Origin of the sequence: Streptomyces sp. NPDC002793 (assembly GCF_040295485.1) — a bacterium.
Lineage (GTDB): Bacteria > Actinomycetota > Actinomycetes > Streptomycetales > Streptomycetaceae > Streptomyces.
Genome location: NZ_JBEOVL010000024.1, coordinates 1 through 57193 on the forward strand (window position 1 = coordinate 1; position 57193 = coordinate 57193).

Consider the following 57193-nt stretch of genomic DNA (forward strand, 5'->3'; position numbering starts at 1 on the left):
CGGGCGCCCCGTGGGGCGCCCGCCGGCGACTGCGAGTCATATCTGGATGGTGATCATCTCTTTCGTACGACCACGAAGTCGGCGAGCTCGGTGAGCTGCGCCCGCACTCGTTCCGGCATGTCGACGCCGTGCAGCGCCTCGATGGCTACCGCGTGCTGACGGCGGGCTTCCTGGGCGGTCCACTCGCGGCCGCCCGCCTCCTCGATGAGTGCCGCACGGGCGGCGAACTCCTCTTCGGAGAAGCTGTCGAAGTCGCTGCTCTTGGCGTCGGCGGCGAGCAACTCGCCCAGCCGCTCCGAGGCGGGTCCGTCCGCGGCGAGCGCCGCGACGACGGGCAGGGACTTCTTGCGCTGGCGCAGATCGCTCCAGGTCTGCTTGCCCGTGGACTCCGGGTCGCCCCAGATCCCGAGCAGGTCGTCGACCGCCTGGAAGGCGAGGCCGAGGTGGTAGCCGTACGACTCCAGGACGTCGGCAGTACGGTCGTCGGCTCCGCCGAGCACGGCACCGATGGAGACGGCGCAGGCGAGCAGGGCGCCGGTCTTGTTGCCCTCCATCTCCAGGCACTCCTCGACGGTGACCCGCTCGCGGTGCTCGTAGGAGATGTCCTGGGCCTGACCGTCGATCAGCTTGCGGCTGGCGGTGGTCAGTCGGCGGGCGGCCCGGCCGGCCTCGACGGTGCCGAGCTCCAGCAGGATCTCGTTGGCCAGTGCGAAGAGCGCGTCGCCGACGAGGATCGCCTGGGCGGGGCCGTGCACCTTCCATACGGTGTCACGGTGACGGCGCTGCTCGTCGCCGTCCATCAGGTCGTCGTGCAGCAGCGAGAAGTTGTGCACGAGTTCGACGGCTACGGCTCCGGGGATGCCGGCCTCTGCCGGGGCGCCCGCCGCCTCCGCGGAGAGCAGGGCCAGCGCGGGACGCACGGCCTTGCCTCCGTCGCCGTCGGCCGGTCGGCCGTGGGCATCGATCCAGCCGAAGTGGTAGGCGGCGACGGTGTCCATGGGCGGCGCCAGCCGCTCCACGGCAGCTCTCAGCACCGGCGCTGACAGGGCCCTTCCGCGCTCCAGAAGCGCGGTGACGTCCGTGGGGTCCGCCACGGTGTCGTAAGCCGGGTTCGCCGGGGTCACAGACTCTCCTCTTGTTCCGGTGGTACTGCTCATGCCGCCTCCTGCAGCGGATGTTCATGTGGCCGGGCGAGGGCCCGGAGCGCGGCGTCAGCCGCGCTGCGGCCGCTGCGGACGGCACCCTCCATCGTGGCGGGCCAGCCGGTGGCGGTCCATGCTCCCGCCAAGTGCAGCCCGGGGGCACTGGTGTGCGTGCCCGGCCGCAGGCGGCCGGCGCCCGGTGCGGGTGCGAAGGTCGCGGTGCGTTCCCGGGTGACGAAGAAGTCCCGGATCCCGGCCCCGCGCGCCGCGGGGAGGAGCCGCTCCAGCTCGGGCAGGTAGCGGGTGCGCAGTTCGGCGACGGGAAGATCGATCTCGTCCTGCGCCGCGGACTGGGACACCGCGAGGTACTGGCCGCCGCCCTGGAGGCCGGAGGACGCCGTGCGGTCGAAGACCCACTGCACGGGCGAGCCGAGCGCGGCGAAGAACGGTCTGCGCAGCACCTTGCGGTCGTAGACGACGTGCACGTTCAGGATCGGTGCGTCGGTGAGGTCGAGCAGCCGGTCGGGGTCGTCGAGCGCCCCGTCGGGCAGGAGCCGGTGCGTCTCGCCCTGTGGCACGGCGAGGACGACGGTGTCCGCCTCGAAGCGTTCGCCGTCGGTCCCGACCGCCCATTGGCCGTCCTCGGCACGGGTGAGGGAACCCGCCCGGGTGCGCAGGTGGATTGCCACGCCCGCCGATTCGAGGGCCTTGCGGGCGAGGGTGTCGTGGAGGTCCCCGAGCGGCACGGCTGCCCAGCCGATGTCGGCGGCCCCGGGCTCGGAGAGGAGTCCCGTCTTGAAGACCTTCGCGGCGAGGGCCATGGAGGCGTTCGGCGCGGTCGCGTTGAGCGTGGCGACGCCCACGAGGTCCCAGAGTGCCTCGATCGTGCGTGGCGACTGGCCGTGCCGGCGGAGCCAGGTGGCGAAGTCGATGCCGTCGAGCGCCGGGTCGGCGGGGTCGAGACGGCCCAGCGCGAGTGCGGCGCGGGCGACACCGGCCTTCTCCGCGAGCGAGAGGTGCGGGTAGGCGGCGAGCCCCCCGGCGAGGTGCAGCGGGACGGGCAGCCCGGTGCGCCGCAGTCGGCCCAGCCTCGGCCCGGCGGGCCGCCCCACGTCGAGTACGGGCACGTCGAGGCGGTCCTGCAGCGGGGCGAGGTGGGCCCCCTCGATCCGGTCCAGGAACCAGCGGTAGGCCGTGCAGCAGCGCAGGTAGACGTGCTGGCCGTTGTCGACGGACAGGTCGCCGCGCCGGAAGGAGAAGGCGAGCCCGCCGAGCCTGGGGCGGCCTTCGAGCAGGGTCACCGCGAGACCCGCGTCGGCGAGACGCAGCGCGGCGGTGACACCGGCGAGGCCGCCGCCGACGACCACCGCGCGGGAGGCCCGAAGGCTCCGGTCGGTCATGCCTGCTCCCTTCGCCGTGCCGCCGTGGCCGGCGGTGTACGCCACGTCATCGCAGTCAGGGACGCACACGGGCGGTCGGGGGTTGCCCGCCCCGCGCGTCGGACCGAACCCGTCATCCGACCCTCCCCCTGGCCGTCCGCCGTGAGATGTACCGCGCGTCGAGTCCCGACAGTCCACGCACCGCAACGTACGCCTTCTCGTGGCCGGGAAGGGAGACCCTGCCTCGGAGAACGGCCTCGGGATCGCGTTCGATCCGGTCGAGGAGCCGGCGGTAGATGCCGGCCATGGCGGCTACGCAGGCACCGCTGCGCCGGTCCAGCATGGGCAGCAGCCGGTAGCCCTCGGCGAAGAGCGCCCGGGCGCGCCGGACCTCGAAGTGCACCAGGCCCGCGAAGTCCGCCCCGGGGGGCGGGGTGGCCCGGTGGAATCCGGCGGAGCAGCCGAATTTGGCGAGGTCGTCGGCGGGCAGGTACGTGCGTCCGTTGCCCGCGTCCTCGCGGACGTCCCGCAGGATGTTGGTGAGCTGGAGGGCGAGGCCGAGGGTGTCGGCGTACTCGGCGGCCCTTTCGGCGCCCCGCGCGCCCGCTTCCGTTCCGAAAACGCCCAGGCTGAGGCGCCCGATGGCACCCGCGACGCACCGGCAGTAGGCCTTCAGGTCGTCCCAGGACTCGTAGGTCGCGCCCCGTACGTCCATCAGCACGCCGTCGATGAGCTCGTCGAGCCCGCCGAGCGGCAGCGGGAACCGGCGGGCGGCGTCGGCCAGCGCGACCGCGACCGGGTCGGTGTCGTCCTCGTCGACCGCGTTGTCCCGGATCCGGCCGAGCAGTCCCCGGGTGGCTTCCAGCCGGGTGTGCTTGGTCTCCGGATCGAGCTCGCCGTCGCCGATGTCGTCGACCCGACGGGAGAAGGCGTACAGCGCCGACATGGCCTGCCGCTTCTCGTACGGCAGCAGTCTGATGCCGTACGCGAAATTACGGGCCTGCTGTCCGGTGACGGCCTCGCAGTAGCTGTATGCGGCCTGTACCGGTGCCGACATGTACGTCGTCTGTCCCTCCACGGTCCGGCTCACCCCTCTCTGTGCGCTCTTCGCAGGACGTCTCCCACTTCGCGCAGCAGTCTCGGCGCGGTGAGTCTGGGCGGTCCGGGCAGTACGTCGAAACCCGCGGCCGACACGGCGCCGAGGGCGGCCCGCCCCCCTCCGACGAATCCGGCGAGCAGCAGCTTCAGCCGGCCGTGGACGCTGCCCACCAGGGGGACGCCCTCCGCCAGCAGATCACGGGCGCGCTCGGCCTCGAACGCGATCAGGGCGCGCACCGCGGCACCTGCGGACGGTGCCGCCAGGTCCGTCTCGCCGACGTGGAAGCGGGCCATGTCCTCCGCGGGCAGATAGATCCGGTCGCGGCCGAGGTCCTCGGCGACGTCCTGGAGGTGCTCGGCGATCTGCAGCGCGGTGCAGACGGCGTCGGAGCGGCGGATCCGTTCGGGGCTCGCCGTGCCGGTGATCTGCAGGACGAGACGGCCGACGGGGTTGGCTGAGAGCTCGCAGTAGGCCAGCAGGTCCCCGTAGGTCCCGTAGCGGCGGACCTTCTGGTCCTGCCGGTTGGCTTCGACGAGCCCGAGGAAGGGTTCGGGGGTGAGCGCGCAGCGCCGCACGGTGGGGCGCAGGGCACGCATCAGGGGATGGCGCGGACCGTCACCCGTGGCGGCGAAGACGCGGTACAGATCGGCTTCGAGGGCGTCCAGCGCGGCGAGCCGGTCCTCGGCCTGTCCGGGGTCGAGGCCGAGGTGCCGCGCGTCGGCGCCGCCGGGAGCCAGATCGCCGTCACCGATGTCGTCGACGAGCCGGGCGAATCCGTAGACCGCCATCAGGTCGTCGCGCCAGGCGCGGGGCAGGAAGAAGGGGGCCACGGGGAAGTTCTCGTCGGCGGCCTTGTCGAGCGTGGCGGTGGCGGCGGCGTCGGCCCGCGTCCGCTGAATACGGCTCACCGCGTACCGCCCGACGCGGGGACGGCGAAACCACGTCGAAGCTGGAGATTTTCCATCATTGCCGTCATATCTCCCGTTCTACACTGCTGACCCAAAACAACCCTTTTCGGACACGCCGCCCGTCCAGCCGAGTGCGACGTGCGCACAACCGGCGATGCGCCGGGGGCGTATCACCCCACATGGCGCGAATCAGCACCATCACAGCTTACGTTGTACAGCTCACAGGGCCGCGCCCGGGTGCGGCACCCTCTCGTGCAACACCTCGGTCGCTGCCAACCTTCCCCGGATCCGGGGAACTTGACGTCATCCGCCGGGAGGAGATCCTCCCCCGGACACCGTGCGGCCCCCGCCGCTGCGCTCCGGCGGGGGCCACGCGCGCGTGACGGCTACTTGCCCGTTTCCCGTTCGTAGGCCTTCAGCACCTCTTCGGTGGGGCCGTCCATCAGGAGCTCGCCTCTCTCCAGCCACAGCACCCGGTCGCAGGTGTCCCTGATGGTCTTGTTGTTGTGGCTGACCAGGAAGACGGTGCCCGCCTCCTTGCGCAGCTCGCGGATCCGCTCCTCGGAGCGGACCCGGAACTTGCGGTCACCGGTGGCGAGCGCCTCGTCGATCATGAGGACGTCGTGGTTCTTGGCCGCCGCGATCGAGAACCGCAGCCGAGCCGCCATGCCCGAGGAGTACGTGCGCATCGGCAGGGTGATGAAATCGCCCTTCTCGTTGATCCCCGAGAAGTCCACGATGTCCTGGTACCGCGTGCGGATCTCCTCGCGGCTCATGCCCATCGCGAGACCGCCGAGCACGACGTTGCGCTCACCGGTCAGGTCGCTCATCAGGGCCGCGTTGACACCGAGCAGCGACGGCTGGCCGTCGGTGTACACCTTGCCCTGCTCGGTCGGCAGCAGACCGGCGATGGCCCGCAGCAGCGTGGACTTGCCCGAACCGTTGGTGCCGATGAGCCCGATCGCCTGGCCGCGGTAGGCGGTGAAGGACACGCCCCGCACCGCGTGCACCTTGCGCACACCGCGCGGTTCGCCCTTGCCGCGGCGCATGATCCGGCTCAGTGCCGCGGTGGCGCTGCCCTTGCCGCCGCCGGTGCCGTTCACGCGGTACACGATGTGTACGTCGTCCGCGATCACGGTGGGGATGTGTCCCTGGGACGATTCCTCAGCCACGGCCGTACCGTTCCTCTGCCTTCCAGAAGTACACGAAGCCCACGACGCCCACCACGAGCGCCCAGGCGAGTCCGACGGCCCAGACGTGCGGCGGCAGATTCTCCGAGCCGTAGCCGTCGATCAGTGCGAAGCGGACGAGGTCCATGTAGACGGCGGCCGGGTTGTACTGCAGTACGTCCGCGATCCACTGCGGCTTGCCCTCGAGCATCACGGGGATGGAGAACATCACGCCGGAGCCGTACATCCAGGTCCGCATGACGAACGGCATCAGCTGGGCGAGGTCGGGGGTCTTGCTGCCCAGCCGGGCCATGACCAGCGCCAGGCCGGTGTTGAACACGAACTGCAGGGCCAGCGCCGGGATGATCAGCAGCCAGGAGAGCCTGGGGTAGCTGCCGAAGCCGATCGCCACGGCGAACAGCACGATCATGGAGTACAGCAGCTGCTGGAGCTGCTGGAGCGAGAACGAGACGGGCAGCGAGGCCCGGGGGAAGTGCAGGGCCCGGACCAGGCCGAGGTTGCCGGCGATGGACCGCACCCCCGCCATGACCGAGCTCTGGGTGAAGGTGAAGACGAAGACGCCGGTCACCAGGAACGGGATGAAGACCTCGGTGCTCATCCCCCGGTTGGTGCCCAGGATCAGGCCGAAGATCAGGAAGTAGACCAGGGCGTTCAGCAGCGGTGTGGCCACCTGCCACAGCTGACCGAGTTTGGCCTGGCTGTACTGCGCGGTCAGCTTCGCCCTGGAGAAGGCCAGGATGAAGTGGCGCCGGCCCCAGAGCTGCCGGATATAGCCGAGCAGCCCTGGCCGGGCACCGCTCACCGTCAAGCCGTACTTGTCGGCCAGCTGGGACGCGCTCAGTCCCTCGTCGGCGGACGGCGGGCTGCTCAGCGCAATCCCGCCGTCGTGGGTCGTGTCACTCACAGTTAAGAACTCTCGTCTTCACGATGCGCAGCCGGGTCGCGGGCGCGGCCAAGGCGGACAGGTACCCCGTACGGAATGAATACGGCTCATGGTCTCAGAGACGGAAGCCTCTCAGATCACCGGCGGCCGTCCTAGTCTGGTCAGCCGCCATACCGTACGCCACCTCATCGGGCGACGGGGTCCGCAGGGCTCGGTCCAGCCTTCGCGGAAGCCTCCGAACCACGCCTTGAGTGCGGGCAGGGAGGGCCGGCGGAGGAGGGTGAGCAGCAGCCAGACCCCGACGTACAGGGGAACCAGTGGCGCGGGCAGGTTCCTGCGGGCGAGCCAGACGCGGTTGCGGGCCACCATGCGGTGGTAGACCGCGTGCCGCGAGGGGGCCGTGGTGGGGTGGTTGAGCACCATGTCCGCGCGGTACTCGATCATCCAGCCGGCGTCCAGGGCCCGCCACGCGAGGTCGGTCTCCTCGTGCGCGTAGAAGAACTCGCCGGGGAGCGGGCCCGCCTCGGCGATCACCTGGCTGCGTACGGCGTTCGCGCCACCGAGGAACGTCGTGACACGGGAGGAGCGCATCGGGTCGGAGGCACGGAGCCGTGGCACGTGCCGTCGCTGGGTGACACCCGTGTCCGGGTCGGCGATGCGGAACGTCACGATGCCGAGCTTCGGGTCCGCCTCGAACGCCCGTCGGCAGAGCTCGGCGGTGTCGGTGTTCGGCAGGTGCCCGTCGTCGTCGAGGAAGAGCAGGGCGTCCACATCGGCTCCGGACGGTCCGAACGCCTCGATGCCGACGTTGCGGCCACCCGGAATACCCAGATTCTCGGGCAGCTCCACGGTCCGTACGCCCGGGGGGACGTCGGGGACCGGGGCTCCGTTGCCGACGACGACCACCTCGATCCGGTCGCCTTCCTGCCCGGCGACCGAATCGAGAAGGGCGCGCAGTTCGTCGGGGCGGTTGCCCATGGTGATGATGACCGCGCCGAGTTTCATGGGTGAGCTCACTTCAGCCTGCTGGACGCCAGGATCGACACCAGGTGCAGGACCGTCTGGAGAAGGGCGATGCCGGCCATGACCGCGACCGCGAGACGGCTGAAGAACAGGTCGTCCCTGACCACGTCGAGAACCGCCACCACCAGGATGACCAGCGACGCCTCGATGCCGAGGATCAGCCGGTGGAACTTGAGCGCGCCGGCCGCGCGGCGGGCGAGCGCCATGCCGGAGGAACGGGGCTCGGACGCGGCCTCCTTGACGGGCGGCAGCCCGCCCTGGTGGCGTGCGACGCCGACGAGGTCGGTCTCCGCCTTGATCAGGATCGCGCCGAGCGCGGCGAGCGTGCCCAGGAAGGCCCACAGCCAGTCGATGCGTCCCGGACCCCACAGGTCGGCGGCACGGAGGCCGAAGCCGACCAGCACCGCCGCGTCGCACAGGTAGGCGGCCACCCGGTCCAGATAGACCCCGCCCAGCGAGTACTGCTTCTTCCAGCGGGCCACCTCGCCGTCGACGCAGTCGAACAGCAGGTAGAGCTGGACCGCGAGCACACCGAGCAGCGCGCCGGGGATGCCCGGGACCAGCAGGGCGGGCGCCGCGAGCGCACCGGCGACGGTCATCACGTAGGTCAGCTGGTTCGGCGTGATCTTCGTGGTCACCAGACGCCGGGTGATGCGCAGGGAGACCTCGCGCATGTAGAGCCGCCCCGCCCAGTGCTCGCCACTGCGCCGGTCCTTCACGCCCGGGGGGTGCACGACCGGACGGAGTTCAGCTATGGATGGCTTTTGCATAGTCGGCGTACGCGTCCCTGATCTGGTCGGTGGACAGGTTGAGGTGTTCCAGGATCGTGAAGCGTCCCGGGCGCGTCTGCGGCGCGTAGTCCACGGCCCGCACGAATTCTTCGACGGTGAAGCCGATCTCGTCGGGCAGCACCGGCAGCCCGTGACGCCGCAGGACCGACGCCATGTGGACGGACTCCTCGTGGGCGCCCCGCAGGTGCATGGCGAAGCAGGCGCCGAGGCCGACCTGCTCGCCGTGGCTGGCCGCGCGCTTCGGGTACAGCAGGTCGAAGGCGTGGTTGATCTCGTGGCAGGCACCCGAGGCGGGCCGCGAGTCCCCGGCGACCGACATCGAGATGCCCGTGAGCACGAGTCCCTCGGCCAGCACCTTGAGGAAGGCGTCGTCGCCGATGCCTCCGGGGTGACGCAGTACGGCCTCGCCGGCCTGCCGGGCCATGGCGGCCGCGAGCCCGTCGATCTCCTCGCCCTGGTGCTCATGGGCGAGCTCCCAGTCGGCGACGCACGAGATGTTGGAGACCGCGTCACCGATGCCCGAGCGCACGTAGCGCGGGGGCGCCGCACGGATCACGTCGAGGTCGATGACCACGGCGATCGGGGTGGGGACCCCGTAGGAGCCCCGTCCGTTGTCGTTGTCCAGGGTCGCGACCGGCGAGCAGAGCCCGTCGTGGGACAGGTTCGTCGCGACGGCGACCATGGGCATGCCCACGCGCGCGGCGGCGTACTTCGCGACGTCGATGATCTTGCCGCCGCCGAGGCCGACGACGGCGTCGTAGCGGTTGCCCTTGATGCCGTCGGCGAGCCGCACCGCGGAGTCGATCGTGCCGTCGGCGACCGGGTACCAGTCGGCCCCCGGCAGCACCGGAGCGAGCTTCTCGCGCAGGGCGCGCCCGGAACCGCCGCTGATCGCGATGGCGAGCTTGCCCGAGGCGGAGATCCGCTGGTCGGCGAGGAGACCGGCCAGATCGTCCATCGCGCCGCGCCGGATGTCGACGACGACGGGGGACGGGATGAGGCGGGTCAGTACAGGCACGCGATCTCCCTGCCCCTGGCGAGGTCGTCGTGGTTGTCGATCTCGACCCACGTCACCTCGCCGATGGGCGCGACGTCGACGGTGAAGCCGCGGTTCACGAGCTCCTGGTAGCCGTCCTCGTAGTAGAGGTCGGGGTCACGCTCGAAGGTGGCCTTCAGGGCGTCGGCGAGCTCCTCGGCGGCGTCGGCCTCGATCAGTGTGACGCCGATGTACTCGCCGGTCGCGGTGGCCGGGTCCATCAGCTTGGTGATCCGCCGGACGCCCTTGCCGTCCTCGGTGATGACCTTCATCTCCTCGTCGGCAAGGCTCTTCACCGTGTCGAGGGCGAGGATGATCTTCCGGCCCTCGCCCCGTGCGTCCAGGAGTGTCCTCTCGACGGAGACCGGGTGCACGGTGTCGCCGTTGGCGAGGATGACGCCCTTCTTCAGGACCTCGCGTGCGCACCAGAGGGAGTAGGCGTTGTTCCACTCCTCGGCCTTGTCGTTGTCGATGAGCGTCAGCGTCACGCCGTACGTGGCCTCGAACTCGGCCTTGCGGGCGTAGACCGCCTCCTTGCGGTAGCCGACGACGACCGCGACCTCGGTGAGTCCGACCTCCGCGAAGTTGGCCAGCGTCAGGTCCAGGACCGTCTTCTCGCCGTCCACCGGCACCAAGGCCTTGGGCAGCGTGTCCGTGTAGGGACGCAGACGGCGTCCGGCACCGGCAGCCAGTACGAGGCCGATCATGCGAGTTCTCCTTCGTCGTGTACGGCGGGGGCCGAGGAGGACACCCAGAAGCGGATGGACTCCACGAGCACCACCAGAGCCACGGCGGCCGCCAGCGCGGTCAGAGCCGTGGTGAATCCTGAACCGTGGGTCAGCACGGCGGCGAGAACGGCCACGACCAGGGTCCGGCCCTCGTGGCCGCCGATGGTGCGCACCAGCCACCGGGGCGGCGCTCCGGTGCCGCCCCGGATGCGGTACACCGTGTCGTAGTGATGGTAGGCGACGGCCGAAACCAGGCCGAATGCCGCGGGAACGGCGTGCGGTACGTCGCTGCGGGCTGCCAGCACCAGGATCGTGCAGTACTCGGCGGCCCGGAAGACCGGAGGGACGAGCCAGTCGAGGGCGCCCTTGAGCGGCCGCGAGACGGCGAGACCGGAGAGGACCGCGTACACCGCGGCGGCACCCACGGTCAGCCAGCCACCGTACGGGGCGAACAGCGCCGCCGCGACCATGACCAGTGCGCCGACGAACGCCAGGAACGGGGCCGTGAAGCCGCCTCCCGGGCGCCGGAGCACGGCGGCGACGGCCTGGGCGAGCGGGCCCGAGTCAGCGAGGTCCGCGAGCGCTCCCGCCGCCCGGTCGGTGCGCTGCGCCTTGCGGGTCAGCGAGCGCAGCAGCCGGCCGGCCGTCGTGTAGCAGGCGGCCAGGGCGCAGCCGACGAGCAGGGCGTAGAAGACGATCCGGGGCGTGGTCACGGCGGTGAGCACGGCGATCATGGCCCAGCGCTCGCCGATGGGCAGCACTATCATCCGGCGCAGCCAGACCGTCCAGCCGACGCTGTCGAGCTTGTCGGAGAGCGCGGCGGTGGGGCTCGTGTTGGACACCGCGTCGTGGTTGGCCTCGTTGAACGAGAAGTCGACGACATGGCGGCAGGCCTGGAGGACCATCGCGCCGAGCGCGAGGACCCATACATCGTCACCTCCACCGCCGCGGGCGGCACCGAGGGCGAGGCCCGCGTAGTACGCGTACTCCTTGGCGCGGTCGAAGGTGGCGTCCAGCCAGGCGCCCATCGTCGAGTACTGCAGTGAGTAGCGGGCGAGCTGCCCGTCGGTGCAGTCCAGGACGAAGGAGAGGAGCAGGAGCACCCCGGCGGCGACGTACCCGCCGCGGGTGCCGGTCGCCGCGCTGCCTGCCGCGACGAGCGCGGTGATCAGCGAGGCGGTGGTGACCTGGTTCGGGGTGAGGCCCCGGCGGGCGCACCAGCGGGCGATGTAGCGGGAGTACGGGCTGATGAAGTAGGTCGTGAAGAAGCCGTCGTGGGCCTTCACGGCGCTGCGCAGCCGTACGGCCTCGTCGTCGACGGCGGCCACGGCGGCCCGGGCGGCGGTCCGTTCCTCGGGCGCGGTGGGCACCGCGGCCGTGAGCGAGCCGAGCTCGGGGCGCTGCACTGCGGTGCCCTCCGCGTCCAGGGCCACGGCCAGCCGGTCGGGCACGGTGCGGTCCTCGGTGACGGGTTCGTCACCGGGGGGCGCGACGGGGCCTCCGGTGCCGACCGCGGCCACGGCCCTGCGCAGGGCACGGAGCAGCGCGGGACGGGCCTCGGGCTGCGCGGTGAGCGCACCGGGGACCGACGCGGCGGCGAAGCGGGGGTCGGTGAGTCCGAGCCTGAGGGCGTGGACATGGCCGACGAAACGGGGATCCACGAGCGCGACGCGTTGGCTCGCGGGGACTGCGGCGAGCAGCTCGGCGGCCCCGGAGGCGTCGGCTGCGGCAGTCACGTCGAAGCCGAGTGACCGCAGATCGTCCTCGAGCGACGATCCGGGTACCGGCGCACCGGTGAGGATGGCGGTCGACAGACGAACTCACTCCTTGGTGCTGACGGGAACGGCACGACATACGGCCCGGAGGGGCCGGCGGCACGTCGGCTGAGGCTATCGGATGAACGGAAGACCGAGTTCACCGACCGTTTGTGCTCCGTTCGGGCGAATCGGCCATCATGCGGCGCCGTTCGCGATCATCATTGTCGATCAACACCTCGACCCACAAACCGTGTCCCGGGAACGCATAGGCTGACCCGCATGACGTGGTTGATCACAGGCGGGGCCGGTTACATCGGGGCACACGTGGCGAAGGCCATGACAGGAGCCGGGGAACGGGTCGTCGTACTCGACGACATCTCGACGGGCATCGAGGAGCGGCTGCCCGCCGACGTCACGCTGGTGCGGGGCTCGGCCTCGGACCGCGGGGTGCTCGACCGGGTCCTGGCGGAGCACGCCGTCACGGGTGTGGTGCATCTCGCGGCGAGGAAGCAGGTCGGTGAGTCCGTCGAGAAGCCGCTGCTCTACTACCGGGAGAACGTGGCCGGGCTGGCCGTGCTGCTGGAGGCCGTGGTCGCGGCCGGTGTGCGGCACTTCCTCTTCTCCTCGTCGGCGGCGGTGTACGGCGTCCCGGATGTGGAGCTCATCACGGAGGAGACGCCGTGCGCGCCGATCAACCCCTACGGCGAGACCAAGCTCGCCGGGGAGTGGCTGGTACGCGCGACGGGGCGGGCCCACGGCATCTCGACGGCCTGCCTGCGCTACTTCAACGTGGCGGGGGCCGCCGAGCCCGCGCTGGCCGACACCGGTGTCTACAACGTCGTACCGATGTTCTTCGACCGGCTGACGCGGGGCGAGGCTCCGAGGATCTTCGGCGACGACTATCCGACGCCGGACGGCACCTGTGTCCGTGACTACATCCATGTCGCCGACCTGGCGGAGGCGCACCTCGCCGTCGCCCGGCACCTGGACACGGGCACGGAGGGCGGGGACCTCACCCTGAACATCGGCAGGGGCGAGGGCGTATCGGTACGCCGGCTCGCCGAGCTGGTGGGCGAGGTCACCGGTCTGCGCACGGAGCCCGTGGTCGAACCGCGCAGGCCGGGGGACGCCGCCCGGGCCGTCTCCTCGGCGGCCCGGGTGACCGAGGAGCTGGGCTGGACGGCACGCCGTGACATGCGCGAGATGGTGGAGTCGGCCTGGGAGGGCTGGTGCCTGCGCCACCCGGAGGCCCGCGCCGCGCAGTGAGCGGCGCACAGCTCTGACCTGCAATCGTTTCCGCAGGTCAGAGCATATGACAACGGTGTTCAGTGCCGTGTTGCCCGCTACCCCCACCCCGTAGTTCACTGACCGCATCGGGCGCGGTGCGCCCGGGATTTCGATCCATCAGGGATACGACGGGTTCGCGGAGGCATACGCATGGGGGCTGGCCACGATCACGGGCACACACACGGAGGCCCGGTCCCGACGGGAACCGCCGCCGCCGCGTACCAGGGCCGGCTCAGGGTCGCGCTGGGCATCACGCTGGGCGTCATGGTCATGGAGATCGTCGGAGGGCTGCTCGCCGACTCGCTCGCGCTGATCGCGGACGCGGCCCACATGGCGACCGACGCGCTGGGGCTGGGCATGGCCCTGCTGGCCATCCACTTCGCCAACAGGCCCTCGGGTCCCAACCGCACCTTCGGCTTCGCCCGTGCCGAGATCCTCGCCGCCCTGGCCAACTGCCTGCTGCTCCTCGGGGTCGGCGGCTACCTGGTCTTCGAGGCCGTCGACCGCTTCATCACCCCGGCCGAGACCAAGGGGGGCCTGGCCATCGCCTTCGCCGCCGTCGGTCTGGTGGCCAACGTGGTCTCCCTGTCCCTGCTGATGCGCGGGCAACGGGACAGCCTCAACGTGCGGGGCGCCTATCTCGAAGTGGTCGCCGACACGCTCGGCTCGGTGACGGTGCTCGTGTCGGCGGGCATCATCATGGCCACCGGCTGGCAGGCCGCCGACCCCGTCGCCTCGCTGCTGATCGGTCTCATGATCGTCCCCCGGACGGTGAAGCTCCTGCGGGAGACGCTCGACGTACTGCTGGAGTCGGCGCCCGCGGGCGTGGACATGGACGAGGTGCGCGCCCACATCACAGCCCTTCCCGGCGTGCTGGGCGTCCATGATCTGCATGCCTGGACGATCACCTCGGGCATGCCCGTCCTGTCCGCCCACGTGGTGGTGCGCCAGGAGATGCTGGACTCGATCGGCCACGAGAAGCTCCTGCACGAGTTGCAGGGGTGCCTCGGCCACCACTTCGACGTCGAGCACTGCACCTTCCAGCTGGAGCCCAGCGGGCACGCCGAGCACGAGGCGCGGCTCTGCCACTGAGACATCGGACGCCCGGGGGTGTCCGATGCTAGGGTCTGCGTCGACATCTCCGGGACCGGAGACCGGTGACGAGTGAAGGCGTTGAGTTCGATGACTGTCGCGACCGCTGCTGCCCTGTGCAGCGCACAGTCCATCCTCATCTCCCGGGTCACCGGCTGACCGCTCGGCATTCCGCACGCGGTGTCGGCCGGGGCCCTCTCACCCAAGGGTTCCCGCTTTGACCGACCACACGTTCAACGCTTTCTTCGAACTGCACCACCGGCTGCCCCGGCAGAGCCCCGGCTCCGACGCCACGACACGACGGCTGCTCTCCATGGCGGGCTCGCTGCCGGACCGTCCGCGCGTCCTGGACCTGGGCTGCGGCCCGGGCAGGGCGGCCCTCCTGCTCGCCGCCGAGGCGGGCGCGCAGGTGACGGCCGTCGATCTGCACCAGCCCTTCCTCGACGAGCTGACCGAGGCCGCCGAGGCGCGCGGGCTCGGTGACCGGATCCGTACCGTCCGGGCGGACATGGCCGATCTCGTCGGGCCCGGCTTCGACGACGGGTCCTACGACCTGGTCTGGGCCGAGGGTTCCGCGTACGTCATCGGGTTCGACACCGCGCTGCGGGACTGGCGGCGGCTGCTCGCCCCCGGCGGCACGATGGTGATCACCGACTGCGTCTGGACCACCGGCTCCCCGTCCGCCGGGGCACGCGCCTTCTGGGACCCGCAGGCCTCGCTGCGGCCCGTCGCGGAGAACACCGCCGCGGCCGTGGAGGCGGGCTGCCACGTCCTCGGCGTCATGGTCCAGCCCGACAGCGACTGGGACGAGTACTACGTCCCGCTGGCGGACCGGGTCTCCGCGGCGGATCCGTCGGCCCCCGGCATGCCGGAGGCGCTGGCCGCCACCCGCGAGGAGCTGGAGGTGCGTCGCCGCCACGGATCGGAGTACGGCTACGCCGGCTATGTGCTGCGCCCCTTCGATCCCCGCTGGCCGGCCCGGACCGAGACGGCCGCCGACCGCGACGCGGTGCACGGGGTGGTGTCGGCCGCCTTCCCGACCCGGGCCGAGGCGGATCTGGTCGACGCGTTGCGCACGGACCCCGGCGCGTGGCTGCCCGGCCTGTCGTACGTGGCCGAGGCCCCGGACGGCTCGGTCGCGGCCCACGCCCTGCTGACGCGGTGCCGGGTCGGGGACGTCCCGGCGCTCGCGCTGGCCCCGGTGTCCACCGCGCCGGACCACCAGCGCGCGGGCGCCGGGCGGGCGGTGGTCCGGGCGGTGCTGGACGCCGCACGGCTGCGCGGGGAACCACTCGTCCTGGTGCTCGGACACCCGGAGTACTACCCGGTCTTCGGTTTCGAGCCGGCGTCGCGGTTCGGGATCAGGCCGGGCTTCGAGGTGCCCGACGAGGCGATGATGGCGCTGGTCCTCGACGATTCCGTGCCGGTGCCCGAGGGAGTGATCCACTACCCGGCGGCCTTCGGGGTCTGACGGGGTGTCCGTCCCGCCCCGCCCTCCGGGGCGGTGCGGGAGGGACATGCCAGCACCCGCAGTGCGGGCAGGCGGCTTTTGTACGGCAGACTTGACCGCACTCGAGGGGTCCGGCGCACGAGACCGGTACCAAAGCGAAGGATGGGTATGCCGACCACACCAGCCACCGCGGCGCACAGCTCGTCGAACGGCACAGCAGACGCGATCATGCTCGAACTGGTCGACGAGAACGGCACCACCATCGGCACCGCGGAAAAGCTCGCCGCCCACCAGGCCCCGGGCCAGCTGCACCGGGCGTTCTCCGTCTTCCTCTTCGACGAGCAAGGGCGGTTGCTGCTCCAGCGCCGGGCGCTCGGCAAGTACCACTCCCCCGGCGTCTGGTCGAACACCTGCTGCGGTCACCCGTACCCGGGAGAGGCGCCGTTCGCTGCGGCCGCCCGGCGGACGTACGAGGAGCTGGGCGTCTCACCCTCACTGCTCGCCGCGGCGGGCACGGTCCGCTACAACCACCCCGATCCGGCATCGGGCCTGGTCGAGCAGGAATTCAATCACCTGTTCGTCGGCATGGTGCAGGAGCGCCTTCGGCCGGATGAGGAGGAAGTCGGCGAGACGGCCTTCGTGACTGCCGGTGAACTCGCGGAGCGGCACGCGGCGGCGCCGTTCTCGGCCTGGTTCATGACCGTACTGGATGCCGCGCGGCCCGCGATCAGGGAGCTGACGGGGACGTCCGCCGGCTGGTGAAGCGCACCGCGCAGGGGGTGGTCAGGGCTGCGCCTTCAGGGGCAGCGCCGCCCAGATGATCTTCCCGCCCCCGGCGGTGTGTTCGGCGTCGCAGGTGCCGCCCGCCTCGGTGGTGATCTCACGGACCAGGAGCAGCCCCCGGCCGCCTGTCTGCGCGTGGTCGGTGACCAGCGCCGTCGGGCGGTAGGGGTGGTTGTCCTCGACGGAGACCCTGATCCACTCCTCCCCGACGGCCACCTCGACCGCCAGTTCGGGTGAGAGCAGCGCCGCGTGCCGGACGGCGTTGGTGACCAGCTCCGACACGATCAGCAGGAGCCCTTGGAGGATGTCGTCGTCGACGGGCACACCCTGCCGCTCCAGCAGGTCGCGCACGGCGCGCCTGGCCTGCGGCACCGACACGTCGACGGCGGGGGCGGTGAAGCGCCACACCCCCTCGTACGACACGGGATGGGCCGGAACTCTCCCACGGCTCTCCATAGACCGGCACCCGCTCTCGACTCGCATGTCACTGGCCATCGAGTTATGAGTGTCGGTAAGGGCGTGGTCCGGACCACAGCACTGACCACAAGTGGTCACTTCCTGGGGTGATTTGACCGGGCGAGTATGACGGCGTCAGGTGATTGGACTGCTTCTCGCCCTCTTCCGGCGTCATCCGGTCCGTGACCGGACCGACGACACCGCGGAGGACCCCTGCTCCTCGAGGCCCCGGAGAGTGCGTTCCCGCCGCTCGCCCCTTCTGATCACAGGTTCGAGCCGTGCGGATAGCATCCGCGCATGGACCTCAGGGAGCAGGCGGCATGGCTGGAGCCGCGGCTGGAGCACGCGGTCGTGGACGGCATCGCCACCGTCGTCATCAGCAACCCCGCCAAGCGCAATGCCATGACCGCGGACATGTGGCGGGCGCTGCCCGTACTGCTGGAGGAGCTGGCGGCCGATCCCGGCGTACGTGTCCTCGTGCTGACCGGCGCCGGTGACACCTTCTGCGCCGGTGCGGACATCGCCTCCCTCCGGGACCCGGCAGGGCGGCCCCAGACGCTCGCCGTCCGGGCCGAGGAGGCCCTGGCGGCGTTCCCCGGGCCGACCCTGGCCGCCGTGCGCGGCTACTGCGTGGGCGGCGGCAGCCAGCTCGCGGCCGCCTGCGACCTGCGGTTCGCCGAGGAGGGCGCTTCCTTCGGCGTCACCCCGGCCAAGCTCGGGATCGTCTACCCCTCGTCGTCGACGCGCCGGCTGGTCGCCCTCGTGGGTCCGGCCACCGCGAAGTTCCTGCTGTTCTCCGGGGAGCTGATCGGGACCGGACGGGCACTGCGGACCGGACTGGTGGACGAGGTACTGCCGGAGGGCGGGCTGGACGCCAGGGTGGACGCGTTCGCCCGGGTCCTGGCGTCGCGTTCGCAGCTGACCCAGGCCGCGGCCAAGGAGTTCGTCGCCGGCCGCGAGGACCGGGACGCCTACTGGTCGGGGCAGGCGAGCGACAGTGGCGACACCGCCGAGGGGGTGGCCGCCTTCCTGGAGCGGCGCGCTCCCCGCTTCAGCTGGACGACCGGGCCGGGCGGAGCCACCACACCCACGGCAGGTTGAACCGGCTCCTGGCCCGACCTTCCCCGACCGGCGGCCGCCAGGGCCGTTCGTGCAGTCCACCCGCGGCCGCCCCGGACTACCCCACGTACCAACCAGTCGGTAACGTGCGGGCATGAGTACTCTTCCCCCACGTGCCGGACGCCGCTGTCATAACGCGCTCAACCCCCTGCACTCCTGCGTGTACTTCTCCCCCGACCTCGGCAAGGAGTTCGGCGAGCTCGGCATCGACGACCCGAGCCGGGCCTACTTCGCCGCACGTGGCGCGGCCCTGGGCGCGGCCGGGGCGGGCACGGTCACGGCGACCTTCTACAACTTCGCCCATGAGCTGGTGGCCCGGCACCTGCCCGCCGTCTGGTCGGACATCACCCCGCAGGCGGCGCTCGACGCCCGTCTGCGGGCCGCCGACTCGACGCTCCGCCAGGTGCTGGGCGAGGAAGCCCTCGTCTCCCCGGAGATGGCGGAGGCGGCCGGGCTGGCCCTGCGCGCCGCCGAGGCCTGCACCCGGCACGCCCGTCCGCTGTACGCCGCCCACGCGGACCTGCCGGTACCGGACCAGCCGCATCTGGCGTTCTGGCACGCGGCGACGCTGCTGCGCGAGCACCGCGGCGACGGGCACCTGGCGGCCCTGCTCACGGCCGGACTCGACCCGCTCGAGGCCCTGGTCAGCCACACCGCGACCGGCAAGGGCATGGCGCCGCGCTGGATCCTCGCCACCCGCGGCTGGCGGCGCGCGGACTGGGACGCGGCGGTGGAGCGGCTGCGCGGAAGGGGCGTGCTCGACGCCGAGGGCGAGCTGACCGAGGCGGGCACAGCGCTGCGGGCCGAGCTGGAGGAGGCGACGGACCGCCTGGACGCCGCACCGTACGAGCACCTGGGCGCCGACGGCGTGGAGCGGCTCACCGAGCTGGGCCGGGGATTCCTGTTCGCGGCGGCCTCCGCCGGGGCCTTCCCGGACGATCTGCTCGGCAAGGGCTGAGTCCCGGTCACGTTTACGACGGGTGGAACCGGCCAGGCGGTAGTCACACCCTACGAAGGAGGCACACCGTGTTCCGTGCGATCGCAAACGCTCTGAGTACCGTCGGATCAGCCGTGGCCACCGTGGTGACTCTGCCCTTCCGGCTGCTGGCAGGCCTTTTCGGTGGCGCATCGCGCAGCGGCCGGACCCGGCGCGTCTGACCGCGCCGTCCGGCAGGCCGTCGGGGCCGTGATCGACCAGGTCACGCGACACGGCCCCCGGCCACCCGGCACAATGCAGGCGAAGGGACCCACCCCCGTGTGGACCACCCCAAGCCAGCACAGCCAGTACGAGAAGGCGAGTCGGGAAAACCGTGACGACGTCCATCGAAGGCAGGATCGCCGAGGAGCTCGGCGTACGTGAGCGTCAGGTGAGGGCGGCCGTCGACCTGCTCGACGGCGGGTCGACCGTGCCGTTCATCGCGCGCTACCGCAAGGAAGCGACCGAGATGCTCGACGATGCGCAGCTGCGCACGCTCGAGGAGAGGCTGCGGTATCTGCGGGAACTCGAGGACCGCCGCACGGCGGTCCTCGATTCCGTACGAGAACAGGGCAGGCTCGACGCCGCCCTGGAGGCACAGATCCGGGCGGCCGACACCAAGGCGCGGCTGGAGGACATCTACCTGCCGTTCAAGCCGAAGCGCCGGACGAAGGCGCAGATCGCGCGCGAAGCGGGCCTGACCCCGCTGGCCGACGGGCTGCTCGGCGACCCGTCCGTGGCCCCTCTCACGGCGGCCGCGGCGTTCGTGGACGCCGAGAAGGGCGTGGCGGACCCGGCGGCGGCGTTGGAGGGCGCCCGGGCGATCCTGACCGAGCGCTTCTCGGAGGACGCCGATCTGACCGGCGAACTGCGTGAACGCATGTGGTCGCGCGGCAGGGCCGTCGCGAAGGTACGCGAAGGCAAGGAGGAGGCGGGCGCGAAGTTCGCCGACTACTTCGACTTCGCCGAGCCGTTCACCGCGCTGCCCTCGCACCGGATCCTCGCGCTGCTCCGGGGCGAGAAGGAGGACGTGCTCGACCTGGTCCTGCAGCCGGAGGAACCGTCGGAGCAGCCGGGGCCCTCGTCGTACGAGAACATGATCGCCCGACGCTTCGGTGTCGCGGACCGCGGCAGGCCCGGGGACAAGTGGCTGGGCGAAACGGTGCGCTGGGCCTGGCGGACCCGGATCCTCGTACACCTCGGGATCGACATGCGGCTCCGGCTGCGCACCACGGCGGAGGACGAGGCGGTACGCGTCTTCGCCTCGAACCTGCGGGACCTGCTGCTCGCCGCACCGGCCGGCACCCGGGCGACTCTGGGGCTCGACCCCGGATTCCGTACGGGCGTGAAGGTCGCCGTCGTGGACGCGACGGGCAAGGTCGTCGCGACGGATGTGATCCACCCGCACGTGCCGGCGAACCAGTGGGACCGGTCGCTGGCCACACTGGAACGTCTCGCGAAGGAGCACCGGGTCGATCTCATCGCGATCGGCAACGGCACGGCGTCCCGCGAGACCGACAAGCTCGCGGGTGAACTGTGCGACAGGCATCCGGAGCTGCAACTCACCAAGGTGATGGTCTCCGAGGCGGGCGCCTCCGTGTACTCGGCGTCGGCCTTCGCCTCGCAGGAACTCCCGGACATGGACGTGTCGTTGCGTGGCGCCGTATCGATCGCACGCCGGCTGCAGGACCCGCTGGCCGAACTGGTGAAGATCGACCCGAAGTCGATCGGCGTCGGCCAGTACCAGCACGACCTGTCCGAGGTGAAGCTGTCGCGCTCCCTCGACGCGGTGGTCGAGGACTGCGTGAACGGCGTCGGTGTCGACGTCAACACCGCGTCGGCACCGCTGCTCTCGCGGGTGTCCGGCATCGGGTCCGGACTGGCCGAGAACATCGTGGCCCACCGGGACGCGAACGGTCCGTTCCGCTCCCGCCGGGCGCTCAAGGACGTGGCACGGCTGGGCCCGAAGGCGTACGAACAGTGCGCGGGATTCCTCCGGATCCGCGGCGGCGACGACCCCCTGGACGCGTCGAGCGTGCACCCGGAGGCCTACCCCGTGGTACGGACGATGGTGAAGCGGACGGGCGGCGACGTCGCCTCGCTGGTCGGCAACACCGACGTCCTGCGGTCACTGCGGGCCGACGAGTTCGTGGACGAGAAGTTCGGTCTGCCGACGGTGACGGACATCCTGAAGGAGCTGGAGAAGCCGGGCCGTGACCCGCGTCCGGCCTTCCGCACGGCCACGTTCAAGGAGGGCGTCGAGAAGCTCGGCGACCTGGCCCCGGGGATGGTGCTGGAAGGCGTCGTCACGAACGTCGCGGCGTTCGGCGCGTTCGTGGACATCGGCGTCCACCAGGACGGTCTCGTCCACGTGTCGGCCATGTCGCGGACGTTCGTCAAGGATCCGAGGGACGTCGTGAAGCCGGGCGACGTCGTGAAGGTGAAGGTCATGGACGTCGACATCCCGCGCAAGCGGGTCTCGCTGACGCTGCGGCTGGACGACGAGGCCGGGGCCGCCCACCAGGGCGGCGGGCAGGGGCCCCGGCGCGAGAAGTCGGGGCAGGGTGGCGGCGGAGAACGCCCGCCACGTCAGCGGCAGGGGCAGGGCGGTGGCCAAGGGGCCCGTCAGTCCGGCGGCCAGGGCCGTGACCGGCGCGCCGGTGGCCAGGGCGGCGGCGCCCCGCGTCCTGCGGCCGCGCCGGCCAACAGCGCGATGGCGGACGCATTGCGAAAGGCCGGGCTGAGCGGTTCCGACCCGGGCGGCCGCAAGCGCTGATCCGACACCACTACGGGCGGGCAGGAGACTTCTCCTGCCCGCCCGCAGCTGTTCCTGATCGTTCGTCCCACTGTATTGACCGCGCTCCGCACGTGCCGTACGTTCACGGCGATTCATGTACACGAACTCGGTTCACCCTGCAGATTGCTGCTCCGGAACCGGGGACGGTCTTCATCACTGCACCATCACCGCACCACCCACCGACCGGTGCCTGCGGAGGACGCCGCAGGCGGTGAAAGGGATGCCTAGTGAATACAGAGAATCAGCAGGTCAGAAGAGGCGGCGGCCGTGCGGTCGCCGCACTGGTCGCCGTCGTCTCCCTCCTTGTCGCCGGCCTCACCGCACTGTTCGCGACCGGCACGGCATCAGCTGCCCCGGCCGCGGGCTCGTACAGACTCGCGAACGCCGCGAGCGGTCTCTGCCTGGAAGTACCCGGCTCCAGCACGTCGGCCGGTGTCCAGCTCGGCCAGGGCGCGTGCGACGGCGGCGCCGACCAGACCTGGAAGCTCGCGGCTTCGGGCAGTGGCTACACGCTGACCGCCGCCCACAGCGCCAAGTGCGCCGGGACACGGGACGCCTCCACCAGCGCGGGCAAGGCGGTCGAGCAGCAGAACTGCGGCGGAGCGGCGAACCAGGTCTGGACACTGACCGCGGTCGGCGGAAGCACCTACCGGATCGTCAACAGCAACGGCGGCAAGTGCCTGAACGTGAAGGACAGTTCCACGGCGTCCGGTGCCCTCGTCCAGCAGAACTCCTGCGACTCGGTGACGAGCAAGAGCTGGACCTTCACCGCGTCGGGCACGGTTCCCACGGACCCGCCCACCGACCCGACCGACCCGCCGGACCCCACCGACCCGCCCACCGACCGGCCGTCGTGGCCGACGGCGAACGGCAGCCAGGCGGTGTCCTCCACGATCGAGGTCGCGGGCACCTACGACGGGGGCATGAAGCGCCTCTACGGCAGTGGTGACCTGGGCAGCGGCGGTCAGGACGAGGACCAGCCCCCGCTGATCAAGCTGGCGAACGGCGCCACCCTGCAGAACGTCGTCCTCGGCGCCCCGGCCGCAGACGGAGTGCACTGCGCGGGTACCTGCACGCTCAGGAACGTCTGGTGGGAGGACGTGGGTGAGGACGCCGCGACCTTCCGCGGCGGCTCCTCCTCGACGGTCCGCACGATCGACGGAGGCGGCGCGAAGCTGGCCGAGGACAAGGTGTTCCAGCACAACGGCGTCGGCGCCCTGGTCGTGAAGAACTTCCAGGTCGACGACTTCGGCAAGCTGGTCCGCTCCTGCGGCAACTGCTCCACGCAGAACGCCCGGCACATCCAGCTGCAGAACATCTGGGCGACCGCCCCGGGCACGAGCCTGGTCGGCATCAACACGAACTACGGCGACACGGCCCGGATCTCGGACGTCACGATCTACGGGGACGGCGACCGTGACATGGACATCTGTACCAAGTACAGGGGCACGACGAGCGGCGAGCCGAGCGAGATCGGCTCGGGCGCGGACGGCACCCACTGCGTCTACTCCTCGTCCGACATCCGCTACGTCGACTGAGGCGGCCCTGTGAAAGGGCCCCGCTCCTCCCGCGCGACGGGACGGGCGGGGCCTTCGCGTCAGCCGGCCTCGGTGACCCTGCCGCCTGCGACCTCGACGCGACGGGTCGTGTGGACGGCGTCGAGCATCCGCCGGTCATGGGTGACCAGCAGCAGCGTCCCGGTGTACGCGTCCAGCGCCGACTCCAGCTGCTCGATCGCCGGCAGGTCCAGGTGGTTGGTCGGCTCGTCCAGCACCAGCAGGTTGACGCCTCTGCCCTGCAGGAGCGCGAGACCCGCCCGCGTGCGTTCGCCCGGGGAGAGGGTCGTGGCCGGGCGGAGCACATGGTCGGCGCGCAGTCCGAATTTGGCGAGCAGCGTGCGCACCTCGGCCGGTTCGGTGTCGGGGACGGCCGCGCAGAAGGCGTCCAGCAGGCTCTCCGTGCCGTGGAACAGCTTGCGGGCCTGGTCGACCTCACCCACCACCACACCGGAGCCGAGCGAGACGTGGCCCGTGTCCAGGGGGAGGCGGCCGAGGAGGGCCGCCAGCAGGGTGGACTTGCCCGCCCCGTTGGCCCCGGTGATGGCCACTCGGTCGGCCCAGTCGATCTGCAGGGTGGCGGGACCGAAGGAGAAGTCCCCGCGGACGACGGCTGCGTCGCGGAGGGTGGCGACGACCGATCCGGAGCGCGGCGCGGAGGCGATCTCCATGCGGAGCTCCCACTCCTTGCGGGGTTCCTCGACGACGTCGAGGCGCTCGATCATGCGCTGCGTCTGCTTGGCCTTCGCGGCCTGCTTCTCGCTGGCCTCGCTGCGGAACTTGCGGCCGATCTTGTCGTTGTCGGTGGCCTTGCGGCGGGCGTTCTTGACGCCCTTGTCCATCCAGCCCCGCTGCATCTGGGCGCGGCCCTCGAGCGAGGAGCGCTTGTCCGCGTACTCCTCGAACTCCTCGCGGGTGTGTGCGCGGGCGCGCTCGCGCTCCTCCAGGTAGGAGGCGTAGCCACCGCCGTAGAGGTTGATCTCCTGCTGGGCGAGATCGAGCTCCAGGACCTTGGTGACCGTACGCATCAGGAACTCGCGGTCGTGGCTGACGACGACGGTGCCCGCGCGCAGCCCTGATACGAAGCGCTCCAGTCGCTCCAGACCGTCGAGGTCCAGGTCGTTGGTGGGTTCGTCGAGCAGGAAGACGTCGTAGCGTGACAGGAGGAGCGAGGCCAGGCCGGCGCGTGCCGCCTGGCCGCCGGAGAGCGCGGTCATCGGCAGGTCCAGTCCGACGGTGAGGCCGAGGTCGGCGGCCACCTCCTCCGCCCGCTCGTCCAGGTCGGCGCCGCCGAGGGCGAGCCAGCGCTCCAGGGTGTCGGAGTACGCGTCGTCGGCGCCGGGCGCCCCGTCGACCAGCGCCTGGGTCGCGGTGTCCATCGCGGCCTGGGCCTCGGCGACCCCGGTGCGCCGGGCGAGGAACTCCCGTACGGACTCCCCGGGCCTGCGCTCGGGTTCCTGCGGGAGGTGCCCGACGGTGGCGGTGGGCGGCGAGAGCCGGAGTTCGCCCTCCTCCGGCCTGTCGAGTCCGGCGAGCAGGCGCAGGAGCGAGGATTTACCGGCGCCGTTGGCTCCGACGAGACCGATCACGTCGCCGGGCGCGACGACGAGGTCGAGTCCGGCGAAGAGGGTGCGGTCACCGTGCCCGGCGGCGAGTTCCTTGGCGACGAGAGTGGCAGTCATCAGGGTGCCGATCCTAACGAACCTCCGGCGGCCCGATCTCCGCCGGCGGCCGGGTGCCGGGTGCGGCCGTGCGGCGGACCGGCCACCGCCCCGTCGCCGGCCGGAGTGACCGTGCGCGGGGCGCGGCCGCGACGGGGTGCGTGGAAGGCGCCGTCGGTTCAGGCCGGCGGCTCGTGCTTGTGCCGCTCGTCGGAGGTGACCTCCGCGGGCCCGGGGCCGATCCGGATCTCGAAGTCCCCGTCGTACTTGGCGTGGCCCTGGATGACCGCGGTTTCGACGGCCTCCACGCCGAACTCCCTGCGGACGATCATCGGGTCGTCCCGCAGGTCCCTCATCAGGGACACGCACATGCCGATCATGACGATGGTGAAGGGGGCGGCCACCAGGATGGTCAGGTTCTGCAGCCCTGCCAGCGCGTCGCCCTGACCGTTGCCGATGAGCAGCATGACCGCCGCGACGGCGCCGGTGACGACGCCCCAGAAGATCACGACCCACTTGGCGGGTTCGAGGACGCCCTTCTGGGAGAGCGTGCCCATCACGATCGACGCGGCGTCGGCGCCCGAGACGAAGAAGATGCCGACCAGGACCATCACCAGGATGCTCATGAGCGTCGCGACCGGGAACTGCTGCAGTACGCCGAAGAGCTGTGCCTCCTGGGTGCTGCCGACCCCCTTGAGTTCGCCGGCCTCCTCCAGCCGGATCGCCGACCCGCCCATGACGGCGAACCAGATCAGACTGACCGTGCTGGGCACCAGGATCACCCCGCCGACGAACTGACGGATCGTCCGGCCGCGGCTGATCCTGGCGATGAACATGCCGACGAAGGGCGTCCATGAGATCCACCAGGCCCAGTAGAAGACCGTCCAGCTGGCGAGCCAGTCGGCCACCTCCCCCTTGCCGGTGGCCTCGGTGCGCCCGGCGAGCTGGGCGAGGTCACCGAAGTACGCGCCGATGGAGGTGGGCAGCAGGTCGAGCACGATGATCGTGGGCCCGGCGATGAAGACGAAGATCACCAGGACCAGGGCGAGCACCATGTTGATGTTGGACAGCCACTGGATGCCCTTCTCGACCCCGGACACGGCGGAGGCGACGAAGGCGACCGTCAGCGCGGCGATGATCGCGACGAGGAGGCCGGTGCCGGTCTTCTCCATCCAGTCGAGCTCCTGGAAGCCGCTGCCGATCTGGAGGGCACCGAGCCCGAGCGAGGCCGCGGAGCCGAAGAGGGTCGCGAAGATGGCGAGGATGTCGATGATCCGGCCGAGGGTTCCGTGGGCGCGCTTCTGGCCGATGAGCGGCACGAAGACGGAGCTGATGGTCTGCCTGCGGTGGCGCCGGTAGGCGCTGTACGCGATGGCGAGGCCGACGACGGCGTAGATGGCCCAGGGGTGCAGGGTCCAGTGGAAGAGGGTGGTGGCCATCGCCGTCTGCATCGCCTCGGCGGCCACCGTGGGATGGGTGCCGGGCGGCGGATCGACGAAGTGGGCCAGCGGCTCGCTGACGCCGTAGAACATCAGGCCGATCCCCATGCCGGCGCTGAACATCATCGCGACCCAGGAGACCGTCTTGAACTCCGGCTCTTCGCCTTCCTGCCCGAGGGAGATCTTCCCGTAACGGCTGACCGCGAGCCAGAGGGCGAAGACGACGAAGCCGGAAGCCGCCAGCATGAAGGCCCAGCCACCGTTGTGGATGAGACCGTTGAGCAGCTTGCTGGACACGTTCTCCAGTGAGTCCGTGGCCGTGGAACCCCAGACCACGAAGGCGACGGTCAGCACCGCCGTGACGCCGAAGACCACCCGGTCGGTCGTGGGGCGCCGGCCGTGATGGGGTTGGGCGGGTAGATCGGCCGTGACCGGGAGATAGTCTCCCCGCCCGCCCGGACCCTGCTCTTCGTGTGACACAAATGGCACCTTTCACGCAGTGCGAAATTTCGCTCTCCGTAGGCAGTACCACACGCTGTGTGCATCTCGGCGGATCAACAAGCCGATCCGGCTTGACCGTTTATGAGCGCGTATGTCGCGCACTCGTGGCGCGATCGTCCACCTGACCGCCCGGACCGGGCGGTTAGGCTGTGGCGTTCATGCCCGAACCCGCCGGTTCCAGCCGCTCCCAGCCGGGACGCGCGTGCCCGAGGAGCGACTCTTGGCCGTCCCGAACCCTGATCCGAAGCGCGACGCCCGCCCCACCCTGGAGGCCGTGGCAGCCCGCGCCGGCGTGTCCAGGGCCACGGCGTCCCGTGTCGTCAACGGCGGGGCGGGCGTGCGGCAGCCCCTCGTGGACCAGGTGCGCAGGGCGGTCGAGGAACTCGGCTACATCCCGAACCACGCGGCGCGGACGCTGGTCACCCGGCGTAATGGCGCGGTCGCCGTGATCATCGACGAGCCGGAGTTCCGGATCTTCTCCGACCCGTTCTTCTCCCGCCAGATCCGTGGGATCAGCCGTGAGCTCAACGCCCACGACGCCCAGCTGGTCCTGCTCCTGGTGGAGGGCAGCGGGGACTTCGACCGGGTCACCCGCTATCTGGCAGGGGGGCATGTGGACGGCGTGCTGGCCTTCTCGCTGCACACGGACGACGAACTGCCCGCGATCATCGCCCGGTTCCGGGTCCCCACGGTCTACGGGGGCCGCCCGGAGTACCGGGGGGCGGGTGAGGACGCGGCGCAGGTGCCGTACGTCGACTGCGACAACCGGGGCGGCGCCCGCGAGGCGGTACGCCACCTGGTCTCGCTCGGCCGGAGGCGCATCGCGCACATCGCCGGGCCCCGGGACCAGACGTCGGCACTCGACCGGATCGACGGGTACCACGACGTCCTGCCGGACGCCGGACCTGAACTCGTCGCGGACGGCGACTTCACCGCCGAGGGCGGGGCCCGGGCCATGGCGGGTCTGCTGGACGCCCACCCCGGCCTCGACGCCGTCTTCGTGTCCAACGACCTGATGGCGTCGGGCGCCCTGCGCGTCCTGCGTGAGCGGGGCGTACGCGTGCCGGAGGACGTGGCCGTGGTCGGATTCGACGACATGGCTTCGGTGGCGGAGGCCGCGGTCCCGCCACTGACGACGGTCCGTCAGGACGTCGAGGGCATGGGGCGGCTGATGGTACGGCTGCTGATGGAACGGCTGGACAGCGACACGGGGACCTGGCCCGAGTCCGTGGTCACGCCGACCGAACTGGTCCGCCGCGCATCGGCCTGAGCCCTCCGCCGGGCGGGCCCACGGGGTTCAGCCCGGCCGCCTCAGGCCGGCCCGCCACTCGGCCCGCGCCGACCTGGCGAGCGGCAGATAGCGCAGCCGCTCGGGGAGCAGCGGCACGATCCGCCGGACCACGGCACCGAAGCGCCGCAGACGCCGTTCCTGCTCGGGGGTCCAGTCCAGTCCGATGGCCTCGCGGGCGTCCGGTGGCATCAGACCGACGGTGATGAAGCCGCGGAACCGCGCCAGCGGCGGGAGCAGCACCGGCCACAGCGCCTTCAGGAGCAGCCGCAGGACGAGGGGCCCCCGGTCGGGCGGCGGTACGGGGATGTCGGTGGCGACCAGTTCCCGCACGACGACGGTGGCCTCCACCTCCTCGGCCAGCATCCTGCGGTAGTACGGCCAGAACTCCTCGATCGTCTGCGGCATGTCCCGGTCGTGGATGCCCAGGATCCGGCCGACCTGGAGCCACTCGCGGTACAGGGCGCGCTCCTGGGCCTCGGTGAGCGGACGGACCAGGTATCGCGAGGCGTGCTGATAGACGGGGAACCCGGTGGCGTGCACCCACGCGTAGTTCGCGGGCGCCAGCGCGTGGTAGCGGCGGCCGCGGGTGTCGGTCCCCTGGATCGTGCGGTGCAGCTTCCTGAGCCTGCGGCCCTCCTCGGCCGCGGCCTCTCCCCCGTACACCCAGAGCTGGAGCGAACTCAGGGAACGCTCGCCGCGCCCCCAGGGGTCCGTGCGGAAGACCGAGTGGTCGTCGACCCCGGCTCCCACGGCGGGGTGGGCGACCTGGAGGGTGAGCGCGGCGGGCAGCATCAGCAGTCCCCGGACGTCTCCGGCGAGGCTCCACAGGACGCCGCCCGGCGGGGGCGGGGCCGGCTCTGCTGCGCTGGTCATGCGGGTGCTCCCCAGGGTCGGCGGGACGGCCGGACCGGTGCCGGGCCGCGTGTGTTCCAGTATGCGATCCCGCAGCAGTGTTGACGCGCCACATGAAACAAGTCAATAGTATTTGTAACTTTGACTCTCCAGGGCGAGAGGTCCGGCCATATGCCTTATGCAGGACGTGTGTTGAGCGGAGGAGGGCGCACGCCATGGGCCGTTACAACCGATTGCGCGAGATACGCCGGATGGACCCCGCCCGCGACTACGCGGAGATACTGCGGCTGATGTCCCAGTACGAGTTCCCGTGGGACTACCGGCAGGGCATCAGCGCCGCCTTCCTGCGCGACTACGGCGTACCGAGGATCCCCGTACTCCTGGACCGCACCCAGGAGTTCGAGCGCAACGGGCAGAAGCGCTACGACGACACCGTGCTGTTCGGATACGAGATGGCGGCCGACGGCTTCGAGTCGGAGCGCGCCGAGGCCGCGGCCCGCCATCTCAACCGGATCCACGGCAGGTACCGCATCCCGAACGAGGACTACCTCTACGTGCTGGCCACCACGATCGTCGGCCCCAAACGCTGGATCGACCGGTTCGGGTGGCGGCCCCTGTGCGCGCAGGAGGTTGCGGCACTGGCGGAGGTGGGGCGGCGGATGGCGCTGATGATGGGCATCGACGGCGTTCCCGACACCTACGAGGGGTTCGAGGAGCTGCTCGACTCCTACGAGGCCCGGATGTTCGCCTACGATCCGGCGAACCGCCGGGTCGCCAACGCCACCTTCCGGATCATGGCCGCCTGGTACCCGGCTCCCCTGCGCCCCCTGGTGGCCAGGTTCTCGCTCGCCCTGCTGGACGAGCCGCTGCTGCGGGCACTGGGCTTCCCTGCGCAGCCACCCTGGGCGCGGGCGGCTGCCGTGCGTCTGGTGCGCGCCCGGTCGCGCGGCGTGCGGCTGCTGCCCGCCCGGCCCCGGTGGCTTCCCTCCCGCCCCCGGCCACGCAGCTACCCCTTCGGTTACCGGCTCGACGACCTCGGCCCGCACTGGGCCCGGAGCCGCCCCCTGGAACCCCTGCCCATGGAGAAGTCATGACGACCGAGACGGACCGTGCGGTGCACGGCATCGAGGACATCCGCGCCACGGTGGCACAGGCCAGGAGCGCGGGCCGCCACTGGGCCGCGCTCGGGGCGCGGGAGCGGCGCGCGGCGCTGCTGCGGTGGAAGCGCGCGCTGGCCGGCCGCACGGACGAGTTCGCCGAGGCGATCGCGGCCGAGACCGGGAAACCGCTGCACGACGCCCGCGCCGAGGTGCTGATGACGGCGGTCCACCTGGACTGGGCGGCCCGCAACGCCCGGCGGGTGCTGGGACGGCGGCGGGTGTCCTCCGGTCTGTTGTCGGTCCACCAGCGGGCACTGCTGGCGTACCGGCCGCTCGGGGTGATCGGGGTGATCGGGCCGTGGAACTATCCGCTCTACACACCGATGGGCTCGATCGGTTACGCCCTCGCGGCGGGCAACGCCGTGGTGTTCAAGCCGTCCGAACTCACGCCAGAGGTCGGGGTCCTGCTGGCGCGGAGCTTCGCGGAAGCCGTCCCCGACCACGCCGGTCTGCTGCGGACGGTCACGGGGCCGGGTTCCACCGGCGCCGCGCTGGCCGGGGCGGACGGGCCGTCCGGTGTGGACAAGGTCGCCTTCACGGGCTCACCCGGCACCGCCCGCAAGGTCGCGGCGGCCTGCGCGGCCACGCTCACCCCGCTGCTCGCCGAGTGCGGGGGCAAGGACGCGGTGCTGGTCGCGGCGGACGCCGATCTGGACGCGGCGGCCGACGCGATCGTGTGGGGCGCGATGGGCAACGCCGGACAGACCTGCGCGGGCGTGGAGCGGGTCTACGCGGTGGCCTCGGTGCACGAGGCCCTGTGCGAGCGTGTCGTGAGCCGCGCGCGGGCGCTGACGCCCGGTGAGGCCTACGGCCCGCTCACCCTGCCGTCCCAGCTCGACGTGGTCGAACGCCACGTCAAGCAGGCCCTGGTGGACGGCGGCACGGCCAGGCTGGGCGGTCCCGACGCCCTGGGGGCCCGTGTGCCGGGACCGGTCGTGCTGTCGGACGTGCCGGAGGATTCACCGGCGGTGACGGAGGAGACCTTCGGCCCGGTCGTCGTGGTGAACCCGGTGCGCGACATGGACGAGGCCGTGGAGCGGGCCAACGCGTCGGCGTACTCCCTGGGCGCCGCCGTGTTCACCCGTTCCCGGGCGGCGGGGCTCGCGCTGGCCGAGCGCCTCGACTCCGGCGCCGTGTCGGTGAATTCGGTACTCGGTTTCGCCGCGATCCCCTCGTTGCCGTTCGGCGGCGCGGGCGAGTCGGGGTACGGGCGGATCCACGGGGAGGAGGGGCTGCGGGCCTTCTCGGCGCCGCACTCGGTCACCGTACGGCGGTTCGCACCGGTGGCGGACCTGACGTCGTTCACGACGCCCCGGGAGAAGGTCGCGCGGGCGATCGAGCTGGGCAGGAAGCTGCACTCCAGGTTCTGAGGGCGGTCATGTGGCGTTGAGCAGCGGCACCAGATAGCGCCGCGCGAAGGCGCTCACCTGCTCGTCGTCGTCCAGCTCGAAGCAGCTCAGCGGGTTGAGGAGGAAGGAGACGGTGATCCGCACCATCAGCTCGGCGACCGGGGTCGGGTCCGTCTCCGGCCGCCCTTCGACGCGCTGGGCCCGGCGGAGCCGGTCGGCCAGATATCCGCGCATCGCGAGGAAGGCGGGGCCGCTCTCCAGGGTGAGGAAGGGCAGCATGACTTCCGGTTCGAGCCTCAGCAACCCGCCCACCAGCGGGTGTTCACGGATGTGCCTGAGGACGGTGACGAAGCCGGCGACAAGCCGGTCCTCCATGGTGGGCAGGGCGGCCACCGCGTCGTCCACGTCCATGACGAAGCGGCGGTACTCCCGCAGCAGGCAGGCGGAGACCAGGCTGTCCTTGTTGCCGATCCTCCGGTACACGGTGACCCGCGAGACCTTGGCGCGCTTGGCCACGTCATCCACGGTCGAGCGGCGCAGCCCGAAGGTCATGAACTGCTCGCGTGCCGCGTCCAGGATCTGTTCGGTCAGCGCGTCGGACGCCGGCGTCTCGCCGAGCGCCCTGGCCAGCAGTGTCTCGTTGTCACCCGGTACCGCCATGAGCCCTCCCCGTTCTTCTGCCACCACTCAACCATATCGATAACGCAACAGTGTTACCTCATCAGTCTCTTTGTAACCCACTCCTCCGGAGGTCATCCATGTCCACCGTTCACGCCCTCCCGCGGTCGCTCTCCTCCGAGCAGCGGGCATTCGTCACGGCCCTGCGCGACTTCGCCCGGCGCGAGTGCGCCACCCGCGAGCAGCGCGACGCGCTGGCCTCGGAGACGGGCGGCCCCCACGCGCCCTCCCTCTACGCCCGGATGGCGGACCTCGGCTGGCTCGGTGTGTGCCTGCCGGAGGCCTACGGAGGCTCGGGCGGCGGGATGACCGACGCCTGCCTCTTCCTGCGGGAGACGGCGCGCGGACTCGTGCCGGCCGGCGGCTTCATCACGTCGGTGATCACGGCGAAGGCGTACGAGCGTTTCGGCAGCGAGGCCCAGTGCAAGGCTGCGGTCGGTGGTGCGGTGGCCGGCCAGGTGCTGTCCATCGCGATGTCGGAGCCGGAGGCCGGATCGGACGTGGGCGCGCTGCGGTGCAGGGCCGAGCGCGCACCGGACGGCGGCTGGCTGGTCAACGGTCACAAGACGTGGATCTCCAACGCCCATCTGGCGGAACACATCCTGCTGGTGGCGCGGACCGATGCGAGCGGCGCGAAGCACGAGGGGCTCACCATGTTCCATGTCCCGGCCGGGACTCCGGGCATCGGGATACGGCCGATCGAGACGATGGGTGGCCGCGAGGTCAACGACGTCTTCTTCACCGATGTCAGGCTGCCGGCCGACGCCGTGGTCGGCACGGCGGACCGCGCCTGGAGCCAGCTGATGGCGGGGCTCAACGCGGAGCGGCTCTTCCTCGCGGCGAACATGCTGGGCCTGGCGGAGCGGATCCTGGAGGACACCGTCGCGTACGTGCGGGGACGCGAGCAGTTCGGCCGCCCCGTCGGCTCCTTCCAGGCCCTGCGGCACCGGCTGGCCGACCTGGCCACCGAGATCGAGTGCGCACGGCTGCTGGTCTTCGACGTGGCGGCGGCCTGCGACGCCGAACCGGAGAGGCTGTTCCCCCGCGAGGCGTCCATGGCCAAACTCAAGGCCACCGAGACGGCGAAGCACGCGGCGCTGGAGGGCATGCAGATGATGGGCGGCTACGGCTACGCGACGGAGTACGACATGGAGCGCCATCTGCGGGCGGCTGTGGTGTCGACGGTGTACGGCGGCACGAGTGAGATCCAGCGCGACATCATCGGCAAGAGCTACGGCCTGTAGGGCACCCCGCGAGGGCGGCACTCAGCCGAAGTCGTACACCGTCACCTCGATGCCGCGGTCCACCAGCCGGCCGGTGACAAGGGGTTCGACCCTGGACCAGGTGCCGCCCGCCAGTCCGCAGCCGATCCGCGGCATGTGGACGGAGGCCCCGATCTCGGCGGCCTCGACGGCCACCTTGTCCAGACCGGCGTCGATCGCCTCGTAACGCACCGGGACCCCTTTGCCGCCGGTGCGTATCCCCCGCTGGCCCACCATGTTCGCCACCCGGATGTACGGCTCGACCTGGACGAACTGCACGGCACCCAGCCCGAAGTCGTTTCCCGCGCGCTCCCGGTGCCAGCGGCGGTACGCGGTTTCCGGCCCGGGCCAGCGGCGGGACAGGGCGAGGACGAAGCCCTTGCCCCAGCCGCCCAGGTCGTTGCAGCAGTGCACGATCAGCTTGACGCCCTTGCCCTGAGGGCTGGTGGCGTCACCTCTCACGTAGGTGATCCCCGACATGCCCTCACCGTACGTCCGCCCACTGACAACCGGCCCCCGGTCAGGTGGCGCTCTCCTCGTAGAGGGCGTCCAGCACCTTTCCGTACCGCTCGCGGACGACGCGGCGGCGCAGCTTCAGCGAGGGCGTCAGCTCGCCGGTGTCGGGGCCCCATTCCCTGGCCAGCAGCCGGTGGTGCTTGACCTGCTCGGTGCGGTTCAGCCGGGCGTTGGCGGCCTGGACGGCGCGGTCCACCTCCTCGCGTACGACGGGATGGGCGGCGAGGGCGGCCACGTCCTCGCCGTTCTCGACACCCCGTGCCGCCGCCCAGGCGGGCGCCATCTCAGCGTCGAGGACGAGGAGGGCAACCAGGTAGGAGTGTCCGTCGCCGTGGACGAACGCCTGGCCGATCAGGGGGTGTTCCTTCAGGGCGTTCTCCACCAGCGCCGGGGAGACGTTCTTCCCCGTCGAGGTGATGATCATTTCCTTCTTGCGGTCGGTGAGCCAGAGGAATCCGTCCTCGTCCAGGCGCCCGATGTCGCCGGTCGCGAACCAGCCGTCCTCGTCCAGGACCCGGTCCACGGTCCCGTCGGCGCGCAGATACCCCCGGAACACGGTCTCGCCTCTGACCAGGATCTCGCCGTCCTCGGCGATCCTCACCTCCACCCCGTCGAGCGGCCTGCCGACCGAGCCGAGCCGGAACGCGGAGGGGCTGTTGGTGGTGCACACCCCGACGGTCTCGGTGAGTCCCCAGGCGTCCATCACGACGATGCCGAAACCGGCCCAGAAGCGCACCACGTCCAGTGGCATGGGCGCGGAGGCGCTGGCCGTCCACACCAGCCGCTCGAAGCCGGCGAGGGTGAGGACCGGGTCCAGGACGGTCTCCTTGGCCTGGCGGTAGGCGGTCTCCAGCTCCGCGGGGGGCTGTTCGCCCCGCTCGCGGAAGGCCACGTGCTCGCGGGCCGTGTCCCCGGCCGCCTCGATCGCGGCCCGCTGCTCCTCGGGCAGGGTGGCGAGCGCGGCCTTGACGGAGGCGGCGAGCTTCTCCCACACCCGGGGGACGCCGAAGAACTGGGCGGGGTGCAGCGCCCGGGCTGCCGCCGCGACGGCAGCCGTCTCGGCGCAGAGGTGGACGTGCGAGGCGCGGAAGACCGGCAGGTAGATCCCGAGCATCCGCTCGGCGATGTGTGCGAACGGCAGGTAGCAGATGTGCGCGACGTGGTCCGGCAGCTCCACCACCCGGTCCAGGGCCAGGGCGTTGACGACCACGCTGCGGTGGGTGAGCGGCACGGCCTTGGGGTCACCTGTGGTACCCGAGGTGTAGACGACCGTGAGCGGGTCGTCGGCGCCCGAGGCACGCCAGGCCGCCTCGAACTCCTCCTCGTCGTAGGCCTTCTGCCCGGCTGCGCGGAGGGCGGCGTACGTCGGGCGGCCACCGCCGCCCTCCGGCTCCACGACGATGAGCTCCTCCAGGGGCACGGTGGCGTCCGCGAGGAGGGGCTCCCAGCGCTCGCGTTCCGCCTCTCCCTCGACGACCGCCAGCCGGGCGCCGCTGTGCCGGGCGATGTGGGCGATCTGCCCGGGGGCGGCGGTGCCGTACACGGTGACCGGTACCGCGCCGAGGTGGGTGAGGGCCAGGTCGCTGAGCCAGTGTTCGGGACGGTTACCCATCATCATGAGGACCTGCCGGCCGCGTACGACGCCCCGGGCGGCGTATCCGGCGGCGAGCACCGCCGTCTCGTGGCGCACCTCCCGCCAGGTCAGGGTGGTCCATCCGTCGCCGCTGTCCGGGCTCCGCCACGAGAGGGCGGGCAGGTCCCCGTGGTCCTCGGCGTTACGCGCCAGCAGGGCCGGCAGGGTGAGCCGGTCGTTCTCGGTGGGAACTCGCAGGATGGTGGTCACGGCCGTCTCCTGTTGCCATCGGCCGGACCGCACGGGCCCGCGCCGGAGGGAATGACGCGCTTCAATGGTGCCGGAGACTTTCACACCATCGGTGAGACAGCAATACTGTTGAACCTGATTGGTACAACCTCCCGACGGGGCCCCGAGGGCGTCGACACAGCAGTGCGCCCACCGGAGTTCCGGTGGGCGCACGGGCGCGGGTGCGGTTCGGGACTACTCCTCGCAGCTCCCGGCGAACGTCGCGCGGGTCGCGACATCCGTCGCCGCGGCCGTGGTGTCCAGCCAGGCGACACGCTGGCCGTCACCGAGGGACGGAGCCAGCTGGGCGCCCGAGGAACAGGAGACGCGGCTGAAGTCGTTCACACCGGCCAGGATGTCGGCGGTCGTGGAGACCTTGACGTGGCCGGGGCCGGTCCAGGAGCCCATGGCGGCCCAGAAGTCGTAGGTCGAGTAGGCGAAGTACTCCTCGTTGACCGTGAACTGGGCGACGTAGGTGCCCGTGGGGGTGCGCAGCTTGGCCGCCTTGGACAGGTCCTCGGCCGGCGCCGACACGAAGTTGGTGTTCGGGAGCAGGCCGCCCGTCTCACGCCAGTAGATCCGGTCGGAGGTCAGCTGGATGTCGGTGACGGTGTTGAAGACGAAGCCGCCGATCCGCTTGTTCTGTGTGGTGCCCGACGCGATGTCGTACAGGTACACGTAGCCGCCGGTGCCCGTCCAGGCGATCCGGCCGTGCTTCATCGCGAGCCGGGTGGCCGTGGTGCCTGCCTCGGGGGTCACGTTGACCGTGGTGCCGTCGGCCTTGCGGAGCATGACGTCCTGCTCGCCGTCGGGGGTGGTGCTGATGTAGGCGAGCGCACGGTCGTCGGTCACCGGCTGGGACTCGTCGGCGCCGGGCAGGTCGACGAGTTTCCTGATCCCGCCCTGGCCCTTCTCGCCGGACCGGTAGATGCCGACGCTGTCGGCCGTGACGCGGGTGAAGACGATGCGGTCGTCGTCGAGGGACGGGTCGAGCAGCTGGGCGTCCTTCTGGGCGAGTTCACGCTGCGGCTTCTTGCCGAAGCGGCCCACGGTGATGCCGAAGGCCTCGCTGCCGCGGTCCCAGGCGACGGCGTCGCCGTGCGGGATCGCGTAGACGTCGCCGTTGATCTGGGCGGCCTGCTCGTCGATGTCACCGTAGACCTCGTAGGCGGGCAGGACGTCGGCGCCGATCACCGTGCCGTCGTGCGTGCCGCTCTTGTGCTCCCAGCCCTGTTCGATGCCGTGGGCGTCGAAGGCCGCGCCGATCGCCGCGAGGTCACCCTTGGAGACGCGGAGGGACTTGGCGGCGAGGGTGACGGCGTTGCGCATGTCGGTGAAACCGGACAGCGGGGTGAGGTAGTTCTCCGCGGCACGGTAGACGACCTGGTCCGCGAGCTTGCTGTCGATGCTCTTGCGCATGTCCCACAGCGCGCCGCCGACGATGGTGGAGTTGTAGTGCACTCCGCCGTTGTCGACGTCGAGGGTGATCGGCAGGTAGTCCTTCTGCGCGCTGCGACCGTCGTTGAGGTCACGCAGGGCGCACTCCTCCAGCGGCTTGGCTCCGTTGCAGAGGTGCTCGCCGACGAGGCCGGAGGCCGGGTCGTCCATGGCGACGCCCTTGTCGGCGACCTCCATGGCGTTGCCGAAGTAGTCGGATATCGCCTCGTTGAGCGCACCGGACTGGTTGAGGTAGACGAGGCCGGCGGAGTGCTCGGTGACCCCGTGCATCATCTCGTGGCCGACGACGTCCAGACCGACGGAGAGCGGGACGCCCTCCATGTGGCCGTAGACCATCTTGGAGCCGTCCCAGAAGGCGTTGGCGTAGTCCTTGCCGTTGCTGGAGACGTTGACGACGGAGTGGATCGAGCCGCCCTTGCCATCGACGCCGTCCCGGTCCAGCTGGTCACGGAGGTACTCGTACACCTTCGTGGCGTTGAGGTGGGCGTCCACCGCGCCGGAGGTGGTGTCGGCGCCGTCGAAGCGGTCGACCGGGGATGCGCTCAGCACGGCACGGTCGCCGACCGGGCCGCTCACCAGGTCCTGGTAGTGCGCGCGTTGCGCGTCGTAGGTGCGGATCTGGCCGCCCGTCTCGGCGTACATGGCACGAGCCGAGTCGACGAGCGTGTAGGTGCCGTCCGTCTCCTTGTTGACGCCCAGCTTCGCCTCGGTGCCGTCGACGCGGACGCCGGTGCCTTCGGCGGGCGAGGCGTCGGCGGCGTCGATGTTGTTGTACGAGAGCGCGATGCCGCCCACCCGTGCGTCGACGTAGACCTCCTGGCGCACCGGGCTGCCGTCCGCCTTGCCTCCGGTGACGGTGAAGTGCCAGGCCAGCCGGCCGCCGTCGGCGTCGGGCAGCACGGTGAGGCCCTGCGCGCGGGTCTGCCGGGCCTGGACTCCGCCCAGGCTGCTGTCGAGGGAGAACATCCGCTGCTTCGCGGTGACTTCGTCCACCAGGGGCGTGGTGGAGACCGTGAGGTCCGTGTAGAGGGTGCCGGTCGCCGAGGCGATCCGCACACCGCCGTCACCGGCCTCGGTCTGCACCGCGTACTGGGCGCCGAACACGGGCACGCCGTCGTGCTTCTGCTGGAAGCGGACGGAGGACTGCTTCCCGTCCTTGGTGGTCCTCACCGTCTTCAGGTCGCTCTCGGCGACCTCGTACGTGCCCTTGAACGCCTTCAAGTGGGCTCGGGCCGCCTCGGCCGGCGTGCCCTCACGGACCGTGTCGTCCAGTCCCTGGGTCAGCGCCGGGGCGACCGGGACGGGGTCCGCCGTCGCGGTGGCCGCGGCGGGCGCCGCGCCGTCGGCCCAGGCGGGCGCCGCCAGCAGCGCCGAGCCGGTAGCGGTGACGACGACACCGGCCGCCAGCATCCGCCGGATCCTCGTAGTTCTCACAGAACCCTCCCCATCGCACACCCATCCGGCGAGGCGCACTGTTGTACGCCCCATCCGGTTGACGGGGTCGATCCTTCGGTATGCGGGGACGGCCAACAAGGGATGACGGCGGCGTGAAGACGCCGTGGCGTAATTACGCCTCAGATGCCCTGCGCCGCACCGGAGTCGGGGCGTCGAGCCAGCCCGCGCCGGAGGCGTGCCAGCCGAGCTGGAACCGGGTGGCCGCGCCGACCTCGTCCATCAGCGCTCGCAGCCGCCGCTGCACGGTGCGGTGCCCCATGCCCAGCTGGCGGGCGATGGCGGCGTCGGTCAGGCCGATGTGGAGGAGCGCCACGATCTCCCGGTCGACCGGCGCGAGCGCGTCCTGGCGGCCCGCGTCGGAGCCGCTCAGCCGCCACCCCTTCTCGAAGTGCTTGTCGAACAGGGAGCAGAGGGCGGTGAGCAGGCCCGTCCGGTGCACGACCAACGCGAGCGGCTCGGCCTCCCGCTCCGGGTTCAGCGGCAGCAGGGCGACCCGCCGGTCCACGATGACCAGCTTGATCGGCAGCCGGTCCGTGACGGAGATGTGCTGACCCAGAGCGACGCAGGAGGACAGCACCGCCGCCGTCCGTGGATGCTCCAGCCCGCGCGTTCGACCACGCTGCGCACGGTCACTCCGCGGCGTGTCAGCTCCGCGTCCGCCTCCGCGTGGTTGTCCTCGTAGGTGAGCACCTCGGGTGCGTGCCTGGTCGGGACCAGGGTGCAGACCTCGCTCACCGCCTGCCGCTGCATCGTGAGCAGCCGGCGCCGGATCGCCGCGGGGCCGGTCAGCACTTCCACGGGCACCCCCGAGGCGTGCGCCTGGGCGGACCGGTGCCGTTCGGTGAGGTCACCCACGAATGACTCGACCCGGCGCAGCGCGGCCCGCCGGGACTCCAGGAGCGAACCGAGCGCCAGCACCGGCGACGCGGCCCGGTACCGGACGGTGCTGCCGTCGGCAGGCCGGCCGGCGCTGGCGAGACCGCGCTCGACGAGCGACTCGAGGGCCCGGGCCACCACGGGACCGCTCAACGGACCTTCGAGGACCGGTGGTTCGCAGTCGGGTCGGTCCACGAGCATCCGGTAGACCAGGTCCTCGGCCTCCTCCAGGCCGAGCAGCGTCAGCAGGGAGGAGTCCTCCGACCGGCCCGCGGGCAAGGGGTTCACCCCTCCGGCCTCGCGCTCCCCCGTGTCCGCCGCCCGTCCGGGCCGTGTCCGCGCCACCTCGCCGCCGCTCATGCGACCCCCCTTCCTGCCGTACTCGCGTCGCCGGTCACACTATCCGCAGGCACACCGCCTGCACCCGCGCCCACGTGCGCGAACACCTCCGGGCGGCCTTCGGGACCAGGAGCCTGCACCGCCGGGCCACTTTCACAACAGTGGTGCGACAGCAATACTGTTGCACCAGATCGACCCAGACCCGTCAGGACTGGGCCTGTCCGCGACAAGGAGCAGTCATGGCGACCGGGACCGACGAGCCGACACTGACCGTCGACGAACTGGCGGCGCGTGCGGGAGTCACCGTGCGCACCGTGCGCTTCTACAGCACCAGGGGCCTGCTGCCGCCTCCGGTGATCGGGCCCCGTCGCGTCGGACACTACGGGCCTGACCACCTCTCCCGGCTGGCCCTCATCGAGGAGCTCCAGCACCAGGGCATGACACTGGCCGCCATCGAGCGCTACCTCCAACAGCTGCCGCCCGATCTGAGCGCACAGGATCTGGCGATCCATCGCGCCCTGGTGGCGTCCTGGGCGCCGGACGCGGCCGAGGAGATGGAGCGCGCCGAGCTGGAGCGACGGGCGGGCAGGGCCCTCACCGACCAGGACGTGGACCGGCTGGCGGCCATGGGGGTACTGGAACGTCCGGGCAGGGCCGGGGGCCCCCTCCTGGTGGACCCCGGACTGGTACGGCTCGGGGTGGAGCTCCTGGAGGTGCCGATCGCCCACGAGACCATCCTGGCCGCCCGCACGGTCCTGCTGGAGCACACCCGCTCGGCCGCCCACGAACTGTCCCGGCTGTTCCGGGACGAGGTGTGGACCCCCTACCGGGAGCGGGAGTCGGATCCGGAACACGTGAAGGCGATGAAGTCGCTCTCGGCCCATATGCAGCCGATGGTGCTCCAGGCGCTGCTGACCGCCTTCCAGCGGTCGTTGAAGGAAGAACTGCGGGCCGCGTTCACCGCCGAGTGATCAGGCGGTGGACGCGGCCCGCGGGGGCGTGCCGGGTCAGTCGTGGAAGGTCTCGCCCTTCTCCGCCTTCTCCACCAGCAGCGGCGACGGCAGGAAACGGTCGCCGTAGCGCTCCGCGAGCTGCCGGGCCCGCGCCACGAAGCCGGGAAGCCCGCCCTCGTAGCCGTTGATGTACTGGAGTACGCCGCCGGTCCAGGCCGGGAAGCCGATGCCCATGATGGAGCCGATGTTGGCGTCGGCGACGGTCATGAGGACGTTCTCCTCCAGGCAGCGGACACTGTCCAGGGCCTCGGAGAAGAGCATGCGCTCCTTCATGTCCTCGAAGGGGATGTCGGTGCCGGGCTTCGTGAAGTGCTCACGCAGCCCCGGCCAGAGCGCACCCCGCCCGCCGTCCTCGCCGTACTCGTAGAAGCCCGCTCCCCCGCTGCGCCCCGGCCGTCCGAACTCGTCGACCATGCGGTCGACGACCTCGTCCGCCGGGTGCGTGGCCCAGGTGCCGCCCGCCTCCTCGACGGCGCGCCGGGTCTCGACGCGGATCTTGCGGGGCAGGGTGAGCGTCAGCTCGTCCATGAGGGAGAGCACCTTGGCCGGGTAGCCGGCCTGGGCCGCCGCCTGTTCGACCGACGCGGGCTCGACGCCCTCGCCGACCATCGCGACGCCCTCGTTGATGAAGTGGCCGATGACGCGCGAGGTGAAGAAGCCCCGCGAGTCGTTGACGACGATCGGGGTCTTCTTGATCCTGCGCACCAGGTCGAAGGCGCGTGCCAGGGCCTCGTCGCCGGTCCTCTCGCCCTTGATGATCTCGACGAGCGGCATCTTGTCGACGGGTGAGAAGAAGTGCAGACCGACGAAGTCCGCGGGGCGGGTGACCCCTTCGGCGAGCGCGGTGATGGGCAGCGTCGAGGTGTTGGAGCAGAGCAGCGCGTCGGGAGCGACGATGTCCTGGATCTCCTGGAACACCTTGTGCTTGAGCCCGGTGTCCTCGAAGACCGCCTCGATCACGGCGTCGCAGCCCGCGAGGTCGGCGGGGTCACCGGTCGGGGTGATGCGGGCCAGCAGCTCGTCACGCCCGGCCTCGGTCGTCCGGCCCCGGGAGAGCGCCTTGGCGAGGAGCTTCTCGCTGTACGCCTTGCCCTTGGCGGCCGCTTCGACGGAGACGTCCTTGAGGACGACGTCGATTCCGGCACGGGCGCAGGAGTACGCGATGCCCGCTCCCATCATCCCGGCGCCGAGGACGGCCACCTTGCGGACCTGGCGCTCCTCGACGCCCTCCGGCCGGCTGGCACCGGAGTTGACGGACTGGAGGTCGAAGAAGAACGCCTGGATCATGTTCTTCGCGACCTGGCCGGTGACGAGCTCGGTGAAGTAGCGCGCCTCGATGGTCTGCGCGCTCTCGAAGTCCACCTGGGACCCCTCGACCGCGGCGGCCATGATGTTGCGGGGCGCCGGCATGGGGACGCCGGCGAGCTGCTTCTTCAGGTTCGCCGGGAAGGCGGGCAGGTTGGCCGCGAACTTCGGGTTCGACGGGGTCCCGCCCGGGATCCGGTAGCCCTTGACGTCCCAGGGCTGCTGGGACTCCGGGTGGGCGTCGATGAAGGCGCGGGCCTTGTCGAGCATCTCCTCGCGGGTGGCGGCGACCTCGTGGACGAGGCCGTTGTCCAGCGCCCGACGCGGGGTGTACTGGGTGCCCTGGAGGAGGACCTTCAGCAACGCGTCGGCGATGCCCATCAGCCGTACGGTGCGGGTGACCCCGCCACCGGCGGGCAGCAGGCCGAGGGTGACCTCGGGCAGCCCGATGCGGGAGCCGGGGGCGTCCAGCGCGATCCGGTGGTGGGCGGCGAGCGCGATCTCGTAACCGCCGCCGAGCGCGGCGCCGTTGATGGCGGCGACGACCGGCTTGCCCAGGGTCTCGATCCGGCGCAGCGCCTTCTTGATGGCGGTCCCGGCGTCGAACGCGGCCTGGGCGTCCTCCGGGCCGATCCTGATCATGTCCTTGAGGTCGCCGCCCGCGAAGAAGGTCTTCTTGGCGGAGGTGTAGATGATGCCGCGGATGGATTCCTTCTCGGCCTCGGCGCGCTCGGCGACGGCCGCGATGGACTCCTTGAAGCCCTGGTTCATCGTGTTGGCGGACTGGTCGGGGTCGTCGAGTACGAGGGTGACGACGCCGGTCTCGTCCTGTTCCCAGCGGATGGTCGTGCTCTCGGTCATGGGGTTCTTCTCCGTAAGGGGGTGGCCGGGAAAGGTCAGAGACGCTCGACGACGGTGGCGATGCCCATGCCGCCGCCCACACAGAGCGTGGCGAGGCCGTAGCGCTTGTCCCGTCGCTCCAGTTCGTCGATGAGGGTGCCGAGGATCATCGCGCCGGTCGCGCCGAGCGGGTGGCCGAGTGCGATGGCGCCGCCGTTGACGTTGACCTTGTCGAGGCTCAGGCCCATGTCCTTGGCGAAGCGCAGGACGACTCCGGCGAACGCCTCGTTGATCTCGACGAGGTCGATGTCGTCGATGGTCAGCCCTGCCTTGGCCAGCGCCTTGCGGGTGGCGGGGGCGGGCCCGGTGAGCATGATGGTCGGCTCGGAGCCGGAAACGGCGGCGGAGACGATCCGGGCGCGCGGGGTGAGTCCGTAGCGTTCGCCGGTCTCCTTGGACCCGATCGCGACGAGGGCGGCGCCGTCGACGATCCCGGAGGAGTTGCCCGCGTGGTGGACGTGCTCGATCTTCTCCACCCAGTGGTACTTCTGGAGGGCCACGGCGTCGAAGCCGCCCATCTCGCCGATCGTGGCGAACGAGGGCTTCAGCGAGGCGAGCGAGTCGGCGGTGGTGCCGGGGCGCATGTGCTCGTCGTGGTCGAGGACGAGGAGGCCGTTGCGGTCCCTGACGGGGACGACGGACCGGGCGAAGCGCTCCTCCTTCCAGGCGACGGCGGCGCGCTCCTGGGAGAGGGCCGCGTACTCGTCGACGTCGCGCCGCGAGAAGCCCTCGATGGTGGCGATGAGGTCGGCTCCGATGCCCTGCGGGGCGAATCCGGTCTCGAAGCTGGTCATCGGGTCCATGGCCCAGGCGCCGCCGTCGGAGCCCATGGGCACCCGGGACATCGATTCGACGCCGCCGGCCAGGACGAGGTCCTCCCAGCCCGAACGCACCTTGGCCGCGGCCAGGTTGACGGCCTCGAGGCCGGAGGCGCAGAAGCGGTTCTCCTGTACGCCCGCGACGGAGTCCGGGAGTCCGGCGGCGATCGCGGCGATACGGGCGATGTCGGAGCCCTGGTCACCGAGCGGGCTGACGACGCCGAGGACGATGTCGTCGATGGCGGCCGGGTCGAGGCCGGGGAAGCGGTCGCGGATCTCGTGGATGAGACCGACGACGAGGTCGATCGGCTTGGTTCCGTGCAGGGCGCCGTTGGCCTTGCCGCGGCCGCGCGGGGTGCGGATCGCGTCGTAGACGAATGCTTCGGTACTCAAGGCAGCTGCCTTTCGGGGTCGGTGCGGGGCGGGGTTTTTGTTCGGATCGGGATGGCTCACCGATCCGGACGAGAGGCCCTGGGGTCAGGCGAGCAGCGAACGGCCGATGATCTCCTTCATGATCTCGGTCGTGCCGCCGTAGATGGTCTGGATACGGCCGTCGGTGAAGGCCTTGGCGACGCGGTATTCCATCATGTAGCCGTATCCGCCGTGGAGTTGGAGGCAGCGGTCAGCGACCCGCTTCTGCAGTTCGGTGGCCCACCACTTGGCCATCGAGGCATGGACTGCGTCGAGTGTCCCGTCGGAGTGGTCGACGATGCACCGGTCGAGGAAGGCCCGGGTCACGGCGCACTCGGTGGCCATCTCGGCGATCTCGAAGCGGATGTGCTGGAGTTTGGAGAGGGGACGCCCGAAGGCCTCGCGCTCCTTGACGTACGCGGTGGTGATCTCCAGGAGGTACTCGGCGGCGGCGATCCCGGCGACCGCTATGCCCATGCGTTCCTGGGCCAGATTGGTCATCAGGTGGATGAACGCGCCGTCGAGCTCACCGAGGAGATTCTCCTTGGGGACGCGTACGTCGTTGAAGAACAACTCGGCGGTGTCCTGGGACTTCTGACCGATCTTGTCGAGGTTGCGTCCCCGCTCGAAGCCCTCGGCGCCGCGCTCCACGACGAGCAGCGAGAGGCCCTTCGCACCGCCCTCGGGTGAGGTCTTGGCCACGACGATCACCAGGTCGGCAAGGATGCCGTTGGAGATGAAGGTCTTCGAGCCGTTGAGGAGCCAGTGGTCGCCCTTGTCCTCGGCACTCGTGCGGATGCCCTGGAGGTCGGAGCCCGCCCCGGGTTCCGTCATGGCGATGGCGGTGATGGTCTCCCCGCTGCAGAAGCCGGGCAGCCAGCGCCGCTTCTGCTCCTCGGTACCGAGGTCGGTGAGGTAGGGGCCGATGATGTCGTTGTGCAGGCCGAGCGCCAGCCCGGCGACCCCGGCCCGGGTGAACTCCTCCGCGATGACGGCGCTGTAGCGGAAGTCGGTGTTGCCCCCGCCTCCGTACTCCTCGGGGACGGCGAGGCCCAGCAGCCCCTGCCGGCCGGCCGCCAGCCAGGCGTCGCGGGAGACGATGCCGTCCTTCTCCCACTGCTCGTAGTGAGGGAGGACCTCCTTGTCGAGGAAGGTGCGGACGGTCTCGCGGAACGCGTCGTGCTCTTCGGTGAAGATCTGCCGCTGCACTTCAAGCCCCCTGGAGCCAGTTCTTGACGGTGGAGATCAGCCGCGCCGGCTCGGGGCCGACGGGCGTGACGTTGAGCATGGTGACGCCGGCCTCGCGGAAGGCCTCGATGCGGTCGCGTACGTAGCCTTCGGGGCCGCAGAGCGTCATGAGCTCGCAGAACTCGGCCGGGACGGCCGCCTCCGCCTCCCTCTTCTTCCCGGAGAGGTAGAGCTCCTGGATGGTGGCGGCCTCCTTCTCGTAGCCGTAGGCGACGGCGAGGTCGTTGTAGAAGTTCTTGCCGGGCGCGCCCATGCCGCCGACGTACAGCGCGATCTGCGGACGGGCGAGGTCCCGGACGGCGGCCGCGTCGTCGCCGATGGCCAGCAGGCCGCCCGCGACGGTCTGCAGGGGCCCGAGCGCCGGGTCACGCTTCGCCGTACCCTCGGCCAGGGCCGTGCCCCAGACCTGCTGGGCCTTCTCCGGGATGTAGAGGGTGGGAAGCCAGCCGTCGGCGATCTCGGCGGTCAGCCGGACGTTGGCGGGGCCGAGGGAGGCGACGTAGACGGGAAGGGTGTCGCGCACCGGCCGGGTGAGGATCTTGAGCGGCTTGCCGAGCTTGCCGCCCTTCTCCTTCGGCAGCGGCATGTCGGTGATGCCGTGGTGGTCGATGACCTCGCGGCGCCAGATCCGGCGGCAGAGCTCGACGGTCTCGCGGGTCCGGCCGAGCGGCCTGTCGTACGGCTTGCCGTGCCAGCCCTCCACGACCTGCGGTCCCGAGGCGCCCAGGCCGAGCAGGGCACGGCCGCCGGAGACGGCGTCGAGACCGGCGCCGGTCTGCGCGATGAGGGCGGGGGTTCGGGAGTAGACGTTGAGGATCGCCGCGCCGATCTTCAGGCGCTCGGTGCGGGCGGCGAGATAGCCCATGAGGGTGGGCGAGTCGAAGCCGTACGCCTCGGCCACCCAGACTGCGTCGAGTCCGGCGGACTCCAGTTCCGCGACCTCGTCGCAGGCGGCGCGGGGGTCGCCCGCGTAGTTCAGCGGCAGGGAGAGTTCCATCAGCCGGTCTTGTCCTTCCCGGTGGTCAGCAGGCCCGGCAGGTCCCAGTCCGCCGCGACGGACCCGGTGTCCGCGCCGGGCAGCGCGGGCCCGGTGCGCACGGAGACGGGCGTCACGGAGAAGCGGGGAGCGGGCGCGGGCTGGGTGAGGCCGCTGTGCTCCACGAAGGTGGAGCGAGCGGCGAGGTGGGGGTGTCGGGGCGCCTCGCGGAGCGAGAGGACCGGGGCCACGCAGGCGTCCGTCCCTTCGAAGACCTCGGTCCACTCGGCGCGTGTACGGGTGCCGAACCGGTCGGCGACGAGGGCGCGCAGTTCCTCCCAGCGCCCGAAGTCGTTGCGGTCGGGGGCCTCGTCCCCGATCCCCAGGAGCTCGGTGAATTCCTCGTAGAAGCGCGGCTCCAGGGCCCCGACCGCCATGTACTGGCCGTCCGAGGTCTCGTAGGAGCCGTAGAAGGGGCAGCCGCCGTCGAGGAGGTTGGAGCCGCGCCGGTCCTGCCAGCCGCCGGCCGCCAGCATGCCGTGGATCATCGTGGCGAGATGGGCTGCGCCGTCCACGATGGCCGCGTCGACGACCTGGCCGGCCCCGTCGGGCGTGCGGGCGTGCTGGAGGGCGGCGAGCACGCCGACGACGAGGTAGAGCGAGCCGCCCGCGTAGTCTCCGACCAGGTTGGCGGGCACGGTGGGCGGTTCGCCGGATCTGCCGATCATGGACAGGGTGCCGGTGAGTGCGATGTAACCGATGTCGTGACCTGCCCGCTCGGCGAGCGGCCCGTCCTGGCCCCAGCCGGTCATCCGTCCGTAGACGAGCCGGGGATTGCGTGCCAGGCAGGCGTCGGGGCCCACGCCGAGGCGTTCGGCGACGCCCGGCCGGTAGCCCTCGATCAGGACGTCGGCGCGCTCGACCAGGTCGAGGACCTGACCGGCTCCGCCTTCGGCCTTCAGATCGACGAGGACCGATCGCTTGTTGCGGTTGGTGAGGTCGAAGGCGGGTTCGACTCCGATCACCGAACCTCCGGGCCGGTCGACGCGCACCACGTCGGCCCCGAGGTCGGCGAGGAGCATCGCGGCGAACGGACCCGGGCCGATGCCCGCAAGTTCGACGACGCGCACCCCGGTCAGCGGCCCCTGTGACCCGCGTCCTGTCGTTGCCATCTGGCCCCCAGCGGTGTGACACAACTGATGTAACATCGTTGATGCTAAGAACGGACCGCGCTCCGCACAACCCCTTTGGCCGAGCAAGCGCTTAGTCTTTCCCGTGGGATCCTCTCGCATCGAAGCCCCGCCCGGCCGAACGGCACGACAAACCCCTCGGCTACCCTCTGCCTGCTACATCGGCGCCGGCCCAGGCGGAGGCACTCATGAACAGGCAGAACGGGGCAGAACGCCCTTATGACGTCGTCCTTTTCGGAGCCACCGGCTTCGTCGGGACGCTCACGGCCGAATATCTCGCAGCGCACGCGCCGGACGGCTGCCGCTGGGCCCTGGCCGGCCGCAGCCGCGGCAAGCTGGAACAGCTGCGCGAGCGCCTCGCCGGGCAGGACCCGCGCTGGGCGGACCTGCCGCTGCTGACGGCCGACGCGGACGACGCCGACGCCCTGCGCGAACTGGCCGGGTCCACGCACGTGGTGGCGTCCACGGTCGGACCGTACGTCCGGTACGGCGAGAAGCTGGTCGCCGCCTGCGCGGAGGCGGGGACCGACTACACCGACCTCACCGGGGAGGCGGAGTTCGTCGACCGGATGTACCTGGAACACGACGGCCGGGCCCGCGAGACGGGTGCCCGCCTCGTGCACGCCTGCGGCTTCGACTCCGTACCGCACGACCTCGGTGTCTACTTCACCGTCCAGCAGCTTCCCGAGGGCGTCCCGCTGACCGTCGACGGCTATGTCCGCACCAACGCGTCGTTCTCCGGCGGTACGTTCGCCTCGGCGCTCACGGCGATGGGCCGTGGGCCGCAGATGGCGAGGGCAGCCAGGGAACGGCGCCTGCACGAACCGCGTCTGGTCGGCCGCCGGGCCCGCGCCCCGCAGGGGGCGCCGCACTTCAGCCCGGAGACCGGAACCTGGGCCCTGCCGCTGCCGACCCTGGACCCGCGGATCGTGGAGCGGTCCGCCCGCGGGCTGAAGCGCTACGGGCCGGACTTCCGCTACCGGCACTTCGCCTCGGTGAAGCATCTTCCGGTGGCGCTCGGCGGCACGGCCGCGGCGGGCCTGCTGACCGGGGCCGCCCAGGTGCCCGCCGTGCGGGACTGGCTGTCGGCACGGGTGGAGCCGGGTACGGGCCCCGGCGAACAGCGCAGGAGGCGCAGCTGGTTCACGGTGCGCCTCATCGGGGAGGGCGGCGGCCGGAGGGTGTACACGGAGGTGTCGGGCGGCGACCCCGGCTACGACGAGACGGCGAAGATGCTGGCCGAAGCGGCTCTCGCGCTCGCCCTCGACGACCTGCCGGCGACGTCGGGTCAGGTCACGACGGCCGTGGCGATGGGCGATGCGCTGCTGGAGCGGCTGCGGGCGGCCGGGCTGCGCTTCCGGGTCGCGGCGCTGCGCTGACCCCGGCAGCCGGCGGCGACCCGGTCAGAGCATCCAGGAAGCCAGGGTGACGACCATGGACACGGTCCAGCCGGCGCCCGCGAGGACGCCCAGGGTCATGCCCACAGCGACGCCGCGCTGGGAGAGTCGTACGGTTCCGGTACTCATCTGGGGTGCGTGGTGGTCGATCATGTGTACCAGCCTGCCCCTGATGTTCGACAAACAACATCCGTATTTGTACTCAGTCGGCAACAGATGCCGGAGGGGCCGGGGTCTCGGTCAGCCTGCCACTCGCCGGAGAGCGGACCGGCACAGGGCGTCGGCCCTGCGTGTGGTCTCCGGCTGACGGAAGTCACGGGCCAGCGCGAGCGTATGGGCGCAGGCGTTGTCGAGGCCGGTCCGGTGCCCGACCGAGACGAAGACGGGTTTCGTGTCGTCCTGGGTGCGCAGGGCCCGCCCCACTTCCTCGTCCCCGTCCATGAGCGGGGTGACGTCACCCCGCCGTGGTCCGGGTTGCTGGTGGCGGAAGGTGAAGGGGTTCTTCGCGACGCCGATGACCGGAAGACCGGTGAGGACACCGAGATGGCTGGCGAGCCCGAACCTGCGCGGGTGGGCCCGCCCGTAGCCGTCGCAGACGACGAGCCCCGGATCGACCGACAGGCCTTCCAGCGCGGCCAGGACGGCCGGGATCTCCCGGAAGGCGAGGAGCCCGGGGACGTACGGAAACGTCACACGGCCCTCGGCGGTGGATTCGGTGATCACCTCCAGGGTCGCCGCGTCCAGGACGACGGCCGCCGCGACGACGAGATCCCGCTCGTCGTCGTAGGCGACGTCGACCCCGGTGACCCTGCCCGTCCCCGGCGCCGGCCCCGGCTCGTCCAGGACCACCCGCGAGCGCAACGCGTCCTGGACGGCACGGGCTTCGGCCTCGTCGGCGGGCATCCGGAAAGTCGTCATGAGGAACGAGTCTAGGCAACGCGCCCGGCCCGGCGATCATGTTCGTACTCGGACGCCGGTCACCGGACGGAGGAGACGGGCGACGCGGACCGGTCGGGTCGCGGGGCGGCGGGAGTCCCCGCTCGTCAGCGCGTGACCGGTCGTGACCCACAGGTGGACGCGCGCCCTGGGTGCGCCGTGCGGAACGGGGCAGTCGAGCGGAGAGGCAGAGTCGGTGACGCAGCTCACGCTGTCCGCCGGTGCACGGATGGAGGCGTTCCGGCGTCTACTCCTATGCCGGGAACCGTTCGTCCGAGGCGAGAGGGAGCAGGTATTGTCCAGCGTTATCGAGCAGTCCGTGCAGGCCCGTATGGTCGCGTCCGCGCCGCGCATGGAGACACTGCCCGCCACTCTCCACTACGACCGCCAGGACCCCTTCGCCGTCCGCATGGCGTTCCCGGGGCCTGCGACCCTCGAAGGCACCGAGGTGTCCTGGGAGTTCTCCCGCGAGCTGCTCGCGACAGGTATGGACACGCCGGCCGGAGCGGGCGACGTCCGGATCCGGCCGTTCGGGTACGACCGCACGGTGCTGGAGTTCCACGCCGTCGAGGGAATCGCGATGGTCCACGTCCGGACGTCCGAGCTGCGCCGCTTCCTGCAGCGGGCGCAGGAACTGGTGCCGGTGGGCGACGAGTACCGCTTCATGGATCTGGACGGCGATCTGACGGATCTGCTGGGCGGGACCTCCTGAGCCGCACCCTGCGGCCTCCTACGGCTCTCCCGGGCTGCGGGACGGCCGGAATTCGGTTGCGCGGGAACCGGGACCGCTCGTAACGTCGCCGGTGCCCTGTTGTCGTCGTATCGGAGAAGGACGTTGCTCCACATCTGAGGTGTCCGCACATCGCGCCGCATGCCCCGACCGCATGCGTGCCGCGTGACACCGGTGTCCGAGCCGTTCTCCCTGATTCCCCGACGCAAACAGGAGGCCCTTGTGCCTGCATCCACCACCCATATCCTCTGCTCGTCCCTGTCGTTCGCCTGGCCCGACGGGAGCGAGGCGTTCGACGGCTTCCAGCTGGCCGTGGGCCCCGGCCGGACCGGGCTGATCGGCCTCAACGGCAGCGGAAAGTCCACCCTGTTGCGGCTGATCGCCGGTGAACTCACCCCGACCGGCGGACACATCAGAACGGTCGGCGACGTCGGCCACCTCCCCCAGAACGTCGTCCTGGACACCGCCCTGCGGGTCGACGAGGCGCTGGGCGTCGCCTCGGCCCGGGCCGCGCTGCACGCCATCGAGTCGGGCGACGCCACCGAGGAGCACTTCGCCGCGGTCGGGGACGACTGGGACGTGGAGGAGCGCGCGCACGCCGCGCTCGACCAGCTCGGCCTGGCCGGCATCGGTCTCGACCGGACCATCGGCGAGCTGTCCGGCGGTGAGTGTGTGCTGCTGCGCCTGGCGGCCCTGCTCCTGGCGCGCCCCTCCGTCCTGCTGCTGGACGAGCCGACCGACAACCTCGACGTCTACGCCCGGGGGCGGCTGTACGAGGCCGTGGATGCCTGGACGGGCGTGCTGGTCGTGGTCAGTCACGACCGGGAGCTGCTGGAGCGGGTGGACCGGATCGCGGATCTCCGCGACGGCGCCGTCACCTGCTACGGCGGCAGCCTGTCGGCGTACGAGGAGGCACTGGCGGTGGAGCAGGAGGCCGCCGAGCGCATGGTGCGGGTCGCTGAGGCCGACGTACGGCGGCAGCGGCGCGAACTGGCCGACGCGCACGTCAGGCTGTCTCGGCGCAAGCGGTACGGGCAGAAGATGTGGGACACCAAGCGCGAGCCGAAGGCTGTGATGGGCACGCGCAAACGGACCGCCCAGGAGTCGGCGGGCAAGTACCGCATCATGCATGCCGGGCGACTGGCGGACGCGGAGGAGCGCCTCGACGAGGCGGTCGAGGCGGTCCGGGACGACGAGACGATCCGGATCGAGCTGCCGCACACCCGGGTGCATCCGGGCCGCGGTGTGCTGGTCCTCCGGGATCTCGAACTCGCCCACGGGGCGCGGGTGCGGGGCGAGTGGGATCTGCGCGGCCCGGAGCGGATCGCCCTGGTCGGCCGCAACGGTGCGGGAAAGACGACTCTGCTGCGCACGATCGCCGGCGAGCTGGACCCGGTGTCGGGCGAGGCGGCCGCCCAGGTGCCGACGGGTTTCCTGCCGCAGCGCCTCGACGTCCTGGAGGACGCGCTGTCCCTGGTGGACAACGTGGCACGTGTCGCACCGGGCGCCACGGCCAACGACATCCGGGCGAGGCTGGCACACTTCCTCTTCAAGGGCGCGCGAGCGGACCGCCCCGCCGGCACGCTCTCGGGCGGTGAGCGCCTCCGGGCAGCGCTGGCGGCGCTGCTGCTCGCCGAGCCGGCTCCCCGCCTGCTGATGCTGGACGAGCCGACGAACAGCCTCGACATGTCAGGCGTACGCCGTCTGACGTCGGCGCTGGAGGCGTACGGGGGCGCGATGATCGTCGCGAGCCACGACGTGCCGTTCCTGGAGTCCCTGGGCATCACCCGGTGGCTGCTGCTGGACGGGGAAGGGCTCCGGGACATCGCCCCCGGACAGCTGCCGGGGCCCGGGAGCCGGGAGCGGTGACGCCCGGCTTGTCCATGGGTGGAACCTTTTGACCTGCATGGATAACAGGGGGTGAGCATGCCCTGCGGGACCCCGGCTTGGCTGGAGCCTTACCGCCGCCTTAACCTACGGTCACGTAACCTACGAAGCCGTAGGTAATTCTCCCGTCCCCAGGAGCCCCCCGTGACGATCGCCTCTCCCCACATCGGCAGTTCGAAGGCGTGGACAGACGCCCAGCTGCTGTACGCGCTGGAAGAGGTGGTGGAGAAGGAACTCAACCGCCATCTCAAGGTCGCCAAGGACTGGATGCCCCACGAGTACGTGCCGTTCTCCGACGGCCGTAACTTCCCCGGCCTCTTCGAGGACGGGGAGGCGTGGGAGACCAGCCAGTCGAAGGTCACCGACATCGGCCGCATCGCGCTCGTCGTGAACCTGCTGACCGAGGACAACCTCCCCAGCTACCACCACGAGATCGCCTCACTCTTCGGGCGCGACGGCGCCTGGGGCACCTGGGTGCATCGCTGGACCGCCGAGGAGGGCCGTCACGGCATCGTGATGCGCGACTACCTGCTCACCTCGCGCGCCGTGGACCCGGACAAGCTGGAGCAGTTCCGCATGGCGCACATGGCGGAGGGCTTCGAGTCCGACAACCGCCACTCCATGCTGCACTCCGTGGCGTACGTGGCGTTCCAGGAGCTCGCCACCCGCGTCTCGCACCGCAACACCGGTCACCAGTCGGGCGACCCGGTCTGCGACCGGATGCTGGCCCGGATCGCGACCGACGAGAACCTGCACATGGTCTTCTACCGCAACCTGCTGGGCGCGGCCTTCGAGCTGGCCCCGGACCTCACGATGCAGTCCGTGCGCGACGTCGTCGTCAACTTCCGGATGCCCGGACACGGCATGCCCGGCTTCGAGCGGGCCGCCGCGCAGATGGCGATCGGCGAGATCTACAACATGCGCATCCACCACGACGACGTGATCCAGCCCGTCCTGCGGTACCTGAAGGTCCTCGACATCGACGGCCTCGGCCCGGAGGGCCTCAAGGCACAGGAGGAGCTCGGGCTGTACATGAGCGGCCTGGACAGCGAGGCCTCGAAGTTCGACGAGAAGCTGGCGGCCCGCAAGGTCCGCATGGCGGCCCGGGCAGCCCAGGGCTGATCCGCCCGCCCGTCCGCCGTCCACGGGCCGGGAACCGCTCCCCGACCCGAGGACGGTGGCGGCGCGCACCTCGCGCGTCGCGCCACCGCTCTGCGCACGATCCTCACAGGCTCCCCGCACGGCTTCACAGAACGTACTCTGTGCCCGTGAAACCTGTGACGCGTCTTGTTCTTTTCGGTGCACCCATCGCCATCGTCGCTTCGATCGTGTTCAGCGGGGGCGACTCGGAGCCGCCCGCGATCCAGCAGACGGGCGCCGGTTCATCCGGCACGGAGAAGTCCGAAGCGGCCGACCCGGCCGACGAGCACGCCGACGCCGTCGACGCGCTGCCGCCCGGCCTCGCGGATCCGGCGATGAAGGAGGCCGCGGCCCGGCTGGTGGCCAGCGCGGAGGCGTCCACCCTGGACTGGCGCGGCCAGTACGGAGCGATCGAGGACGTCGGCGACGGCACCGGGTACACCGCAGGCATCGTCGGTTTCTGCTCCGGTACGAACGACATGCTGCAACTGGTCGAGGCCCACACCGAGAAGCATCCGGACAATCCGCTCGCGCCGTTCCTCCCCGCCCTGCGCGCGGTGGACGGCACCGACTCCCACGAGGGTCTGGATCCCGGCTTCACCGACGCCTGGCGCCAGGCCGCAGAGGATTCTGCCTTCCGGGAGGCCCAGGACGCCATGCGCGACAAGCTGTACTTCGATCCCGCGGTCCGGCTGGCCAAGATGGACGGACTCGGCACCCTGGGGCAGTTCATCTACTACGACGCGATGGTCCTGCACGGACCGGGCGTCGAGGCGGACGGCTTCTACGGCATCCGCGACGCGGCGATGGCAGCCGCGGACACGGCAGCCGAGGGCGGCGACGAGAAGGCGTATCTGCACGCCTTCCTCGACGAGGGCCGTTCGGCGATCCGGGCCCGCACGGTGCAGCGCGACACGACGCGGATCGACACGGCGCAGCGGGTGTTCCTGCGCGAGGGCAATCTCGGACTGAAGAAGCCGCTGGTGTGGCAGGTGTACGGCGAGACGTTCCGGATCCCCTGACGGGTCCGGCGGACGGGAACGGGGCTGGGCGCGGTTGTTCAGCCGCGCCCGGACCGTGCTCTGCGGAGCCGCTCCCGTTCCTTCTCGGAGAGCCCGCCCCAGACACCGAAGCGTTCGTCGTTGGCGAGTGCGTACTCCAGGCAGGCCACCCGGCCCTCGCACGCGTTGCACAGCTGCTTGGCCTCCCGGGTGGAACTGCCCGGCGCCGGGAAGAAGAACTCGGGCCCGGCCTGCGCGCACAACGCGGTCTCCTGCCAGGCGAGCTCGTCGGTCATGGTGTTGATCGGCATGGTTCACACGGTGCCCGGTCGCGATAAACAAGTGATCAACGATGGTTCAACGCCCGGGCCCGGGCGCCCTCCGGCCCGGGCGCCGACCCGTCTACGCCATCGGAGCCGGCTTGATCACCGCGAACGCGGCACCCGCGGGATCGGTGAACGTGGCGATCCTGCCGACCTCCGGCACATCGGTCGCGGCCATGGTCACGCGGCCGCCCAGCCGTTCCACACCGGCGACCACCGCGTCGGCGTCGTCCACGGCGAAGTACGGCAGCCAGTGCGGCCCCGCCGCTCTCTGTTCGGGCACCGCGTCGAGAGGGACGAGTCCTCCGAAGGACGAGTCCGCGCCCTCACTGCCGGCAGGGTGGACCATCGTGTAGGAACCGCCGGGATACGCCATGTCGTCGGTCCGCCATCCGAAGACGGTGTGGAAGAACGCGGCCGCCGCGGGCACGTCCGGGGTGTACAGCTCGGCCCAGACCAGTGCGCCGGGTTCCATGATCATCCCGAGGCCGGTGTTCGTGCCGGGCTGCCAGACGCCGAAATACGCGCCGCCGCTGTCCGTGAAGCCGCCCATGCGACCGTAGTCGAGGACGTCCATCGGAGGGAACGCCGCGGTGCCTCCGGCCTGCTCGACCGTACGCGCGGTGGCGTCCGCGTCGGGGGTCTGGAAGTAGACCGACCAGGCCGGCTTCCCCTGGTCCTCCGGCACCGTCATGACCCCGGCGACGGTCCTGCCCCGCAGTTGGTACATGCCGTAGCCACCGGTCTCGGGACCGCCGGGCACCAGCTCCCAGCCGAAGAGGCCGCCGTAGAAGGTGGTGGCCGCCTCGATGTCGGGGGTGCCGAGGTCGATCCAGTTGGGGGCGCCGGTGACGAAAGCTGGGTCGAGCATGGTGTGCTCCTTCAGCGAGACCCGTCGGCTCGCTCGTCTGGTCGGACACGGAGGTGCCTCATGTCTCCGAGTTTCGCACCAGGCACCGACTAGCGCAGTCCGCGCCGAGCCACGCGGGGCGGGAGCAGCGGCGGACCGGCGCCGCCTCAGTGGTCGTGCTCCTCCGTCGCGCCGGCGGCGTGGTGCGGCGGGTCGTAGCCCGGGACCGTGCCGTCCGCCTTGGCGACCAGCAGCAGGCCGGCCATCCCCATGTCCGAGTGGCTCTGGACGTGGCAGTGGTACATCCAGGCGCCGGCCCCCGCGTGTTCGCCCGCGACGATCTGGAAGCCGAAGGAGTCGGCCGGGCCGCAGATCTTCGTGTCGATCACGCGGCTCGGGTCGTCGGGGCCGGTGAGCAGTCCCGTCCTGTTGTCCGCCCAGCGGTGCCCGTGGATGTGGAACGTGTGGTAGTACTCGCCGTGTGTGATCATGACGACCTCGACCCGGTCACCGACCGTGGCCTCGAAGTTCGGACTCTCGTGGGCCGCCCTGTTGTTGATCATCATGTCGTTGAAGACGATGGTGATGGTCTTGTCCGGCAGCACGTCCCCCTGGCGCCGGACGACGAGCGGCCCGTAGAGGCCCTTGCGGATGCCGCCCGTGCCGTGATCCGTGCCGACGACGTGGTCGTGGTAGTGCCAGTACCCGGCACTGCCCGCCTTCCAGGTGCCGTCCTTCCGACGGCCGGGGACATGGGTCCGCCAGGTGTACGTGCGGGTTCCACCCGGTTCGACATGGCTGCGGTTCATCCGGGTGCCGTCGCTCGCCGTGTCGTAGTCCACGCCGTGGACATGGAGGCTCGCGTCGACGTCCGTGGTGTTCTCGAACTCGATGTGCAGCGTGTCGCCCTCGGTGATC

General features: G+C 71.1%; 50 protein-coding genes (1 of these 50 cut by a window edge). 19 read left to right on the plus strand and 31 right to left on the minus strand.

The window, feature by feature from the left end; all coding sequences use genetic code 11:
• Window positions 1–53 precede the first annotated feature (53 nt).
• The 11 genes from ABT001_RS22720 to ABT001_RS22770 form a co-directional block, all read right to left on the minus strand.
• A complete protein-coding gene (locus ABT001_RS22720) occupies window positions 54–1157 on the minus strand; it encodes a polyprenyl synthetase family protein (RefSeq protein ID WP_351280403.1) in 1104 nt (367 codons plus the stop codon).
• Window positions 1154–2542: a hydroxysqualene dehydroxylase HpnE gene (gene hpnE / locus ABT001_RS22725; RefSeq protein ID WP_351280406.1), complete on the minus strand. Its 1389-nt coding sequence runs from the start codon at window positions 2540–2542 to the stop codon at window positions 1154–1156. Before hpnE ends, ABT001_RS22720 begins: the two co-directional genes overlap by 4 nt.
• 112 nt (window positions 2543–2654) lie before the next feature.
• A complete protein-coding gene (gene hpnD / locus ABT001_RS22730; protein WP_502967506.1) occupies window positions 2655–3578 on the minus strand; it encodes a presqualene diphosphate synthase HpnD in 924 nt (307 codons plus the stop codon).
• A 29-nt stretch (window positions 3579–3607) separates the two neighbouring features.
• The gene (hpnC, locus tag ABT001_RS22735; RefSeq protein WP_502967507.1) at window positions 3608–4519 is read right to left on the minus strand and encodes a squalene synthase HpnC; all 912 of its coding nucleotides are present in this window, start codon (window positions 4517–4519) and stop codon (window positions 3608–3610) included.
• A 395-nt stretch (window positions 4520–4914) separates the two neighbouring features.
• Window positions 4915–5700, minus strand: coding sequence for an ABC transporter ATP-binding protein (locus ABT001_RS22740; RefSeq protein ID WP_351280414.1), 786 nt, complete (start codon window positions 5698–5700; stop codon window positions 4915–4917).
• On the minus strand, window positions 5693–6622 hold the full coding sequence (locus tag ABT001_RS22745; RefSeq protein ID WP_351280416.1) for an ABC transporter permease: 930 nt from the start codon (window positions 6620–6622) through the stop codon (window positions 5693–5695). Before ABT001_RS22745 ends, ABT001_RS22740 begins: the two co-directional genes overlap by 8 nt.
• Window positions 6623–6733: 111 nt before the next feature.
• A complete protein-coding gene (locus ABT001_RS22750) occupies window positions 6734–7606 on the minus strand; it encodes a glycosyltransferase family 2 protein (RefSeq protein ID WP_351280419.1) in 873 nt (290 codons plus the stop codon).
• An 8-nt stretch (window positions 7607–7614) separates the two neighbouring features.
• On the minus strand, window positions 7615–8394 hold the full coding sequence (locus ABT001_RS22755) for a CDP-alcohol phosphatidyltransferase family protein (RefSeq protein WP_351280422.1): 780 nt from the start codon (window positions 8392–8394) through the stop codon (window positions 7615–7617).
• Complete coding sequence (locus tag ABT001_RS22760) at window positions 8372–9433, minus strand: iron-containing alcohol dehydrogenase family protein (RefSeq protein ID WP_351280425.1); 1062 nt, start codon at window positions 9431–9433, stop codon at window positions 8372–8374. Before ABT001_RS22760 ends, ABT001_RS22755 begins: the two co-directional genes overlap by 23 nt.
• A complete protein-coding gene (locus tag ABT001_RS22765) occupies window positions 9421–10158 on the minus strand; it encodes a phosphocholine cytidylyltransferase family protein (protein WP_351280428.1) in 738 nt (245 codons plus the stop codon). Before ABT001_RS22765 ends, ABT001_RS22760 begins: the two co-directional genes overlap by 13 nt.
• Complete coding sequence (locus tag ABT001_RS22770; protein ID WP_351280431.1) at window positions 10155–11915, minus strand: DUF5941 domain-containing protein; 1761 nt, start codon at window positions 11913–11915, stop codon at window positions 10155–10157. The genes ABT001_RS22765 and ABT001_RS22770 overlap by 4 nt, the downstream gene beginning before the upstream one ends.
• Before the next feature lie 300 nt (window positions 11916–12215).
• Here ABT001_RS22770 and galE point away from each other — a divergent pair, with 300 nt between their 5' ends.
• The 4 genes from galE (at window position 12216) to idi (ending at window position 16527) form a co-directional block, all read left to right on the plus strand.
• Window positions 12216–13202, plus strand: a complete 987-nt coding sequence (gene galE, locus ABT001_RS22775) for a UDP-glucose 4-epimerase GalE (RefSeq protein ID WP_351280434.1) — start codon at window positions 12216–12218, stop codon at window positions 13200–13202.
• A 171-nt stretch (window positions 13203–13373) separates the two neighbouring features.
• On the plus strand, window positions 13374–14315 hold the full coding sequence (locus ABT001_RS22780; RefSeq protein WP_351280436.1) for a cation diffusion facilitator family transporter: 942 nt from the start codon (window positions 13374–13376) through the stop codon (window positions 14313–14315).
• A 217-nt stretch (window positions 14316–14532) separates the two neighbouring features.
• Window positions 14533–15786: a GNAT family N-acetyltransferase gene (locus ABT001_RS22785; protein ID WP_351280438.1), complete on the plus strand. Its 1254-nt coding sequence runs from the start codon at window positions 14533–14535 to the stop codon at window positions 15784–15786.
• Between the two features lie 147 nt (window positions 15787–15933).
• A complete protein-coding gene (gene idi / locus ABT001_RS22790; protein WP_351280440.1) occupies window positions 15934–16527 on the plus strand; it encodes an isopentenyl-diphosphate Delta-isomerase in 594 nt (197 codons plus the stop codon).
• A 21-nt stretch (window positions 16528–16548) separates the two neighbouring features.
• Here idi and ABT001_RS22795 read toward each other — a convergent pair whose 3' ends face one another.
• The gene (locus ABT001_RS22795) at window positions 16549–17004 is read right to left on the minus strand and encodes an ATP-binding protein (protein WP_351280442.1); all 456 of its coding nucleotides are present in this window, start codon (window positions 17002–17004) and stop codon (window positions 16549–16551) included.
• A 297-nt stretch (window positions 17005–17301) separates the two neighbouring features.
• Here ABT001_RS22795 and ABT001_RS22800 point away from each other — a divergent pair, with 297 nt between their 5' ends.
• The 5 genes from ABT001_RS22800 to ABT001_RS22820 all read left to right on the plus strand — a co-directional run bounded on the left by ABT001_RS22800 (window position 17302) and on the right by ABT001_RS22820 (window position 23434).
• Window positions 17302–18105, plus strand: coding sequence for an enoyl-CoA hydratase/isomerase family protein (locus ABT001_RS22800; protein ID WP_351280443.1), 804 nt, complete (start codon window positions 17302–17304; stop codon window positions 18103–18105).
• 112 nt (window positions 18106–18217) lie between these two features.
• Window positions 18218–19081 carry an SCO6745 family protein gene (locus ABT001_RS22805; protein ID WP_351280445.1) on the plus strand — a complete coding sequence of 288 codons (864 nt, stop codon included), beginning with the start codon at window positions 18218–18220 and terminating at the stop codon, window positions 19079–19081.
• A gap of 68 nt (window positions 19082–19149) precedes the next feature.
• Window positions 19150–19281 carry an LPFR motif small protein gene (locus tag ABT001_RS22810; protein ID WP_351280448.1) on the plus strand — a complete coding sequence of 44 codons (132 nt, stop codon included), beginning with the start codon at window positions 19150–19152 and terminating at the stop codon, window positions 19279–19281.
• 152 nt (window positions 19282–19433) lie between these two features.
• Window positions 19434–21875 (plus strand): Tex family protein, encoded by a 2442-nt coding sequence (locus ABT001_RS22815; protein WP_351280449.1) that lies wholly within the window; start codon window positions 19434–19436, stop codon window positions 21873–21875.
• Window positions 21876–22123: 248 nt separating this feature from the next.
• Complete coding sequence (locus tag ABT001_RS22820) at window positions 22124–23434, plus strand: pectate lyase (protein WP_351280452.1); 1311 nt, start codon at window positions 22124–22126, stop codon at window positions 23432–23434.
• Window positions 23435–23493: 59 nt separating this feature from the next.
• Here the strand turns inward: ABT001_RS22820 and ABT001_RS22825 are convergent, their stop codons facing one another.
• On the minus strand, window positions 23494–25134 hold the full coding sequence (locus ABT001_RS22825) for an ABC-F family ATP-binding cassette domain-containing protein (protein WP_351280455.1): 1641 nt from the start codon (window positions 25132–25134) through the stop codon (window positions 23494–23496).
• A gap of 158 nt (window positions 25135–25292) precedes the next feature.
• A complete protein-coding gene (locus tag ABT001_RS22830) occupies window positions 25293–27032 on the minus strand; it encodes a BCCT family transporter (RefSeq protein WP_351280458.1) in 1740 nt (579 codons plus the stop codon).
• A 241-nt stretch (window positions 27033–27273) separates the two neighbouring features.
• Here ABT001_RS22830 and ABT001_RS22835 point away from each other — a divergent pair, with 241 nt between their 5' ends.
• Window positions 27274–28323: a LacI family DNA-binding transcriptional regulator gene (locus ABT001_RS22835; protein WP_351280461.1), complete on the plus strand. Its 1050-nt coding sequence runs from the start codon at window positions 27274–27276 to the stop codon at window positions 28321–28323.
• Window positions 28324–28350: 27 nt separating this feature from the next.
• Here ABT001_RS22835 and ABT001_RS22840 read toward each other — a convergent pair whose 3' ends face one another.
• Entirely contained in the window at window positions 28351–29217 is an 867-nt protein-coding gene (locus tag ABT001_RS22840; RefSeq protein ID WP_351280464.1) for an oxygenase MpaB family protein, read from the minus strand.
• A 194-nt stretch (window positions 29218–29411) separates the two neighbouring features.
• On the opposite strand from ABT001_RS22840, the gene ABT001_RS22845 reads away from it, so the two are divergent.
• Entirely contained in the window at window positions 29412–30290 is an 879-nt protein-coding gene (locus ABT001_RS22845) for an oxygenase MpaB family protein (protein WP_351280467.1), read from the plus strand.
• Complete coding sequence (locus ABT001_RS22850) at window positions 30287–31726, plus strand: aldehyde dehydrogenase family protein (RefSeq protein ID WP_351280469.1); 1440 nt, start codon at window positions 30287–30289, stop codon at window positions 31724–31726. Before ABT001_RS22845 ends, ABT001_RS22850 begins: the two co-directional genes overlap by 4 nt.
• 6 nt (window positions 31727–31732) lie before the next feature.
• Here the strand turns inward: ABT001_RS22850 and ABT001_RS22855 are convergent, their stop codons facing one another.
• A complete protein-coding gene (locus tag ABT001_RS22855) occupies window positions 31733–32365 on the minus strand; it encodes a TetR/AcrR family transcriptional regulator (protein WP_351280636.1) in 633 nt (210 codons plus the stop codon).
• A gap of 98 nt (window positions 32366–32463) precedes the next feature.
• Here ABT001_RS22855 and ABT001_RS22860 point away from each other — a divergent pair, with 98 nt between their 5' ends.
• Window positions 32464–33627, plus strand: a complete 1164-nt coding sequence (locus tag ABT001_RS22860; RefSeq protein WP_351280472.1) for an acyl-CoA dehydrogenase family protein — start codon at window positions 32464–32466, stop codon at window positions 33625–33627.
• Between the two features lie 21 nt (window positions 33628–33648).
• On the opposite strand, the gene ABT001_RS22865 is transcribed toward ABT001_RS22860, so the two are convergent.
• From ABT001_RS22865 to ABT001_RS22885, 5 genes are all read right to left on the minus strand, one after another.
• On the minus strand, window positions 33649–34125 hold the full coding sequence (locus tag ABT001_RS22865) for a macro domain-containing protein (protein ID WP_351280474.1): 477 nt from the start codon (window positions 34123–34125) through the stop codon (window positions 33649–33651).
• A 40-nt stretch (window positions 34126–34165) separates the two neighbouring features.
• Window positions 34166–36004 (minus strand): AMP-dependent synthetase/ligase, encoded by a 1839-nt coding sequence (locus ABT001_RS22870; protein WP_351280476.1) that lies wholly within the window; start codon window positions 36002–36004, stop codon window positions 34166–34168.
• Between the two features lie 213 nt (window positions 36005–36217).
• On the minus strand, window positions 36218–38914 hold the full coding sequence (locus ABT001_RS22875) for a M4 family metallopeptidase (RefSeq protein ID WP_351280478.1): 2697 nt from the start codon (window positions 38912–38914) through the stop codon (window positions 36218–36220).
• A 133-nt stretch (window positions 38915–39047) separates the two neighbouring features.
• Window positions 39048–39440 (minus strand): helix-turn-helix transcriptional regulator, encoded by a 393-nt coding sequence (locus ABT001_RS22880; protein WP_351280481.1) that lies wholly within the window; start codon window positions 39438–39440, stop codon window positions 39048–39050.
• Entirely contained in the window at window positions 39410–40171 is a 762-nt protein-coding gene (locus ABT001_RS22885; RefSeq protein WP_351280484.1) for a TrmB family transcriptional regulator, read from the minus strand. The genes ABT001_RS22880 and ABT001_RS22885 overlap by 31 nt, the downstream gene beginning before the upstream one ends.
• A gap of 218 nt (window positions 40172–40389) precedes the next feature.
• On the opposite strand from ABT001_RS22885, the gene ABT001_RS22890 reads away from it, so the two are divergent.
• A complete protein-coding gene (locus ABT001_RS22890) occupies window positions 40390–41121 on the plus strand; it encodes a MerR family transcriptional regulator (RefSeq protein WP_351280486.1) in 732 nt (243 codons plus the stop codon).
• Between the two features lie 36 nt (window positions 41122–41157).
• On the opposite strand, the gene ABT001_RS22895 is transcribed toward ABT001_RS22890, so the two are convergent.
• The 5 genes from ABT001_RS22895 to ABT001_RS22915 all read right to left on the minus strand — a co-directional run bounded on the left by ABT001_RS22895 (window position 41158) and on the right by ABT001_RS22915 (window position 47993).
• Window positions 41158–43329: a 3-hydroxyacyl-CoA dehydrogenase NAD-binding domain-containing protein gene (locus ABT001_RS22895; RefSeq protein WP_351280488.1), complete on the minus strand. Its 2172-nt coding sequence runs from the start codon at window positions 43327–43329 to the stop codon at window positions 41158–41160.
• A 35-nt stretch (window positions 43330–43364) separates the two neighbouring features.
• The gene (locus ABT001_RS22900) at window positions 43365–44579 is read right to left on the minus strand and encodes an acetyl-CoA C-acetyltransferase (RefSeq protein WP_351280490.1); all 1215 of its coding nucleotides are present in this window, start codon (window positions 44577–44579) and stop codon (window positions 43365–43367) included.
• A gap of 84 nt (window positions 44580–44663) precedes the next feature.
• Window positions 44664–45806, minus strand: coding sequence for an acyl-CoA dehydrogenase family protein (locus tag ABT001_RS22905; RefSeq protein WP_351280492.1), 1143 nt, complete (start codon window positions 45804–45806; stop codon window positions 44664–44666).
• Window position 45807: 1 nt separating this feature from the next.
• Entirely contained in the window at window positions 45808–46842 is a 1035-nt protein-coding gene (locus ABT001_RS22910) for an LLM class F420-dependent oxidoreductase (protein WP_351280494.1), read from the minus strand.
• A complete protein-coding gene (locus ABT001_RS22915; protein ID WP_351280497.1) occupies window positions 46842–47993 on the minus strand; it encodes a CaiB/BaiF CoA transferase family protein in 1152 nt (383 codons plus the stop codon). Before ABT001_RS22915 ends, ABT001_RS22910 begins: the two co-directional genes overlap by 1 nt.
• 206 nt (window positions 47994–48199) lie before the next feature.
• Here ABT001_RS22915 and ABT001_RS22920 point away from each other — a divergent pair, with 206 nt between their 5' ends.
• On the plus strand, window positions 48200–49390 hold the full coding sequence (locus tag ABT001_RS22920) for a saccharopine dehydrogenase family protein (protein WP_351280500.1): 1191 nt from the start codon (window positions 48200–48202) through the stop codon (window positions 49388–49390).
• A 24-nt stretch (window positions 49391–49414) separates the two neighbouring features.
• On the opposite strand, the gene mmpA is transcribed toward ABT001_RS22920, so the two are convergent.
• A complete protein-coding gene (gene mmpA, locus ABT001_RS22925) occupies window positions 49415–49561 on the minus strand; it encodes a morphogenic membrane protein MmpA (RefSeq protein ID WP_014152821.1) in 147 nt (48 codons plus the stop codon).
• 87 nt (window positions 49562–49648) lie between these two features.
• The gene (locus ABT001_RS22930; RefSeq protein WP_351280504.1) at window positions 49649–50326 is read right to left on the minus strand and encodes an endonuclease V; all 678 of its coding nucleotides are present in this window, start codon (window positions 50324–50326) and stop codon (window positions 49649–49651) included.
• 313 nt (window positions 50327–50639) lie between these two features.
• Here ABT001_RS22930 and ssgD point away from each other — a divergent pair, with 313 nt between their 5' ends.
• The 4 genes from ssgD to ABT001_RS22950 all read left to right on the plus strand — a co-directional run bounded on the left by ssgD (window position 50640) and on the right by ABT001_RS22950 (window position 55123).
• Window positions 50640–51056 carry a spore wall synthesis regulator SsgD gene (gene ssgD, locus ABT001_RS22935; protein ID WP_351280507.1) on the plus strand — a complete coding sequence of 139 codons (417 nt, stop codon included), beginning with the start codon at window positions 50640–50642 and terminating at the stop codon, window positions 51054–51056.
• Window positions 51057–51296: 240 nt separating this feature from the next.
• Window positions 51297–52943, plus strand: a complete 1647-nt coding sequence (locus tag ABT001_RS22940) for an ABC-F family ATP-binding cassette domain-containing protein (RefSeq protein WP_351280511.1) — start codon at window positions 51297–51299, stop codon at window positions 52941–52943.
• 162 nt (window positions 52944–53105) lie between these two features.
• Window positions 53106–54083 carry an acyl-ACP desaturase gene (locus ABT001_RS22945; RefSeq protein ID WP_351280513.1) on the plus strand — a complete coding sequence of 326 codons (978 nt, stop codon included), beginning with the start codon at window positions 53106–53108 and terminating at the stop codon, window positions 54081–54083.
• Window positions 54084–54238: 155 nt separating this feature from the next.
• Window positions 54239–55123 carry a chitosanase gene (locus ABT001_RS22950; protein ID WP_351280638.1) on the plus strand — a complete coding sequence of 295 codons (885 nt, stop codon included), beginning with the start codon at window positions 54239–54241 and terminating at the stop codon, window positions 55121–55123.
• A 38-nt stretch (window positions 55124–55161) separates the two neighbouring features.
• Here the strand turns inward: ABT001_RS22950 and ABT001_RS22955 are convergent, their stop codons facing one another.
• The 3 genes from ABT001_RS22955 to ABT001_RS22965 all read right to left on the minus strand — a co-directional run.
• Window positions 55162–55413, minus strand: a complete 252-nt coding sequence (locus tag ABT001_RS22955) for a WhiB family transcriptional regulator (RefSeq protein WP_351280515.1) — start codon at window positions 55411–55413, stop codon at window positions 55162–55164.
• A gap of 91 nt (window positions 55414–55504) precedes the next feature.
• Entirely contained in the window at window positions 55505–56296 is a 792-nt protein-coding gene (locus ABT001_RS22960) for a VOC family protein (RefSeq protein ID WP_351280517.1), read from the minus strand.
• 146 nt (window positions 56297–56442) lie between these two features.
• Window positions 56443–57193, minus strand: the 3' portion of a protein-coding gene (locus ABT001_RS22965; RefSeq protein WP_351280520.1) for a multicopper oxidase domain-containing protein. It continues 239 nt past the right edge of the window; the window shows 751 of its 990 coding nt (coding positions 240–990); its start codon lies beyond the right edge, outside the window; it ends in the stop codon at window positions 56443–56445.

Coding starts and splice junctions, on each gene's coding strand:
- ABT001_RS22915 (WP_351280497.1), bottom strand. CDS start 47,993: ATGGCAACGACAGGACGCGGGTCACAGGGGCCGCTGACCGGGGTGCGC.
- ABT001_RS22855 (WP_351280636.1), bottom strand. CDS start 32,365: ATGGCGGTACCGGGTGACAACGAGACACTGCTGGCCAGGGCGCTCGGC.
- ABT001_RS22930 (WP_351280504.1), bottom strand. CDS start 50,326: ATGACGACTTTCCGGATGCCCGCCGACGAGGCCGAAGCCCGTGCCGTC.
- ABT001_RS22780 (WP_351280436.1), top strand. CDS start 13,374: ATGGGGGCTGGCCACGATCACGGGCACACACACGGAGGCCCGGTCCCG.
- galE (WP_351280434.1), top strand. CDS start 12,216: ATGACGTGGTTGATCACAGGCGGGGCCGGTTACATCGGGGCACACGTG.
- ABT001_RS22800 (WP_351280443.1), top strand. CDS start 17,302: ATGGACCTCAGGGAGCAGGCGGCATGGCTGGAGCCGCGGCTGGAGCAC.
- ABT001_RS22845 (WP_351280467.1), top strand. CDS start 29,412: ATGGGCCGTTACAACCGATTGCGCGAGATACGCCGGATGGACCCCGCC.
- ABT001_RS22720 (WP_351280403.1), bottom strand. CDS start 1,157: ATGAGCAGTACCACCGGAACAAGAGGAGAGTCTGTGACCCCGGCGAAC.
- mmpA (WP_014152821.1), bottom strand. CDS start 49,561: ATGATCGACCACCACGCACCCCAGATGAGTACCGGAACCGTACGACTC.
- ABT001_RS22860 (WP_351280472.1), top strand. CDS start 32,464: ATGTCCACCGTTCACGCCCTCCCGCGGTCGCTCTCCTCCGAGCAGCGG.
- ABT001_RS22750 (WP_351280419.1), bottom strand. CDS start 7,606: ATGAAACTCGGCGCGGTCATCATCACCATGGGCAACCGCCCCGACGAA.
- ABT001_RS22920 (WP_351280500.1), top strand. CDS start 48,200: ATGAACAGGCAGAACGGGGCAGAACGCCCTTATGACGTCGTCCTTTTC.
- ABT001_RS22795 (WP_351280442.1), bottom strand. CDS start 17,004: ATGGAGAGCCGTGGGAGAGTTCCGGCCCATCCCGTGTCGTACGAGGGG.
- ABT001_RS22765 (WP_351280428.1), bottom strand. CDS start 10,158: ATGATCGGCCTCGTACTGGCTGCCGGTGCCGGACGCCGTCTGCGTCCC.
- ABT001_RS22755 (WP_351280422.1), bottom strand. CDS start 8,394: ATGCAAAAGCCATCCATAGCTGAACTCCGTCCGGTCGTGCACCCCCCG.
- ABT001_RS22960 (WP_351280517.1), bottom strand. CDS start 56,296: ATGCTCGACCCAGCTTTCGTCACCGGCGCCCCCAACTGGATCGACCTC.
- ABT001_RS22910 (WP_351280494.1), bottom strand. CDS start 46,842: ATGGAACTCTCCCTGCCGCTGAACTACGCGGGCGACCCCCGCGCCGCC.
- hpnD (WP_502967506.1), bottom strand. CDS start 3,578: ATGTCGGCACCGGTACAGGCCGCATACAGCTACTGCGAGGCCGTCACC.
- idi (WP_351280440.1), top strand. CDS start 15,934: ATGCCGACCACACCAGCCACCGCGGCGCACAGCTCGTCGAACGGCACA.
- ABT001_RS22840 (WP_351280464.1), bottom strand. CDS start 29,217: ATGACCAGCGCAGCAGAGCCGGCCCCGCCCCCGCCGGGCGGCGTCCTG.
- ABT001_RS22805 (WP_351280445.1), top strand. CDS start 18,218: ATGAGTACTCTTCCCCCACGTGCCGGACGCCGCTGTCATAACGCGCTC.
- ABT001_RS22955 (WP_351280515.1), bottom strand. CDS start 55,413: ATGCCGATCAACACCATGACCGACGAGCTCGCCTGGCAGGAGACCGCG.
- ABT001_RS22895 (WP_351280488.1), bottom strand. CDS start 43,329: ATGACCGAGAGCACGACCATCCGCTGGGAACAGGACGAGACCGGCGTC.
- hpnE (WP_351280406.1), bottom strand. CDS start 2,542: ATGACCGACCGGAGCCTTCGGGCCTCCCGCGCGGTGGTCGTCGGCGGC.
- ABT001_RS22890 (WP_351280486.1), top strand. CDS start 40,390: ATGGCGACCGGGACCGACGAGCCGACACTGACCGTCGACGAACTGGCG.
- ABT001_RS22825 (WP_351280455.1), bottom strand. CDS start 25,134: ATGACTGCCACTCTCGTCGCCAAGGAACTCGCCGCCGGGCACGGTGAC.
- ABT001_RS22865 (WP_351280474.1), bottom strand. CDS start 34,125: ATGTCGGGGATCACCTACGTGAGAGGTGACGCCACCAGCCCTCAGGGC.
- ABT001_RS22885 (WP_351280484.1), bottom strand. CDS start 40,171: ATGAGCGGCGGCGAGGTGGCGCGGACACGGCCCGGACGGGCGGCGGAC.
- ABT001_RS22850 (WP_351280469.1), top strand. CDS start 30,287: ATGACGACCGAGACGGACCGTGCGGTGCACGGCATCGAGGACATCCGC.